This window comes from Amycolatopsis sp. NPDC051371 (assembly GCF_040682155.1).
Classification (GTDB): Bacteria; Actinomycetota; Actinomycetes; order Mycobacteriales; family Pseudonocardiaceae; genus Amycolatopsis.
Genome location: NZ_JBFBAG010000009.1, coordinates 169,631 through 225,679 on the forward strand (window position 1 = coordinate 169,631; position 56,049 = coordinate 225,679).

At 70.9% G+C, this 56,049-nt stretch carries 56 protein-coding genes and 2 pseudogenes (2 of these 58 only partly in view); 28 read left to right on the forward strand and 30 right to left on the reverse strand.

Annotated features, from left to right (window positions below):
* The 10 genes from AB0M59_RS14310 to AB0M59_RS14355 form a co-directional block, all read right to left on the reverse strand.
* Positions 1-412 carry the 5' portion of a hypothetical protein gene (locus AB0M59_RS14310; protein ID WP_364614011.1) on the reverse strand. The gene continues 20 nt to the left of window position 1, outside the view, so 412 of the gene's 432 nt are visible here — the first part of the coding sequence; its start codon is at positions 410-412; the stop codon falls past the left edge of the window.
* Positions 409-1,521, reverse strand: coding sequence for a hypothetical protein (locus AB0M59_RS14315; RefSeq protein ID WP_364614013.1), 1,113 nt, complete (start codon positions 1,519-1,521; stop codon positions 409-411). Before AB0M59_RS14315 ends, AB0M59_RS14310 begins: the two co-directional genes overlap by 4 nt.
* 9 nt (positions 1,522-1,530) lie before the next feature.
* Positions 1,531-2,475 carry a hypothetical protein gene (locus AB0M59_RS14320; RefSeq protein ID WP_364614015.1) on the reverse strand — a complete coding sequence of 315 codons (945 nt, stop codon included), beginning with the start codon at positions 2,473-2,475 and terminating at the stop codon, positions 1,531-1,533.
* 22 nt (positions 2,476-2,497) lie between these two features.
* Positions 2,498-3,367: a phage tail protein gene (locus AB0M59_RS14325; protein WP_364614017.1), complete on the reverse strand. Its 870-nt coding sequence runs from the start codon at positions 3,365-3,367 to the stop codon at positions 2,498-2,500.
* Complete coding sequence (locus AB0M59_RS14330; RefSeq protein ID WP_364614018.1) at positions 3,349-4,980, reverse strand: hypothetical protein; 1,632 nt, start codon at positions 4,978-4,980, stop codon at positions 3,349-3,351. Before AB0M59_RS14330 ends, AB0M59_RS14325 begins: the two co-directional genes overlap by 19 nt.
* 4 nt (positions 4,981-4,984) lie before the next feature.
* Complete coding sequence (locus AB0M59_RS14335) at positions 4,985-5,305, reverse strand: hypothetical protein (RefSeq protein ID WP_364614020.1); 321 nt, start codon at positions 5,303-5,305, stop codon at positions 4,985-4,987.
* A 47-nt stretch (positions 5,306-5,352) separates the two neighbouring features.
* On the reverse strand, positions 5,353-5,661 hold the full coding sequence (locus tag AB0M59_RS14340) for a hypothetical protein (protein WP_364614022.1): 309 nt from the start codon (positions 5,659-5,661) through the stop codon (positions 5,353-5,355).
* Positions 5,662-5,684: 23 nt separating this feature from the next.
* A complete protein-coding gene (locus AB0M59_RS14345; protein ID WP_364614024.1) occupies positions 5,685-6,275 on the reverse strand; it encodes a phage tail protein in 591 nt (196 codons plus the stop codon).
* 30 nt (positions 6,276-6,305) lie between these two features.
* Positions 6,306-6,725 carry a hypothetical protein gene (locus tag AB0M59_RS14350; RefSeq protein WP_364614026.1) on the reverse strand — a complete coding sequence of 140 codons (420 nt, stop codon included), beginning with the start codon at positions 6,723-6,725 and terminating at the stop codon, positions 6,306-6,308.
* 146 nt (positions 6,726-6,871) lie between these two features.
* Positions 6,872-10,096 (reverse strand): GH92 family glycosyl hydrolase, encoded by a 3,225-nt coding sequence (locus AB0M59_RS14355; protein ID WP_364614029.1) that lies wholly within the window; start codon positions 10,094-10,096, stop codon positions 6,872-6,874.
* 304 nt (positions 10,097-10,400) lie between these two features.
* Here AB0M59_RS14355 and AB0M59_RS14360 point away from each other — a divergent pair, with 304 nt between their 5' ends.
* The 12 genes from AB0M59_RS14360 to AB0M59_RS14415 all read left to right on the forward strand — a co-directional run bounded on the left by AB0M59_RS14360 (position 10,401) and on the right by AB0M59_RS14415 (position 22,241).
* Positions 10,401-11,384, forward strand: coding sequence for a LacI family DNA-binding transcriptional regulator (locus AB0M59_RS14360; protein ID WP_155544981.1), 984 nt, complete (start codon positions 10,401-10,403; stop codon positions 11,382-11,384).
* Complete coding sequence (locus tag AB0M59_RS14365) at positions 11,381-12,418, forward strand: mannose-6-phosphate isomerase (protein WP_364614032.1); 1,038 nt, start codon at positions 11,381-11,383, stop codon at positions 12,416-12,418. The genes AB0M59_RS14360 and AB0M59_RS14365 overlap by 4 nt, the downstream gene beginning before the upstream one ends.
* Entirely contained in the window at positions 12,415-13,179 is a 765-nt protein-coding gene (locus AB0M59_RS14370) for an ATP-binding cassette domain-containing protein (RefSeq protein WP_364614035.1), read from the forward strand. Before AB0M59_RS14365 ends, AB0M59_RS14370 begins: the two co-directional genes overlap by 4 nt.
* Entirely contained in the window at positions 13,176-14,228 is a 1,053-nt protein-coding gene (locus tag AB0M59_RS14375) for an ABC transporter permease (protein ID WP_364614038.1), read from the forward strand. The genes AB0M59_RS14370 and AB0M59_RS14375 overlap by 4 nt, the downstream gene beginning before the upstream one ends.
* 28 nt (positions 14,229-14,256) lie before the next feature.
* A complete protein-coding gene (locus AB0M59_RS14380) occupies positions 14,257-15,255 on the forward strand; it encodes an ABC transporter substrate-binding protein (RefSeq protein ID WP_364614041.1) in 999 nt (332 codons plus the stop codon).
* Between the two features lie 248 nt (positions 15,256-15,503).
* Entirely contained in the window at positions 15,504-16,199 is a 696-nt protein-coding gene (locus AB0M59_RS14385; RefSeq protein ID WP_364614044.1) for a hypothetical protein, read from the forward strand.
* Between the two features lie 46 nt (positions 16,200-16,245).
* Complete coding sequence (locus AB0M59_RS14390) at positions 16,246-17,298, forward strand: histidine kinase (protein ID WP_364614047.1); 1,053 nt, start codon at positions 16,246-16,248, stop codon at positions 17,296-17,298.
* Entirely contained in the window at positions 17,295-18,050 is a 756-nt protein-coding gene (locus AB0M59_RS14395) for a LytTR family DNA-binding domain-containing protein (protein WP_364614050.1), read from the forward strand. Before AB0M59_RS14390 ends, AB0M59_RS14395 begins: the two co-directional genes overlap by 4 nt.
* Entirely contained in the window at positions 18,047-18,397 is a 351-nt protein-coding gene (locus tag AB0M59_RS14400) for a hypothetical protein (RefSeq protein ID WP_364614053.1), read from the forward strand. The genes AB0M59_RS14395 and AB0M59_RS14400 overlap by 4 nt, the downstream gene beginning before the upstream one ends.
* 79 nt (positions 18,398-18,476) lie before the next feature.
* Positions 18,477-20,201 (forward strand): cation acetate symporter, encoded by a 1,725-nt coding sequence (locus AB0M59_RS14405; protein ID WP_364614056.1) that lies wholly within the window; start codon positions 18,477-18,479, stop codon positions 20,199-20,201.
* A 70-nt stretch (positions 20,202-20,271) separates the two neighbouring features.
* Entirely contained in the window at positions 20,272-20,634 is a 363-nt protein-coding gene (locus tag AB0M59_RS14410) for a DUF485 domain-containing protein (RefSeq protein WP_364614059.1), read from the forward strand.
* Entirely contained in the window at positions 20,631-22,241 is a 1,611-nt protein-coding gene (locus AB0M59_RS14415) for a cation acetate symporter (protein WP_364614061.1), read from the forward strand. Before AB0M59_RS14410 ends, AB0M59_RS14415 begins: the two co-directional genes overlap by 4 nt.
* Positions 22,242-22,319: 78 nt before the next feature.
* Here AB0M59_RS14415 and AB0M59_RS14420 read toward each other — a convergent pair whose 3' ends face one another.
* The gene (locus AB0M59_RS14420) at positions 22,320-23,057 is read right to left on the reverse strand and encodes an isocitrate lyase/phosphoenolpyruvate mutase family protein (protein ID WP_364614064.1); all 738 of its coding nucleotides are present in this window, start codon (positions 23,055-23,057) and stop codon (positions 22,320-22,322) included.
* Positions 23,054-23,515 carry a carboxymuconolactone decarboxylase family protein gene (locus AB0M59_RS14425; RefSeq protein WP_364614067.1) on the reverse strand — a complete coding sequence of 154 codons (462 nt, stop codon included), beginning with the start codon at positions 23,513-23,515 and terminating at the stop codon, positions 23,054-23,056. Before AB0M59_RS14425 ends, AB0M59_RS14420 begins: the two co-directional genes overlap by 4 nt.
* Positions 23,516-23,561: 46 nt before the next feature.
* Here AB0M59_RS14425 and AB0M59_RS14430 point away from each other — a divergent pair, with 46 nt between their 5' ends.
* The gene (locus AB0M59_RS14430) at positions 23,562-24,932 is read left to right on the forward strand and encodes a PLP-dependent aminotransferase family protein (RefSeq protein WP_364614070.1); all 1,371 of its coding nucleotides are present in this window, start codon (positions 23,562-23,564) and stop codon (positions 24,930-24,932) included.
* 344 nt (positions 24,933-25,276) lie between these two features.
* Here AB0M59_RS14430 and AB0M59_RS14435 read toward each other — a convergent pair whose 3' ends face one another.
* Both AB0M59_RS14435 and AB0M59_RS14440 read right to left on the reverse strand, forming a co-directional pair.
* A complete protein-coding gene (locus AB0M59_RS14435) occupies positions 25,277-26,002 on the reverse strand; it encodes a peptidylprolyl isomerase (protein ID WP_364614073.1) in 726 nt (241 codons plus the stop codon).
* Positions 26,003-26,327: 325 nt separating this feature from the next.
* On the reverse strand, positions 26,328-27,761 hold the full coding sequence (locus AB0M59_RS14440) for an MFS transporter (protein ID WP_364614076.1): 1,434 nt from the start codon (positions 27,759-27,761) through the stop codon (positions 26,328-26,330).
* 121 nt (positions 27,762-27,882) lie between these two features.
* Between AB0M59_RS14440 and AB0M59_RS14445 the strand changes: the two genes are divergently transcribed.
* Positions 27,883-28,518, forward strand: a complete 636-nt coding sequence (locus tag AB0M59_RS14445; RefSeq protein ID WP_364614079.1) for a TetR/AcrR family transcriptional regulator — start codon at positions 27,883-27,885, stop codon at positions 28,516-28,518.
* Between the two features lie 17 nt (positions 28,519-28,535).
* Here AB0M59_RS14445 and meaB read toward each other — a convergent pair whose 3' ends face one another.
* Both meaB and AB0M59_RS14455 read right to left on the reverse strand, forming a co-directional pair.
* Entirely contained in the window at positions 28,536-29,501 is a 966-nt protein-coding gene (gene meaB / locus AB0M59_RS14450) for a methylmalonyl Co-A mutase-associated GTPase MeaB (protein ID WP_364614082.1), read from the reverse strand.
* The gene (locus AB0M59_RS14455; RefSeq protein WP_364614085.1) at positions 29,502-30,689 is read right to left on the reverse strand and encodes an acetyl-CoA C-acetyltransferase; all 1,188 of its coding nucleotides are present in this window, start codon (positions 30,687-30,689) and stop codon (positions 29,502-29,504) included.
* Positions 30,690-30,826: 137 nt separating this feature from the next.
* On the opposite strand from AB0M59_RS14455, the gene mce reads away from it, so the two are divergent.
* Positions 30,827-31,285, forward strand: a complete 459-nt coding sequence (gene mce / locus AB0M59_RS14460) for a methylmalonyl-CoA epimerase (RefSeq protein WP_364614088.1) — start codon at positions 30,827-30,829, stop codon at positions 31,283-31,285.
* A gap of 86 nt (positions 31,286-31,371) precedes the next feature.
* Here mce and AB0M59_RS14465 read toward each other — a convergent pair whose 3' ends face one another.
* Both AB0M59_RS14465 and AB0M59_RS14470 read right to left on the reverse strand, forming a co-directional pair.
* Positions 31,372-31,944 carry a TetR/AcrR family transcriptional regulator gene (locus AB0M59_RS14465; RefSeq protein WP_364614091.1) on the reverse strand — a complete coding sequence of 191 codons (573 nt, stop codon included), beginning with the start codon at positions 31,942-31,944 and terminating at the stop codon, positions 31,372-31,374.
* Between the two features lie 19 nt (positions 31,945-31,963).
* A complete protein-coding gene (locus AB0M59_RS14470) occupies positions 31,964-32,332 on the reverse strand; it encodes an SPW repeat protein (RefSeq protein WP_364614093.1) in 369 nt (122 codons plus the stop codon).
* 205 nt (positions 32,333-32,537) lie between these two features.
* On the opposite strand from AB0M59_RS14470, the gene ccrA reads away from it, so the two are divergent.
* From ccrA to AB0M59_RS14490, 4 genes are all read left to right on the forward strand, one after another.
* Entirely contained in the window at positions 32,538-33,878 is a 1,341-nt protein-coding gene (gene ccrA, locus AB0M59_RS14475; RefSeq protein WP_364614096.1) for a crotonyl-CoA carboxylase/reductase, read from the forward strand.
* Positions 33,879-34,036: 158 nt separating this feature from the next.
* Positions 34,037-35,254 (forward strand): chromosome segregation protein, encoded by a 1,218-nt coding sequence (locus tag AB0M59_RS14480; protein ID WP_364614099.1) that lies wholly within the window; start codon positions 34,037-34,039, stop codon positions 35,252-35,254.
* Positions 35,255-35,347: 93 nt separating this feature from the next.
* Positions 35,348-35,800 (forward strand): universal stress protein, encoded by a 453-nt coding sequence (locus tag AB0M59_RS14485; RefSeq protein WP_328614153.1) that lies wholly within the window; start codon positions 35,348-35,350, stop codon positions 35,798-35,800.
* A gap of 4 nt (positions 35,801-35,804) precedes the next feature.
* Entirely contained in the window at positions 35,805-36,881 is a 1,077-nt protein-coding gene (locus AB0M59_RS14490) for an adenylate/guanylate cyclase domain-containing protein (protein ID WP_364614102.1), read from the forward strand.
* Between the two features lie 129 nt (positions 36,882-37,010).
* Here AB0M59_RS14490 and paaE read toward each other — a convergent pair whose 3' ends face one another.
* From paaE to paaZ, 6 genes are all read right to left on the reverse strand, one after another.
* Positions 37,011-38,060 carry a 1,2-phenylacetyl-CoA epoxidase subunit PaaE gene (paaE, locus tag AB0M59_RS14495; protein ID WP_364614105.1) on the reverse strand — a complete coding sequence of 350 codons (1,050 nt, stop codon included), beginning with the start codon at positions 38,058-38,060 and terminating at the stop codon, positions 37,011-37,013.
* A 1-nt stretch (position 38,061) separates the two neighbouring features.
* Entirely contained in the window at positions 38,062-38,550 is a 489-nt protein-coding gene (paaD, locus tag AB0M59_RS14500; RefSeq protein ID WP_364614107.1) for a 1,2-phenylacetyl-CoA epoxidase subunit PaaD, read from the reverse strand.
* On the reverse strand, positions 38,544-39,401 hold the full coding sequence (gene paaC, locus AB0M59_RS14505) for a 1,2-phenylacetyl-CoA epoxidase subunit PaaC (RefSeq protein ID WP_364614110.1): 858 nt from the start codon (positions 39,399-39,401) through the stop codon (positions 38,544-38,546). The genes paaD and paaC overlap by 7 nt, the downstream gene beginning before the upstream one ends.
* Positions 39,398-39,664 (reverse strand): 1,2-phenylacetyl-CoA epoxidase subunit PaaB, encoded by a 267-nt coding sequence (paaB, locus tag AB0M59_RS14510; protein WP_364614225.1) that lies wholly within the window; start codon positions 39,662-39,664, stop codon positions 39,398-39,400. Before paaB ends, paaC begins: the two co-directional genes overlap by 4 nt.
* Before the next feature lie 86 nt (positions 39,665-39,750).
* Positions 39,751-40,683, reverse strand: a complete 933-nt coding sequence (gene paaA / locus AB0M59_RS14515; RefSeq protein WP_364614113.1) for a 1,2-phenylacetyl-CoA epoxidase subunit PaaA — start codon at positions 40,681-40,683, stop codon at positions 39,751-39,753.
* Positions 40,680-42,710, reverse strand: coding sequence for a phenylacetic acid degradation bifunctional protein PaaZ (paaZ, locus tag AB0M59_RS14520; protein WP_364614116.1), 2,031 nt, complete (start codon positions 42,708-42,710; stop codon positions 40,680-40,682). Before paaZ ends, paaA begins: the two co-directional genes overlap by 4 nt.
* A gap of 167 nt (positions 42,711-42,877) precedes the next feature.
* Here paaZ and paaI point away from each other — a divergent pair, with 167 nt between their 5' ends.
* Genes paaI through AB0M59_RS14535 form a run of 3 tightly spaced genes read left to right on the forward strand, consistent with a single transcriptional unit; the run spans position 42,878 to position 45,158 of the window.
* Positions 42,878-43,294: a hydroxyphenylacetyl-CoA thioesterase PaaI gene (gene paaI, locus AB0M59_RS14525; protein ID WP_364614118.1), complete on the forward strand. Its 417-nt coding sequence runs from the start codon at positions 42,878-42,880 to the stop codon at positions 43,292-43,294.
* The gene (paaK, locus tag AB0M59_RS14530) at positions 43,291-44,568 is read left to right on the forward strand and encodes a phenylacetate--CoA ligase PaaK (protein WP_364614121.1); all 1,278 of its coding nucleotides are present in this window, start codon (positions 43,291-43,293) and stop codon (positions 44,566-44,568) included. Before paaI ends, paaK begins: the two co-directional genes overlap by 4 nt.
* Entirely contained in the window at positions 44,565-45,158 is a 594-nt protein-coding gene (locus AB0M59_RS14535) for a TetR/AcrR family transcriptional regulator (RefSeq protein WP_364614124.1), read from the forward strand. The genes paaK and AB0M59_RS14535 overlap by 4 nt, the downstream gene beginning before the upstream one ends.
* A gap of 32 nt (positions 45,159-45,190) precedes the next feature.
* On the opposite strand, the gene AB0M59_RS14540 is transcribed toward AB0M59_RS14535, so the two are convergent.
* Together AB0M59_RS14540 and AB0M59_RS14545 are read right to left on the reverse strand one after the other, a co-directional pair.
* Positions 45,191-45,676 (reverse strand): carboxymuconolactone decarboxylase family protein, encoded by a 486-nt coding sequence (locus AB0M59_RS14540; RefSeq protein WP_364614127.1) that lies wholly within the window; start codon positions 45,674-45,676, stop codon positions 45,191-45,193.
* The gene (locus AB0M59_RS14545; RefSeq protein ID WP_364614228.1) at positions 45,673-46,749 is read right to left on the reverse strand and encodes a dihydrodipicolinate reductase; all 1,077 of its coding nucleotides are present in this window, start codon (positions 46,747-46,749) and stop codon (positions 45,673-45,675) included. Before AB0M59_RS14545 ends, AB0M59_RS14540 begins: the two co-directional genes overlap by 4 nt.
* Before the next feature lie 132 nt (positions 46,750-46,881).
* Here AB0M59_RS14545 and ilvD point away from each other — a divergent pair, with 132 nt between their 5' ends.
* Complete coding sequence (ilvD, locus tag AB0M59_RS14550; RefSeq protein ID WP_364614130.1) at positions 46,882-48,573, forward strand: dihydroxy-acid dehydratase; 1,692 nt, start codon at positions 46,882-46,884, stop codon at positions 48,571-48,573.
* Here ilvD and AB0M59_RS14555 read toward each other — a convergent pair.
* Both AB0M59_RS14555 and AB0M59_RS14560 read right to left on the reverse strand, forming a co-directional pair.
* Positions 48,552-49,919, reverse strand: a complete 1,368-nt coding sequence (locus AB0M59_RS14555; RefSeq protein ID WP_364614133.1) for a fatty acid--CoA ligase family protein — start codon at positions 49,917-49,919, stop codon at positions 48,552-48,554. The genes ilvD and AB0M59_RS14555 overlap by 22 nt on opposite strands.
* A gap of 13 nt (positions 49,920-49,932) precedes the next feature.
* The gene (locus AB0M59_RS14560; protein ID WP_364614135.1) at positions 49,933-50,346 is read right to left on the reverse strand and encodes an SsgA family sporulation/cell division regulator; all 414 of its coding nucleotides are present in this window, start codon (positions 50,344-50,346) and stop codon (positions 49,933-49,935) included.
* A gap of 459 nt (positions 50,347-50,805) precedes the next feature.
* On the opposite strand from AB0M59_RS14560, the gene sigK reads away from it, so the two are divergent.
* From sigK to AB0M59_RS14580, 4 genes and pseudogenes are all read left to right on the forward strand, one after another.
* A complete protein-coding gene (gene sigK, locus AB0M59_RS14565) occupies positions 50,806-51,402 on the forward strand; it encodes an ECF RNA polymerase sigma factor SigK (RefSeq protein WP_364614138.1) in 597 nt (198 codons plus the stop codon).
* Positions 51,399-52,076, forward strand: a complete 678-nt coding sequence (locus AB0M59_RS14570) for an anti-sigma factor (protein ID WP_364614141.1) — start codon at positions 51,399-51,401, stop codon at positions 52,074-52,076. Before sigK ends, AB0M59_RS14570 begins: the two co-directional genes overlap by 4 nt.
* Positions 52,077-52,180: 104 nt before the next feature.
* A pseudogene (locus AB0M59_RS14575) lies at positions 52,181-52,488 on the forward strand (molybdopterin-dependent oxidoreductase); the annotation flags it as partial.
* A 130-nt stretch (positions 52,489-52,618) separates the two neighbouring features.
* Positions 52,619-53,299 carry a fasciclin domain-containing protein gene (locus AB0M59_RS14580; protein ID WP_364614144.1) on the forward strand — a complete coding sequence of 227 codons (681 nt, stop codon included), beginning with the start codon at positions 52,619-52,621 and terminating at the stop codon, positions 53,297-53,299.
* A gap of 8 nt (positions 53,300-53,307) precedes the next feature.
* On the opposite strand, the pseudogene AB0M59_RS14585 reads toward AB0M59_RS14580, so the two are convergent.
* Together AB0M59_RS14585 and AB0M59_RS14590 are read right to left on the reverse strand one after the other, a co-directional pair.
* Positions 53,308-54,311, reverse strand: a pseudogene (locus tag AB0M59_RS14585) (LLM class flavin-dependent oxidoreductase).
* 49 nt (positions 54,312-54,360) lie between these two features.
* A complete protein-coding gene (locus AB0M59_RS14590; protein WP_364614147.1) occupies positions 54,361-55,023 on the reverse strand; it encodes a TetR/AcrR family transcriptional regulator C-terminal domain-containing protein in 663 nt (220 codons plus the stop codon).
* 98 nt (positions 55,024-55,121) lie between these two features.
* On the opposite strand from AB0M59_RS14590, the gene AB0M59_RS14595 reads away from it, so the two are divergent.
* Positions 55,122-56,049 carry the 5' portion of an NAD(P)-dependent alcohol dehydrogenase gene (locus tag AB0M59_RS14595; protein ID WP_364614150.1) on the forward strand. 41 nt of this gene lie beyond the right edge of the window, so the window shows 928 of its 969 coding nt (coding positions 1-928); it begins with the start codon at positions 55,122-55,124; its stop codon lies off the right edge, out of view.

Consider the following 56,049-nt stretch of genomic DNA (forward strand, 5'->3'; position numbering starts at 1 on the left):
CCGTCACCCGCACCGCTCCCGTGCCGCCGGTCCGCCGCGCTTCGACCACCAGCTCGGCACTCGGGGCGACCGCGACTTCGTGGCGGCCGACGTCGCCGGTGACCGCGAAGGGTTCGGCCGCTTCACCGTCCACGACCACGCGCACCTCGCCTTCGCTGTCGGCGACGGCCTCGAGGACGACCACGAACGCGCCGGGCCGGGTGAGCAGCCGGACCAGCGGGGTCCACCCTGCCGAGGTCGTGCCGGGCCAGTCCTGCGGACGCGCCGGCTGGAAGGCCAGGACGGGGACGGGGACGGGCGCGGCCGCCGCCGCGAACGTCGCGGCGTGGCGGGTGCCTTCGAGCACGCGCAGGCGCCGCTGGATCTCCCGCAGCAGCGTGACGAGCGTGTCCGGCTGGTTGACGCGGCTCACGACGGCTCCAGGAAGGGTTCGACGGTCAACACGACCTCCTCCTGCCCGGCGTCGTCGCCGGGCGTGACCGACAGCCCGAGCAGCCGGACGGTGACGTCGAGCTGGTCCCCGGCGAAGAACGGGTCGGCCACGACGATCCGCGCGTCGTCGCCGACCGAGTACGACCCGACGACCGGGTCGAGATCGGCGCGCACGGTCAGCTCGGGCAGCACGACGGGCCGCCGCCGCGCGGCCAGCTCACCGGCGACGTGCGCGGCGAGCATCGCGGCGTCGGTGGTGTCCACGGGCGCGGCCGCGGCCTCCAGCAACGGCCAGCCGCCCGCCGTCGCGCCCGGATCCGACCGCACCACCGGGACGCCCCCGGCGTCGGCGTTCCCCATCCCGAGCACCCGGGTCGCCATGCTCGCGGCGTCGCTCGGCCAGACGAAGTCGACGAGGTTCGCGCCGTACTCCCAGACGAACGCACGGTCGCCGCCCGGCAGGCCCAGGCGCGGATAACCGAGTCGCAGCAACCGTTCCGGCTGGCCGCTCTCGTCGTAGCGGACGTCGAAGGCGAAGTCGAACCCGGTGTCGGTGTTGGCGAGGTCCCGCAGGACCTCCGCGACCGACTTCAGGTCGGCCGACGTGTAGCTCACCGTGCGCAGGACGCCGGAGCTCGCCGAGCCGGTCACCACCACCCCCAGGTCACCCCCGTCCGCCGACTGCGCGAGGTCCAGGAGCCCCCGCGCGACCGCGAGCTGGTCGGTGGCCGTGAACGACACCGGCCGGGTCAGGTCCGCGGGGTCGAGGACCAGCCGGTGGTCGAAGTAGGACAGGAAGTCGGCGGCGGTCAGCTCCAGCACACCACCGGCCGCGCTGTAGCGGCTGGTCCAGATGATGCCGCCCCACACCAGGTCGCCGTCCCGGTCGACGTAGACCGCGGTGCGGCCCGGCTCGGCGAGCAGCCGCGGCTCCCGGATCCGGATCTCCGGATCGTCGACGCGCAACTGCCCGCGCAGCGTGCCGGTGTCGTTCAGCTTCTTGTCGAACTGCACTCCGGACAGCGGGAGCTCGTCCAGGATCGCGCCGGTGCGCAGGTCCGCGATCAGGTAGGTGTACGACGTGCCCATCTGCCGCGCCTAGTAGGTGGAGAACGTGAGGCCGTCGAGGGAGAGCCAGCCGGAGTTGCCCGTGGTCGCCATCACCTCACCGGTCGGCAGGATGTCAACGCGGCCGTGCGCGTCCGGGTTGGTGGAGACGCCGAGCAGCCAGTGCGCGACCGGCCGGTAGCCGACCGGCAGCGTGAAGATCGGCTTGTCGAAGACGCCGTTGCGGACCAGTCCGCGCAGCCGCACCCAGCCGTCGTCCAGCAGGGTGTAGGCGGCCGTGGTGAACCCGCTGCCGTAGTTGACCCAGCTGTTCTGCAGCGACGGTGTGCGCCAGGTGTCCCCGCGCGGCGGGCGGTAGGGCACCCACGCGGTGCCGCGCTTGCACAGCAGCACCCCGGTGTCGAGGCGATAGACGAACTGGCTGCTGTGCGTGGTCGCGACCGGCGGCAGGTCGGCGTCCCCGCGCACCGGCAGGATCCCGCTCAGCGCGGCGGTGAACTGGCGCCGGTCGAGCAACGTCGGCGCGGTGCCGGCCGGCGGCACCTGCACTTCGGCCAGCACGAGCACCGGCGACCCGCTCGGCGTCGGCCGGACGGGGCTCGCGGCGTTCTCCCCCGCGTAGACGTTGACCGCGAAGGCGCCACCGACGATCTCGGCCACCACCAGGTCCACTCTGGACAGTGACGCGTGCGCCGCGCCGAAGGGCAGTTCCTTCACCGCGTCCAGCGTGACGATGTACGGGCCGTCGCCCGGCCGGGCCCGGTCGGTGAGCACCGCCTGGAACGGGTTGACGCGCAGCTTGTTCGACGCGATCGCGACCAGTCCGGGCGTGCCCGGCGCGTCCCGGATGCCCGGTCGCGCCCGGAGCGGGTCGAGCGCGTCGCCGGTCGCGTCCGCCTGCACCAGTGCGCCGGTGATCAACCGCGCTTCGGCCGAGTCGACGCCGTCGACCCACCCCGCGTGCCGTTCCGCCATCGCAAGCTCCCCTTCTCGCTCTTCAGATCCACGCGTCGCGCCAGCGGACGGTCAGCGTGCCCGCGTCGGCGTCGTCGAAAGCCTCGAACCCGATCGCCGTGCCGCCCGGCGGGAAGCCGAACCAGCTCGACCGCGGCTGCAGCACCGAACGGCGGGACGCCGTGCCGAGGAACACCGTGCGTGCGGCGGTGTCGACGGTCAGCACGTCCCCTTCGGCGAGGCTCAGCGAGAACGCGAGCCGTTCGCCGGTCGAATCGTTGCGGATCACCGGCTGCGTGCACGGGCCGGTGATCGTCCACACCGGCCGGGTGGTCGCCGTGCCGGCGTTCACGACCGCCAGCGAGCCGCCCTCCGATTGCCCGAACACCAACGGGAACCGCAGCGGGAAGGTGATGCCCTGACCGGGTTTCGGCAACCCGCACGACAGCTCGTGGACGTCGGCGCCGTAGCGCAGCGGATCGGGCGCGGTGACCTGCAGGGACCAGTCGAAGCTCACCGGTGTGGTGTCGGAGACCTTCGTCCCGGCGGACAGCCGGACCAGCGCGCGGCGGGTCACGGTGCGCTCCCGCACGACGAGCTCGGCCGGTGCCGAGCCGTCCGCGAGGATCGCGGCGATCCGGTCCTTCGCCCGCTCGTGGGCGTCTTCGTCGGGCGCGACGGCGGTGCCCTCCAAGGTGATCACCCGCGCCGAGCGGAACGACGGCGCGTCGAAGGCGCCGTCGCGCTGCGGGCGGTCGGCGAGTTCGAGCCGGACGCCGGGCCCGGTCGACCAGCCGTCCTCTTTGGTCACCCACCACTCGACGCCGTCCGCGTCCACGACGTTGCCCGCCCAGCCGTCCACTTCGTAGACCGGCAGCGCGAGCGACACGGCACTCAGCGCTTCGCCGCCCATGCCACCTCCCGGGCCGCGACGCGGCCGATCTCGTATTCGGACTGGCCCGCCCGCGGGTGCACGTTGACGGTCACCGCGCCACCCGGCGCGGAGCGGGCCACCGGGCCCACGGCGGACGCCGCGACCGCCTTGGTCAGGTTCGCCACCGCGGGCCGGATCGTCGAGGAACCCGGCAGCGGCACCAGCCGGGTCATCGCGCCGGAAACCTGGTCGCCGCTCGCCTCGATGCCGACGGTCAGCCCGGCTCCGATGTTGCGGCCGATGTCGGCCATCACCTGCGACGGCGAGAAGATCTTGAGAACGCTCTTGATCGGGCCGGGGATCTTGTCGACGATGAAGTTCTTGATCGCCGAGAGGATGTTGCCCGCCATGTCGCGGATGCCGCCGATGAACCCTTCGATCAGCGACTTGCCCGCGCCGTAGAGCGTCTTCCCGATGTTGCCGAGCGCGGAGACGACCCGGCCGGGCAGCCCGCGCACGAACGAAACGACCCCGGAGATCGCGTTGCTCACCGCGGACTTGGCCTGGTCGAAGGCGTTCCGCACGATGCCGACCACCTGGCCGACGCCGCGGATCGTCGCGACGACCGCGTGGATCGCGCCGGTGACGATCGCCTTCACCGCGTTGAACACCGTCGTGACGACCGTGCGCACGATGGAGAAGTACGTCGTGACGTAGGTGCGGATCACGGTGACCGCGACCTGGATCACCTTGGCGATGTAGGGCCACACGACCGCGACGACGCCGCGGATCGCGTTCACCGCCCCGAGCACGACGTTCTTCACGGCGGTGAAGACGGCGTTGACGATCGTCCGGAACGTGGTGCTGCGGTTGTAGGCCAGCACGACCGCCGCCACGAGCAGCGTGATCGCGGTGACGATCAGCCCGATGGGATTCAGCCGCATCACCACGTTGAGCAGTGCCTGCGCGACCGACCAGAGCCGGGTCGCGACGGCGACCACTTTTTGCGCGACGGCCATCGCCACCGTCCGCGCGGTCGCGATCACCGCCTGTGCCGCGGTTTTCGCGTAGCCGACCGCGAGCTGCGCCAGGTTCCGCACCGCGCCCGCCGCGGCCACGGCGGTGCTCCGGGCTTGCGCGGCGAACCGGCCGATCGCCTGGCCCGCGCTCGTCGCGGCTTGGCGGGCGGAGTTGAGGCCCTGCGTGAGCGCGCCCCGCAACGACGTCCCGAGGTCGCGGATCGCGCCCGGGGCGTTCTTGACCATGTTCTTCAGGTCGGCGCCGAGCCGCTGCACTTCGACAGCGCTTTCCCGCAGGCCCGTGCGCAGGTCCTTGATGGCGCCCGGCAGTTCCCGCATCGCGGCCGCGGCGTCCTTGACCTGCCCGACGGTGTTCTGCACGGCGGTCGCCGCCGTGCCGACCGCGTCGGCGAAGCCCACCACGTCGGTGACCGCCGCGGTCACGGCCGGGTGCGTCTCCTTGAACTTGGCGGTCATCTCGCCGAGTTCCTTGTTGACGTGCTCGGTGAACCCTTCGGTCAGCTTCGTGGCCGCGTCGGAGACGGCGCTCGTGATCGACTCGCGGATGCCGTTGATCAGCGCCGTCACCTGGGCCTGCGCCGCGTTGGTGATGGCCGACGTCGGCTGGGTCACGAACTCACCTCCCTGGGGTGCCGAAGAACGCGGCGATCTCGTCGGTGCTCGCCGCCGGGTCGGGTGCCACCTCCACGCCCGGGCGCGGCACCGGCCGCGGCCGGTCCGGCGGGTCGGCGCCCTCGGCGGAGTTGGCCGCGACGAACAGCCAGTTGCCCACCGCCAGCTCGTCGACCGCGCCCGCGAGCAGGTGCTCGGTCAGGCCCCACTCCGCCGCCTCGCCGTGCAGGGCGCGCACCAGCGCGGACTCGCGTGGCAGGTGCCGGATCAGCACCCGCAGCCGACGTGGGGTCAGTTTCCCGCGGTAGTAGTCGAGCAGGTCCACCCGGTAGAACCGGAGCAGGTCGGCTTCGACGGCCTCGCCGTGCTCGCTCAGGAGCGCGTCGAGGCCGAGGATTCCCCCAGCGCCATACCGGTGTCCCGGCCGTAGGCCTCCAGCAGGGCCTGGATGTCCTGCACGCTCAGCGCGTGCCTGCCGAGCTGCTCGAACTGCTCCGCGCCGAGCAGCACTTCGAGCAGACCGTCCAAGTCGGACGGATCGAGGCCGGACAGCCGGGCCACCGCTTCCCGGGGCAGTTCGCTGGGCAGGCTGAACGTGTCGCCGTCCAGCTCGAACTCCCAGCGCTCCCCCAGTGCTTCCAGGCGCTGCGCCCGGACCGCGTTGACGTTGTACTTCGCCATTTCGTGCGTTCCCTCTCGCCCGGTCACGCGGGCTGTTCTTCGGCTTCGGCTTCGGCGGCGGCGCCGGCGGCGGCCTGGTTGATCGACCACTGCGCGAGCGGCTCGGACGTGCTGTTGATCGGTGTCATCGCGGTGAACGTGACCCCGAGCTTGATCGCCGACGTCCGGGTGATCGCGGTTTCATCGGTCTCGGTGACGACCCCGCGGGGGATGTAGAACCGGTGCTTGACGTTCGGGCCGTCGCTGAACTCGATGCCGAGCGCGCGTTCGTCGACCCGGGGCGCGGCGGCGATGTTGTAGACGCCGCTCGTCCCCGCGGGCGAGCTGAAGAAGAACTGCAGGGTGTCGCTGTTGATCTGGAGCAACGAAAACTTCGCGGAGAAGTCGCGGTCGCTGAAGACGTACCGGATCGCGGCCACCGACTGCCAGGTGTCCACCGGATCGAGCTTGTCCTTCTTGACGAACTTGACGCCGTCGGCCGTGGTGTAGCCGAGATCCACCCACGGCGACGCCCACGGCTTCGTGAAGTCGGCGGGTGCGGCGGTGTGCGCCGGCGCCACGTAGATGGCCCCGGTTCCCGCCACCCGGATTTCGCTGGCGTTCAGTCCTGGCATGAGCAGCCCTCCCACTGCACCGCCGGCCGGTCAGGCCGGTCTGGATTCGACTTGCGCGACGAACCGGTACCGCATGACGTAACGGTTCGCGTCGGAATGCTTCCGGTCGAGCACGAAGCACGGGCCCTGGAGCTCGGCCACGTCGGGGAACACGGTCCCGCCGGAGGCGGTCAGGAGCGGCAGGACACCCCGCACGGCCAACGAGACCGCGTGCGCGGCGGTCTTGTCCGGTCCGTAGGAGTCCAGCCGCACTTCGGCGTTGTCGAGCCGGTCGTCGTCGAGGTAGACACCGCCGAGGCGGGTGAGCACCACAGCCCGCTGCGTCCCGTCGAAGCCCGGCGGCACCGCCGACCCCACCGGCACGCCGGACAGCTCCGGCCGCGCGCGCACGAACTCCGCGACGGCCTGCTCGACATCCGGGAACACCAACGGTTCCTGGGTGATCGGCACGATTCCCCCCACCTCCCCACTCCCCTTGGGGTGTGACCAACGTAACGCAGCGATCTTCACGCGTAAGCGGCCGAATGGGGGACACGGTGTGGACGCACGCGAAACGGCCCCCTCCCGGACAGGAGGGGGCCGTCGCCTTTGTGGACTTACGCGCCGGTGGCGATGGCGAACACGTGGAGTGCGCCGCCGCTGACGTTCGACGGCAGCGTCACGCTGGCCACCGTCTTGCCCGCGTCCAGCGTGATCGGGTTCGTACCGAACACCATCGTGCGGATCTGCTGCGGGTCGCTGCCCGAAGCGTTGCGGTACGGCGTCGACAGCACGATCCGGTTGCCGAACGACGGTTGCGCGCCGCCGCCGCCGAGGGTCCAGTCGGAGAACCCGATGGTGGCGGTCGACTTGCTGCCGTCGGTGTAGGTGATCGTCAGCGTGCCGGACGCGTTGCCGTTAGACGCCGAGCCGAGCAGCGCGAGCCGTCCGGATCCGGACACGTTCACCGTCTGGCCGTTGGCGACCGCGTTGTCGGGGTCGCCGGCCGGGAACGACGGCCAGGTGAACTTGATGCCGTCACTGGTCACCGTGCCACCGGGGGTGGCGCCGGCCGCGGCCAGCGCGTCGGCCGAGTAGCTCCAGCCGCCGCCGTCGAAGTTGGCCTTCGACGAGTCGGAGTCCGGGGAGATGCCGGCGTTGTCGACCGTGGCGAGCCAGCTGTTCGGCTGCGCCACGAGCACCGTCAGCACCGCTTGCGTCGAGGCGACTCCCGGCGACGAGAACGTCACCGGAATGCGGCGAGCGCCGTCGGCCAGCCCGGCCGGCACCGAAACCGTCAGATCCGCGTGCGCCTTGCCGCCCGCCGGGACGGCAATGCTGCCCGACGCCGGGGTCAGCGTGACCCCGTCGACGCTGCCCGCGGTGTAGGCCCAGGTCCGGGCGGTGCCGGAGAGGTCCTGAACACCGACCGACGCCGACGACGTCGACCCCGCGGGTGTCACCGCGCGCGCCGGGTCCACAAAGGACAGGGCGGGCTTCTCCTGCTCGCGGAACGACGGCGGCGCGTCGGCCGGAGCGCTGCCCCACGCGGTCGCCGTGGCGGACCGGGTGTAGTCGAGCGTGCCGCCGTTGGAGATGAGCGCCTCCGGCAGCCACGCCTTCGAGGCCGCGCCACCGTTGACCTTCAGGCTGCCCACGTAGTCGCCGGTGCCCGGCGCGTTGACGGTGATCTTCTTGCCCGCGCCGGTGGTGAGCACGGCGTGCTCGAAGCGCGGGGTGACGAGCAGCGTCTCGGCGCGGCCCGGGATCTCCGGGTAGAGGCCGAGCGCGGACCAGACGTACCAGGCCGACATCTGGCCGAGGTCGTCGTTGCCGATCAGGCCCTCGGGATTCGGGTTGTACAGCTCGTCCATCGAGCGGTGCACGATCGACTGGGTCTTGGCCGGGGCGCCCGCGTACGAATACACGTACGGCGCGTTGGAGTTCGGCTCGTTGCCCATGAAGGCGTACGGCTCCTGCGTGCCCGCGTTCAGCTGGGTGAAGAAGGTGTCCAGCCGGGACTGCGTCGCGGTGTTCCCGCCGAACGCCGTCACGACGCCGCCGAGGTCGTAGGGCACCATCCACTCGTACTGCGCGCCGTTGCCCTCGACCCAGCCCTGCGAGCTGGCGGGGTCGTAGGTGCCGGCGAACGAGCCGTCCGCGTTGCGCGGCTGCAGGTGACCGGTGCCCGGGTTGTAGAGGTTCTGCCAGTTCTGCGCGCGCTTCATGAACGTCGTGTACGTCGCGCTGTCGCCGAGCCGCTTCGCGAATTCGGCGATGGAGAAGTCGGCGCTGGTGTACTCGAGCGTGTCCGCGCCGGCACCCGGTACGTACCCGAGCTTCTGGTAGTCGTCGAGGCCCGGCCGCTCGGTGTAGCCCTGCGTCGGCTGGGTGGCACCCTTGATCATGAGCAGCAACGCCTTCTGGGCGTCGAAGTCACGCGCGCCGAACGCGTACGCGCTGGACACGATGATGTGGTACGGGTCGCCGTTCATCACGCCGGTGTAGTCGTTGGCCACCGTCCAGCGGTCCCACGACCCGCCCTGCTCGGCGTAGGCCATCATCGACCGGACGATGTCCGAGGTCTCCTTCGGGTCGATCGTCGCCAGGAGGGGGACCTCCGAGCGGTAGATGTCCCAGCCGGAGAAGTTCGTGTACATCGCGTGGCCCTTGTCGGCCTTGTGGATTCGCCCGTCGAAGCCCGGGTACTGACCGTCCACATCGGAGAAGACGTTCGGCTGGATCAGCGAGTGGTACAGCGACGTGTAGAACGTCGTCATGTCCGCGTCCGAACTGCCGGTGACGGCGATCTTGCCGAGCTGGTCGTTCCACGCCTTCCGCGCGCTCGCGGCCACCGTGTCGAACGACTTCTTGGTGTTTTCGGCCTTGAGGTTGGCCTTCGCGCCGTCGACGGACACGAAGGACAGTCCGACCTGGACGTTGACCTGCGCGCCGTTGAGGTTGGCGAAGGTGACGTACCCGCCGCTGCCCGGACCGGACACGGTGGTGTCCTGCGTCTTGGCCTTGGCCGGGCGCGCGATCGACGCGTTGACGCCGTTGGGCTGCGCGACCTTCGCCTTGGCACCACCGGTTTCGGCGGACTTGCCCGGCGTCACGGCGCCGTTCTTCCACGTGCCGATCGACTCGAACGGCGTGTCGAACTTCGCCGAGAAGTAGACGCGGTAGCTGTTCTGCGCGCCGCAGAAGCGGCCGCTCGTGGCCCAGCCGCTGATGCTGTCCTCGCCGATCGTGATCGACGCGTCGTCGGTGCCGTTGACCGAGCCGGACGTGTTGACCAGCAGCGTCGAGGACGCGCCGGCCGGGTAGGTCACGCGCGCGGAGCCGGTGCGCTGGGTCGCGGCCAGCTCGACCTTCGCTCCACTGTCGAGGGTGACGTCGTAGGCGCCCGCGGTCGCGTGTTCGTTGGCGTGCGAGAACTTCGACGTGTAGTGCGCGGGGTCGGTCGCCGGAGAAGTCGTCACTTCACCGACATAAGGGATGAACGGGATGTCCTGATAGGTCGAACAGCCCGCGCCGGAAAGGTGCGTGAGGCTGAACCCGGTCAGGGCGTTGTCGTCGTAGAAGTACCCGCCGGGCTGGGACTTCACCGTGTCGGGACTCCACTGCACCATGCCGAACGGCGCCACCGCGCCCGGGAACGTGTTGCCGGCGCCGCCCCCGGTGCCGTGGTCGGCCCCGCCGGGCCGCGTGCCCACGAAGGGGTTGACCCACTTCGCGAAATCGGTGTTCTGAGCTGCCGTCGCGGGGACAGCGGGAGCCACCGCTGCCGTCACCGCCAATGCCAAAAAGGTCAAACCGGCTCTGAAGCGCAATCGCGCCATGGCCATCGCCTCTCACGTCGTCAGCGCGACCGAAATGACAACCTTGTCGCGCAGTCGGTCGAACGGGGCAACCTTGGGCAGCGGCTCACCAGACAGTCAAGGGTCGCGTCAAGACCTGTCCACTTCGGGACAGCATGATCAGCCGTCTGCCCTACGACGTCGGTAGCCGAATCGGCACAATCCGCACGCGGACCGTTGACAACCCCCGGGCGGGTGGCGTTCAATCCCGGTCACTATGACAACGTTGTCTCCTCCCGGCCGGGACCGCGACGGCGCGCCGCGCACCGCGAGCAGGCGGGCCACCATGAGCGATGTGGCCCGGCTGGCGGGCGTGAGCATCAAGACCGTCTCGCGCGTGGTCAACGACGAACCGGCGGTGCACCCGGACACCGCCGAGCGCGTCATGGCGGCCATCGAGCAGCTGGGGTTCCGGCGCAACCTGGGCGCGCGCAACCTGCGCCGCGGGTCGACGACCGGCACCATCGGGCTGATCGTCGAGGACGTCGGCAACCCCTTCTACTCCGAGCTGAACCGCGCGGTCGAGCGCATCGCGACGTCGTTCGGCCGCCAGGTGCTCACCGGCTCGTCCGAGGAGAACTCCGACCGCGAACGCGAGCTCGTGCTGGAGTTCTGCGCGCGGCGGGTGGACGGCATCCTCGTCGTCCCGGCCGGCCTGCAGCACGGCTACCTGGTGCCGGAGATGCGCGCGGGCACGCCGGTGGTGTTCATCGACCGCCCGGCCGGCGACATCGTGGCCGACACCGTGCTGGTCGACAACCTCGGCGGCACCATCGAGGCCGTCACGCACCTGGCGAAGCACGGCCACCGCCGGATCGCGTTCCTCGGCGACAGCCCGGACATCTTCACCGCGGCCGAGCGCCTGCGCGGGTTCCGCGAGGGCTGCGTCCGCAACGGGATCTCCTACGACGAGTCCCTGGTCTCCATGCGGACGCCGACGCAGGAGTACATCGGCGACGCCGTGAAGCGCCTGATGCACGGCCCGGACGCGGCCACCGCGGTGATCGCCGGCAACAACCGGGTCGCCGTGCACGTGCTGCGCGCGCTGGCCCACGCGGAGCAGCGCCCGGCGATGGTCGGCTTCGACGACTTCGAGCTGGCCGACCTGCTCGACCCGCCGGTCACCGTCGTCGCGCACGACGTGAGCGCGCTCGGCCACGCCGCGGCCGAGCTGCTCTTCGCGCGCGTCCAAGGAGATCAATCCCCGCCCAGAAAGGTCGTCCTGCCCGTGCATCTCGTCGCCCGCGGTTCCGGTGAGGTCGCCCCGTGACCCTCGAACCCATCCGGCTCCCGGCCAACCAGCCCCCGCAGTTCTACCGCGGAGGCGACGCCATCGCGGCGCTGCGCGGCGCGTCTTCCGAGAAGAAGTTCGGCCCGGAGGACTGGGTCGCCTCGGTGAGCACCATGTTCGGCCAGGACACCAACGGCCTGACCCGGCTCCCGGACGGCGCCTGGCTGCGCGACGCGGTCGTCGCGAACCCGAACGGCTGGCTCGGCGCCAAGCACGTCGAGGCGCTCGGGACGTCGACCGGGCTGCTGGTCAAGCTGCTCGACGCGGGCCAGCGGCTGCCCGTGCACTTCCACCCGGACGACGCCTTCGCGAAGCAGCACTTCGACTCGCACTTCGGCAAGACCGAGGCGTGGATCGTGGTCGGCACCTACGGCGACGACCCGCGCGTCTACCCCGGCTTCAAGGAGACGCTGTCGAAGGCGACCGTGTCCGAGTGGACGCGGGAGCAGGACGTGCCCTCGATGCTGGGCGCATTGAACAGCGTCCCGGTGACCGCGGGCGACACCGTCTACATCCCGGCCGGGCTGCCGCACGCGATCGGCGAGGGCGTGTTCGTCGTCGAGCTGCAGCAGCCGACGGACTTCTCGCTGACCATCGAGTGGCGCGACTTCCTCGCGTCGCCGGAGAAGGGCCACCTCGGGATCGGCTTCGACACCGCGATCGAAGCACTCGACACCTCCGGGTGGGACACCGACCGGCTGGGCTCCATCATCAAGCGCACCGCGGGCGACAGCGCGTCCACCGTGGACCTGCTGGCCGGTGGATCGGAGCGGTTCTTCCGAGCCGACCAGCTGCGCACGGACGAGACGACAACGTTGTCACTCGACCCGTCGTTCGCCGTGCTCGTCGTCCTCGACGGCGAAGGCACCCTGCGCACCGAGCACGGCGGCGAGCACGCGCTGGCGAAGGGCGACACCTACGTCGTGCCGTTCGACGCCGGCCAGACCGAGCTGTCCGGCACGGCGACGGTGATCCGCTGCCGGCCGCCGGCGCCGGAGGAGAGGCACGGATGAGCGAAATCCTGCTGGAAGCGGTCGACCTGACGAAGCACTACGGGTCGGTCGAAGCCTTGCGCGGCGCGGCTTTCCAGGCCCGCGCGGGTGAGGTGACGGCGCTGATCGGCGACAACGGCGCCGGCAAGTCCACTTTGGTCAAGTGCCTCTCGGGCGCGGAGCAGCCGACGTCGGGAAAGATCCTCCTCGACGGCGCCGAGGCGCACTTCGACTCGCCGACCACGGCCCGGCGCCTGGGCATCGAGACCGTCTACCAGGACCTGGCCGTCGCACCCGAGCTGGATCCGGCGGCGAACCTGTTCCTGGGCCGCGAAATCCACCGCAAGGGTTTCCTCGGCAAGCTCGGCATGCTCGACAAGGCCGAGATGCGGCGGCGGGCCGTCGAGGAGTTCCAGCGCCTCGGCGTGACGCTGCAGAGCACCGACGTCCCGATCGGCTCGCTCTCCGGTGGGCAGCGCCAGAGCGTCGCGGTCGCGCGGTCGGTCGTGTGGGCGTCGAAGGTCGTGTTCATGGACGAGCCGACCGCGGCCCTGGGCGTCGTGCAGCGCGAGCGCGTGCTCGACGTCATCAAGAAGGTGCGCGACAAGGGCATCGCCGTCGTGCTGATCAGCCACAACATGCCCGAGGTGCTGTCGGTCGCCGATCGCGTCGAGGTGCTGCGGCTCGGCAAGCGCGTCGCCCGGTTCACCGGGTCCGACACGAAGCTCGAGGACCTCGTCGCCGCGATGACCGGCGCGCTCGTGCAAGAGGAGGCGGCGTGACCGTGTCGACGCCCGCGCAGAAGGACATCCAGGAAGCGCCCGACAGCGGCTTCGGCAAGCGGCCGCTGGGCAAACGTCTCGTCGGCGCCAACACGTTCTGGATCGCGCTGGTGCTGATCGCGCTGATCATCGTGTTCAGCGTGCTCGCGCCGAGCGCGTTCCCGACGCTGTACAACTTCCAGCTGCTGCTCATCGAGACGGCCGTGCTGCTGGTGCTCTCGGTCGGCATGACGTTCGTGATCATCACGTCCGGCATCGACCTGTCGGTGGGCTCGGTGCTCATCTTCGCCGGCATGGTCGGCGGCAAGACGATGGAGGCCATGTCCGGTGGCAACGCCGGCGGCGCGGGCTGGGGCGTGATCATCGTCGGGCTGATCGTCGCCGTCCTGGCCGGGACGGTGTGGGGCCTGATCAACGGCTTCCTCATCGCCGTCGCGGGCATCCCGCCGCTGATCGTCACGCTCGGCACGATGGGCGCGGCGCTCGGTGCGTCCCTGCTGCTCAACAACGGCAGCGACGTGCGCACGGTCCCGGTGGTGCTGAACAAGGAGCTCGGCTACGGCACGTCGTTCGGCGTCGTCCCGAACCTGGTGCTGATCGCCGTGGTGATCACGCTGATCGGCGCGTGGCTGCTGCACACCACGAAGTTCGGCCGCTACACGTTCGCCATCGGCTCGAACGCCGAAGGCGCGCGGCGCGCGGGCATCGGCGTCACCGCGCACCTGATGAAGGTCTACACGCTGACCGGCGTCCTGGCCGGGCTCGCCGGGTTCCTGTCGCTGGCCTACTACAACTCGACCACCATCACCGGGCACACCAGCGACAACCTCAACGCCATCGCGGCGACGGTCATGGGCGGGACGAGCCTCTTCGGCGGCATCGGCTCGGTGCTCGGCACCGTGATCGGCGTGTTCATCCCGGCCGTGCTGAAGAAGGGATTCAACATCACCGGCGTCCCGGACTTCTGGCAGATGATCGCGGTCGGCGCCGTGCTCATCGCCGCGGTCTGGTTCGACCAGCGCCGCCGCCGTCAACGCAACTCCCGCTGAGTTCCCCGAGTACAAAGAGGTGCTTTCGATGAACTTGACCAAGACGCTCGTCGCGGCCGGCGCGCTGGCGTCCGCCGCCGCGCTGCTCACCGCGTGCGGTTCCGGCACGGTGGGCGACACCGGCGGCGGTACCAGCCAGGCCAACTCGGCCAACGCCAAGAAGCTCGCGTTGATCCCGGGGGTGCAGGCCGAGCCGTTCTACATCTCCCTGCAGTGCGGCGCGGAGGCCGAGGCGAAGAAGCTCGGCTACGAGCTGACCACGCAGGCGCCCCAGAAGTTCGACGCGCCCCTGCAGACCCAGCTCGTCAACGCGCTCGGCGCGAACCCGCCGGCCGCGCTGCTCATCGCGCCGACCGACGACACGGCGATGCTCGCGCCGATCCAGCAGGTCAAGGCGCGCGGCGCGAAGATCGTCGAGGTCGACACCGCGCTCAAGGACTCGAGCGTCGCGGCGTCGTCGATCTCCTCCGACAACGCCCAGGGCGGCAAGCTCGCCGCCCAGACGATGGGGAAGCTGGCCGGCGGCAAGGCCGGCTCGGTGCTGGTGCTCGACACCATCGCCGGCACGTCGACGACGGCGGCGCGTGCGAAGGGCTTCGAGGAGGAGCTCAAGAACACGCCGAACCTCAAGTCCATCGGCATCCAGTTCACCCAGAACGAGCCCGACCAGGCCGCGTCCAAGGTGACCGCGGCGCTGGCCGCCAACCCGGACCTCATCGGCGTCTTCGCGACCAACCTCAACACCGGGGAAGGCGCGGCGACCGGCCTCCGCAACTCCGGCAAGGTCGGCGCGGTGAACCTGATCGGCTTCGACGCCAGCCCGTCCGAGGTCGAGGGCCTCAAGAACGGCCAGTACCAGGCCCTGATCGCCCAGGACCCGGCCTCGATCGGCACCCAGGGCGTCCAGCAGGCCGTGGCGGCCGTCGAGGGCAAGCCGGTGACGCGGAACCTGACCGCGGAGCTGCACTCGATCACCAAGGCGGACATGGACGCCAACTCGCAGTACTTCTACAAGCAGTCCTGCTGACCCCCTGATCGGCGGCGGGGCCGTGCCGCGACCCGGCACGGTCTCGCCGCTTTCACGTTCTGTCCGTCAGCTCCCCCGGTGATGGTTGTCAATCCGCTCACCAGGCGACTTCACCAACGCCGATCGCTCACCGCCGGTCACCGCGGTGCGGGCACCGCTCACCGCACGACCGGTTCCCCTGTCCGAGTGTTCCGCGTCACACTCGTCTGCACATGCATCAGCACATGCATGATCGCAGGGAGGGTGCGATGAACTACGAGCGGCCGGCGGAACACCGGACGATCCTCGCCGTGGACGTCGAGGGCTACGGCGACCAGCGCAGGACGACACCACACCGCCTGGCGTTGCGCAAAGGGCTGTACCGGGCGCTGTTCCGGGCCTTCGAGGACGCCGGCATCCCATGGCCGCACTGTCGGAGAGAGGACTGCGGGGACGGCGTCTTCGTCCTCGCGCCGGCGGAGATCCCCAAGGGGCCCTTCGTCGAATACCTGCCCAACGCGCTCGCCGTAGCGCTGCACCGGCACAACCTGACCCACCACGCCGAGGCCCGGATCCGGCTGCGAATGGCCCTGCATGCGGGCGAAGTCGCCTACGACGACTTCGGCGTCACGGCGCCGGCGATCAACCAGACGTTCCGGCTCCTGGAGGCGGCACCGCTGAAGGAAGCGCTCAAGTCCTCGCGCGGGGTGCTGGCGCTGATCACGTCGGCCTGGTTCTTCGACGAGGTCGTCCGGCACAGCGACGGGCTCGACCCGGCGACGTTCCGGCCGGTGCCGGTGGCGGTCAAGGAGACCCGCACGACCGGCTGGATCTCGCTGCCGGACCGGCCGTACCCGGCGAACGTCCTCCTGCGCGGCGACGTCACGGCGCTCCACGACTACCGCACCTGGCGCCGCTTCCGCCGCCACGCCCAGGTGCTGGCCGACCGCGACGACCCCGCGTAGCCGTAGGATCTGGTCCCCTGGACACCGCCGCCGAGGGGAGGCCCCGATGACCGTGCACCTGCGCCCGGCGTCCCGTGCCGACCCGCTGCCGGTGCTCGCCGCCGCCCGCCGGGTCACCGACGACCTGCGCGACGGCCTGTCCGGCACCCGGGCCCGCCGCGCCGCGCACGGCCTGCGCCGGCTCTTCGGCTTCCCGGGACTCGGCCTCACCGACCTGTCCGGCTCGCTGCTCTGGTCGGGCCGGCCGGGGCCGGACGCGATCGTCGCGACGGTGCTCGACGGCGTGCTCCACACCGAGGAACCCGGCTCCGCGCCGGACGTCCTCGCGCTGCCGCTGCACGTCCACGACGAACTGGCCGGGGCGCTGCTGGTCGTGGGCGACGTCCGGGACGCGGTCGCCGGCCAGGCCGCCGATCTCGTCGTCCAGGCTCTGGAGCGCGGCCGGCTGGAGGCGTCGGCGGACCAGGCGGCGCAGGCCGAACTGCGGGCGCTGCGCGCGGAGATGTCCCCGCACTTCGTCTACAACGCGCTGACCGTCATCGCGTCGCTGGTGCGCTCGGACCCCGACCGCGCCCGCGACCTCATGCTCGACTTCGCCGACTACACGCGCTACAGCCTGGCGCGCCACGGCGAGTACACGGTGGTCGCCGAGGAGTTCCGCGCGATCGAGACGTACCTGGCGCTGCAGCGGGCGGTGCTCGGTGAACGGCTGCGCGTCCAGGTGCGGGTCGCGCCGGAGATCCTCGCCGTCGCCGTGCCTTATCTCGTGCTGGAGCCGTTGGTGGAGAACGCGATCCGGCACGGCATCGAGCCGCGGTCGGGCACCGGGCTGGTCCAGGTGCACGGCCAGGCGGAAGGGAACGACTGCGTGATCTTCGTCGAGGACGACGGGGTCGGCATGGACCCGAAGCGCGCGGCCGACATCCTGGGCGGGCGCACCGGCGAGGACGACCCCGCCGGCCTCGGATTGGCCAATGTGGACAGACGGCTGCGGGACGTCTACGGCGCCTGGTACGGGCTGACCGTGGAGACCGAGGTCGGCGCGGGCACCCGCGTGATCGTCCGGGTGCCGCGGTTCCAGCCGGGGGTGCTGCCGTGACCGGGCTCCGGGTGCTGGCCGTCGACGACCTGCCTCCCGCGTTGGACGAGTTGTGCCGCATGCTGCGCGAAGCGCCCGAAGTCGGCGAAGTCGTCGGCGCGGCCGACGCGCTGAAGGCGTTGAGGCTGCTGCAAGCCGACCGCTTCGACGCGGTGTTCCTCGACATCTCGATGCCGGGCCTCGACGGTCTCGAGCTCGCCGGGCTGCTGGCGAAGCTGAGCGAGCCGCCGGTGATCGTGTTCGTCACGGCGCACGACGGGCACGCGGTGACGGCGTACGGCATCGGCGCCGTCGACTACCTGCTGAAACCGGTCCGCGCCGAGCGGCTCTCGGCGGCTTTGGCCAAGGTGACGCGGATGGCGACGCCGTCTTCGCGCTCGACCCCGGACGCGATGGCCGCGCTCCCGGTCGAGTCCGGCGGCCGCACCCGGTACGTCCGCCGCGACGACGTGTCGTTCGTGGAGGCCCACGGCGACTACGTCCGCCTGCACACCCGCGCCGGCGTGCACCTCGTGCGGATGCCGATCTCTCGGCTCGAGGAGTACTGGGAGGGCACCGGGTTCAGCCGGGTGCACCGCGGGTTCCTCCTCTCCGTGGGGGCGGTGCTGGAGCTGCGCAGCGACTCGGCGGGTGGGCTGCTGGCCCACACCGAAGCGGGCGACGTCCCGGTCAGCCGCCGGCACGCGCGAGACCTCCGGGACAGGCTGCTCGAAGCCGCCCAGCGCGGTCAGCTCGGGCCGGGCCCGCGATGAGCAAGATCCGCCGCGTCGCCGTCACCAGCCCGCAAACCCGCCTGGCCCACGCCCGGCGCCGCTCCCGCCACCGCTGGCGCCAGTCCCGCCTCCCCGTGGGCGACACCCAGCGCGCCACCACCCTCTACCGCGCCCAGCGCCGCCGCGGCGTCCCCGCTCTCGTCCTGATGTTCGCGCTCCTGCTCGGCCTGCCGGGCATCTTCGCGATCTTCCCGGGCCTGGACACCGTGCGGCTGCTGGGAATCCCGGTGTCCTGGCTGATGATCGCGGTCCTCCCGTACCCGGCGATGGCCCTGCTGGCCCGCTGGCAGCTCCGCCGCGCCGAGCGCCTCGAGGACGACGAATGACCAGAGCGCCCCAATGTGGCCTTCGGTGCGTTGAACGCACCCAAGGCCACATTGGGGCGCACGAGAACGGGACCGGCTGATGGGCGTCGCGCTCGCCGTCGCCCCCGTCGTGCTCGTGACGCTGCTCATCGGCGTCCGCGGGGTCGCCGCCATGCGCACGACGTCGGACTTCCTGGTGGCGTCCCGGCGGATCTCGCCGCTCGTCAACTCGGCCGCCGTCTCGGGCGAGTACCTGTCCGCGGCGTCGTTCCTCGGCGTCGCCGGGCTCGTGGTCAAGGACGGCATCGGGGCGCTCTGGTACCCGGTCGGCTTCACCGCCGGCTACATCGCGATGCTCGTCCTCGTCGCGGCCCCGATGCGGCGCTCGGGCGCGCTGACCGTCCCCGACTTCGCCGAAGCCCGCCTCAACTCCCCCGCGCTGCGCCGCCTGGCCGCGGTAGTCGTCTTGGTGATCGGCACCATCTACGTCGTCCCGCAGTTCCGCACCGCCGGCCTGGTGCTCACCGCGGTCGGCGGCACGCCGTACTGGGTCGGCGTCGTGCTGGCCGGCGCCGCGGTCAGCGTCACCCTGGCGCTGGGCGGGATGCGCGCGGCGACGTACGTCCAGGCGTTCCAGTTCGTGCTGAAGCTGCTGCTGTTCCTGATCCCGGCCATCTGGCTCGTGCTGCAGGCCGGCGCGGTCAACCGGGCCGACGCGCTGAACCCGGTCGAGTTCACCCACTTCGCCCGCGAGACGCCGGTGAAGTTCGAAGTGGACGTCACCATGGAAATCCGCGAACCCACCGCCGTGCGCCGCAACGGCGTGGCGGAAACCCTGTTTCCGGGCGAGTTCACCGCGCACAGCCAGGACGAGGTCGTGTTCGGCGAGGGCGCGGCGGTCCCGTCGGTCCGCGGCGGCGCCCCGCTCGGCGGGCACGACTGGCAACGCCCGCTGCTCGACCTCGGCGACCAGGGCTACCCGCTGCTCGGCACCTGGGCGGTGCTCATCGCGACCATGCTCGGCACCATGGGCCTGCCGCACGTGCTCATGCGCTTCCACACCAGCCCCGACGGCCGCGCCGCACGCCGCACGGCCGCGATCACCGTGGCGCTCCTGGGAATCTTCTACCTCTTCCCCGGCGTGTACGGCGTTCTCGGCCGGGTGCTCGTACCCGGGCTGTACCTGTCCGGCGCGACCGACACGGTCGTCGTCGCGCTGCCGTACCAAGTGGACAGTGGCTGGGCCGGCGGCCTCTTCACGGCGTTGCTGACCGCGGGCGCGTTCGCAGCGTTCCTGGCGACATCGCTCGGCCTGCTGCTGGTGATGTCCGGCGCGATCGCGCACGACCTCGTCCCCGGTGGGCTGCGCCGGCTGCGGATCGCCGTGTTCGGCGTCGCCGGCGTGATGGTGCTGCTGGCGCTGCGTTCGGCCGAGCTCGACGCCGGGGTGCTCGTCACGTGGGGCTTCACCGTGGCCGCGTCGACGTTCTGCCCGCTGCTCGTGCTCGGCATCTGGTGGCCGCGGCTGACCGCGGCGGGCGGGATCGCCGGGGTGCTGACCGGGCTCGTCGCGTCGTCGGGCTCGATCCTGTTCGCCCTCGCCGGCCCGGACCTGCACGGCTGGGTGGCGATCTTGGTGCAGCAACCGGCACCCTGGTCGGTACCGCTGGCGTTCGGCGTAATGGCGTTGGTCTCCCTGCGGGGCAGGCCACCCGCCTGGTCGACGGCGGCGATGTTGCGCCTGCACCTCGACGAACCCCGTTCGACGGGACCGCGTGACCGTTCGTCAACCGTTCGTCGTCTGGCCCGGCTGTTGAACCGCTGAATCTTCACACGAGACTCACACGTCCCTACGGTGTCGCAGGTCACTTTCCGCAACGTCGCAGGGAGCAGCGATGAGCACGACCGACACTGGCGGCGGGCCCCCGGACACGTCAGAAACCATCTGGGAACGCGCGCACGAAAGCACCGAATTCCGTGAGCTGCGCAGCCGCCTGCGCCGGTTCGTCTTCCCGATGACGGCAGTGTTCCTCCTCTGGTACCTGCTGTACGTGCTCCTGGCGGACTACGCGCACGGCTTCATGAGCACCAAGGTGTTCGGCAACATCAACGTCGGCCTGATCTTCGGCCTGCTGCAGTTCGTCTCGACGTTCGTGATCACCGGCCTCTACGTCCGGTACGCCAACCGGAAGCTGGACCCGGTCGCCGAGAAGATCCGCGAAGACATCGAAGGCGACGCTGCGAAGGAGCAGGCATGACGACGAACATCGCCGCGGGCGTGGAAGGCAGCAACCCGCTCCTCAACATCATCATCTTCGCCGCCTTCGTGCTCATCACCCTGGTGATCGTGTTCCGCGCGAGCCGCAACACGAAGACGGCGTCGGACTACTACGCCGCCGGCCGCGCCTTCACCGGTCCCCAGAACGGCATCGCCATCTCGGGTGACTACCTGTCGGCGGCGTCGTTCCTCGGCATCGCGGGCGCCATCGCGATCAACGGCTACGACGGCTTCCTCTACTCCATCGGCTTCCTGGTCGCGTGGCTCGTAGCGCTGCTGCTGGTCGCGGAACTGCTGCGCAACACCGGCAAGTTCACGATGGGCGACGTGCTGGCGTTCCGGATGAAGCAGCGCCCGGTGCGGGCCGCGGCCGCGACGTCGACGCTGATCGTGTCGTTCTTCTACCTGCTGGCCCAGATGGCCGGTGCCGGCGGTCTCGTCGCGCTGCTGCTCGGCGTCGAAGGCGGTGGCGCACAGGCCATCGTGATCGCCGTGGTCGGCATCATCATGATCGCCTACGTCCTCATCGGCGGCATGAAGGGCACCACCTGGGTGCAGATCATCAAGGCCGCGCTGCTGATCGTCGGCGCGCTCGTGATCACCCTGTGGGTGCTGGGCAAGTACAACTTCAACTTCTCCAGCCTGCTGCAGGCCGCCGTCGACAAGGCGGGCAAGGCCGGGGAGACGCTGCTCGGCCCGGGCAAGCAGTACGGCGCCACCGGAACGTCCAAGCTGGACTTCTTCTCCCTGGGCATCGCGCTGGTGCTGGGCACCGCCGGTCTGCCGCACGTCCTGATGCGCTTCTACACGGTGCCGACGGCCCGCGACGCGCGTCGTTCGGTGGTCTGGGCGATCGTGCTGATCGGCGTGTTCTACCTGTTCACGCTGGTGCTGGGCTACGGCGCCGGTGCGCTGGTCGGGCCGGACACGATCAAGAAGGCGCCGGGTGGCGTCAACTCCGCGGCCCCGCTGCTCGCGCTCGAACTGGGCGGGCCGGTGCTGCTGGGCCTGATCTCCGCGGTCGCGTTCGCGACGATCCTCGCGGTGGTCGCCGGCCTGACGATCACGGCGTCGGCGTCCTTCGCCCACGACGTCTACGCGAACGTCGTCAAGCGGGGCAAGACGTCGCCGGACTCCGAGGTCAAGGTCGCCCGGATCACCGCTGTCGTGATCGGTGCCCTCGCGATCGGCGGCGGCATCCTGGCCAACGGGCAGAACGTTGCCTTCCTGGTGGCGCTCGCGTTCGCGGTGGCGGCATCGGCGAACCTGCCGACGATCCTCTACTCGCTGTTCTGGAAGCGGTTCAACACCCAGGGCGCGCTGTGGTCGATCTACGGTGGCCTGGCCATCACGATCGTGCTGATCGTGTTCTCGCCGGCGGTGTCCGGCAAGAGCACGTCGATGATCAAGACCGCCGACTTCGCCTGGTTCCCGCTGAGCAACCCCGGCCTCGTCTCGATCCCGGCCGCGTTCTTCCTGGGCTGGCTGGGCACGGTCCTGTCCAAGGAGCACGACGAGAAGAAGTACGCCGAGATGGAGGTCCGCTCCCTCACCGGCGCGGGCGCCGAGAAGGCCGTCGCCCACTGACCGGTTTCTCAGAGGCGGCACGACCCCCGAAGGCCGCCGCGAGGGTGTTCCCGATCCCCTCGCGGCGGCCTTCGGCCATCAGTAAGGCAGTTTCCCCTCGGCGACGCCCGCGAGGGTCGCTTCGAGGTGCTTGCGGGCGTACTGCCACAGCCCGCCACCGAGCGAAATCCTCGCCACTCCCAGTTCGGCCAGGCCGCCCAGGCCCGGGCTGCCTGGCCACGCGGGCGCGTTGACGGCGCCGCCGACCCCCTGCACGAACGCCGCGAGCACCTCGGGCGTGCGCAGGTGGATCGGGTAGACGCAGTCGGCGCCCGCCTCGAGGTAGGCCTTCGCCCGGGCGATGCCGTCGACGAGGTGGTCCTTGGCGTCGACGCCGCGGAAGGAGTCGACGCGGGCGTTGATCACCAGGCCGTCGCCCGCCGCCTCGCGCAGGGCGGCGATCCGTTCCGCCTGCTCGGCGACCGGCCGCACGTCGCCCGTGGCGTGGTCGGTGTCCTCGAAGTTGCAGCCGACGGCGCCGGCGTCGAGCAGCCGGCCCGCCAGCTCGGCGCCGGACAGGCCGTAGCCCGACTCGGCGTCGACGGTCACCGGGACGCCGACCGCCTTGGCGATCCGCGCGGCGGCGGCGAACATCTCCGCGGCCGGGGCCTTTTCGCCGTCGGGGAAACCGAGCGCGGACGCCACGGCGACCGAGCTGGTCGCCACGACCGGGAACCCGGCGGCCTCGACGAGCCTGGCGGTGTCGGCGTCCCACGCGTTCGGCAGGACCAGCGGCCTGCCGGGGACGTGCAGCGCCTTGAGGGCGGCGGCGGTCACGCGTCGCGCTTCGGGAGCGGGCTGTGGCTGGTGACGGCCATGCGGTTCCAGCTGTTGATCGCGATGACCTCCCACGCGATCGCGCGGTACTGGTCTTCGGTCAGCACCTTCGTCGCCTGCTCGTAGACGTCGTCGGGGATGGTCTGGGTCGCCGACAGCTTGGTCATCGCCTCGGTAAGGACGAGGGCGGCCTCTTCCTCTTCGGTGAACAGGTCGGTCTCGCGCCAGCCGTCGAGCACGAACAGCCGGCGAGTCGACTCGCCCAGTTCCAAGGCGTCGCGGCTGTGCATGTCGAGGCAGTACGCGCAGCCGTTGAGCTGGGAGGCCCGCATCTTCACCAGTTCCAGCAGCTTCGGGTCGACGCCCGCGTTCGCCGCGGCCTTGTTCACCTCGGCCTGCAGGTTCGCCATCGCCTGGTAGATCTCGGGCGCGCGCCCGAGTCCGATTCGCTTCGTCATGACATCCACGCTAGTCCGAACTGGTCCACGGGTATGGTCCAGTCACATGACGGATTCGTGGTCCAGTTCCGGATTCGACGTCCACCTCGACTGGGACGCCTCGACCGGCCGCGCCGGCCTCGCGGCGGCGATCCGCGCGGCCATCCGCGAGGGCCGGTGGCAGGCGGACGCGGCGGTGCCCTCGACCCGTTCCCTGGCGCACGACCTGGGCATCGCGCGCGGCACGGTGACCAGGGTGTACGCCGACCTCGCCGCCGAGGGATACCTGCGGACGGCCCAGGGCGCGCCGACCCGCGTGGCGACGGCGGGCTCGCTCCCCCAGTCCGCGCCGCGGCAGGCACCCCGCGACCCGGCACCACGTTGGGACCTGCGGCCGGGCCGTCCGGACCTGACGGCGTTTCCGCGCCAGGCCTGGATCAGCGCGACCCGGCGGGCCCTGCTGCGGACCCCGGCGGCGGCGTTCGGCTACGAGTCGGAGCAGGGCGCACCGGAGCTGCGCAGCACCCTCGCCGGCTACCTCGCCCGGGCCCGCGGAGTGGTCGCGGACCCGGAGCGGATCGTCATCTGCCACGGGTATTCGCACGCCATCGCCGTGGTGTCCCGGGCCCTGGCCGAGCTGGGCGTCGGCGAAACGGCGTTCGAGAACCCGTCCCTGGAGATGTACCGCTCGATCGCGGCGGCGCAGGGCCAGCGGGTCGTCGGCGTTCCGGTGGACGAACACGGGCTCGACGTGTCCGCATTGGACAGTCCGGCGGTGGTCGTGACGGCGGCGCACCAGTACCCCACCGGCGTCACGCTGGCCCCGCACCGTCGCACCGAGCTGACCCGCTCGGGCGCGTTCGTGCTGGAAGACGACTACGACGGCGAGTTCCGCTTCGACCGCCAGCAGGTCGGGGCGCTGCAGGCGCTGGCGCCGGAGCGGGTGGTGTACGCGGGGACGGCGAGCAAGACCCTGGCGCCGGCCCTGCGGCTGGCGTGGCTGGTGCTGCCGCGGAAGCTGGTGGAGCCGGTCCGCGCGGCGATGGCCGACAGCGGCTCGCGCCCGGCGGTGCTGAACCAGCTGGCCCTGGCCGAGCTGATCGACTCCGGCGCGTACGACCAGCACGTCCGCCGCAGCCGCGCCGAATACAGCTCTCGCCGCGCTCGCCTCATCGCGGCCCTCCCGGACTCCGTGCGCCCCCAAGGCATCGCGGCCGGGCTGCACCTGCTGCTGATACTCCCGCCGGACGGCCCGTCGGAGGCCACAGCCCTGGCGGCCTGCCGCCGCCGCGCGATCGGCGTCGAGGGCCTGGACGGCTACTGGATGGACGCCGGCCGCCCCGGCGGCCTGATAGTGGGCTACGCGGCAACCCCGAAACACGCGTTCGCCGGCGCCACCCAGACCTTGATCGAGGCCCTCTGGGAAATCACGGCCTGACGACTCCCGCCCCCAACCACACGACTTCCGTCCCCAATCACGCGAGTCCCGCCCCCAATCACGCAAGTCCCGCCCCCAGTCACCCGACTTCCGCCCCAACCACACGAGTCCCGCCCCAACCACACGAGTCCCGCCCCAACCACACGAATCTCGGCCTCAATCACGCGAGCCGACTCTCCAGGTACGCGAGCCGACCCTTCAATCACACGGGTCGACCTCCCGATCACCCGTGATGCCCTTCCCATCACGGGTGATGCCTCCCCAATCACACGTGATTCCCCCTCAATCACGCGAAAAGCCCCAAGCGGGCCACCTCCGAGTCAGGAGGTGGCCCGCGATCACCGTCAGAACCAGCAGCCGGGCCGGACGCGGAGCAGTTCCGTCCGCAGCACCGGCGTCCCGTCGAGCGGCGCCGGGTCGTCCGCCGTCGGCTGGATCCCGCCGGCGGCCACCCGGTCCAGGGTCTTCAGTCCTTCGGCGCCGACCGTGCCGAACACCGTGTAGTTCGGCCGCAGCGCGGAATCGCCGTACACGACGAAGAACTGCGAGCCGTTCGTGTCCGGCCCCGCGTTGGCCATCGCCAGCAATCCGCGCGCGTAGACCTTGCGCGCCCCGGTCGGGTCGGTCGGCGACGGCGGCAGGTCCACCGGCAGCTCGTCCTTGTACTTGTAGCCCGGCCCGCCCTCGCCGGTCGCGCTCGGGTCGCCGCACTGCAGGACCTTCAACGTCGGGTACGACGTGAGCCGATGGCACACCGTGTGGTCGTAGAACTGGTGCTGCGCCAGGTGCAGGAAGCTCTGCACGGTGCACGGTGCCTTCGCGCGGTCGAGCCGCAGCGGCAGCGCGCCCTGGCTGGTCGGGACGGCGACGTCGACCTTCCCGTGGCTCGGCGTGTGCCGCGGGTCGGGCGGCAGCGGCACCGGCCGCGCGGGCGGTTCGTCCGGCGTTTCGGTGTACTGGCACGGCCCGTGCGTCGTCTTCGGCGGTGGCGCGTCGGCCGCGGTGGCGACGCCGTTGCCGGCCACGAACAACGCGCCGGCCGCCAGCGCGGTGACGAGTGTCTTCTTCATCCTGCACGCCCTCCCAGTGATCGCCCGTTCCGGAGCGCCCCGCAGTCTAGGGCCGGGCACCGACAGCCAGAACCGGCGAAAGTCGCCCATGTCACGCGATCGGGTGACCCTCGGCGCCCGGACCCCAGAAATTGTCGGACCCCCGGCGCACGATGGTGATCACGCGGCAAACCGCCGCCCGGCGAAGGGCACGACCATGACGAGAAGTGTTGGGGCAGCGAGGGTTTCGAGCCTGGTGCGGGCGGTGCTGGGGTTCCTGCGCGGCGCACCCGTGCGCTGCCCTGCCGGTGCGGTCGCGACGAGCGGGCGGCCCGGCCTCGACCGGTCAAGAGCCACGCCGGAAAGACGCGAGCGCGATCAGGAAGGTGGTCCCGATTCCCGCGGCGATGACGAACACCGCCACCCTGATCCCGCCGCCGGTCGCGATCCGCAGCGCGTCACCGTCGAGGCCCCGGGCATCGGCGGTGGTATTGGCGATGAGGACCAGCACCGCGAGCCCGGCCGCCGCCCCCATGCCGGAGCCGGTGGTGACGATCCCCGAGGCGACCCCTTGGTGACGGTCCGGCACCCGGGTCGCCGCGGCGATGTACATGGCCGTGAACACCATCCCGTCGCCGACGCTGACCGCGATCAAGCCCGGCACCAGCGACGCGTAGGAGCCGTCCGGCGTGAGAGCGAGCCCGAGCAAGCACGCGCCCAGGGCGCCGACGGCGAGCGCGCCGAGCAGAGCGCGCCGGACCCCGATCCGGGTCACCACGGGCCCGGCCAGCACCGAGCCGGAGACCACCACGGCGGTGGGCAGCAGGAAGCTGAGCCCGGTGGCCAGCGCGTCGTATCCCCGGACGTCTTGAAGCCAGATGGACATGAAGTACAGCAGCGATCCGAAGGTGGCCGTGAACATGAACACGACCACCAAGGCCAGAACGAGACTGGGATTGGTCAGCAGGTGGCGGGGCAGCAGTGGGTCCGCAGTGCGCCGCTCGATCACCGCGAAAGCCCCGAGCAACACGACTCCCGCGACCAGGGCGGCCACGATTCCCGGCGAGCCCCACCCCGCGTCCGGCCCCCTGACGAGCGCGAACGCCAGCAGGGTCATGGCGCCGGTGGCGCTCAGCGTGCCCGCCGAGTCGAACCGCCGTCTCCCCTCGCGTGGCCGGTCGGCACCGATGAGCGCGAACGCGGCCACGACCGCGAAACCGGCCAGCGGGACGTTGACGAAAAACACCGCACGCCACCCGAAACCCTGCGTGAGCACACCTCCGAGCAGAACCCCGACGACCAGGCCGGCGGCACCGGCTCCGCCCCACACGCTCAGCGCGCGATTGCGGTCGCGGCCCTCGGCAAATGTCGTGTTGACGATCGCCAGGGTGCTGGGAAAGACCAACGCCCCGCCCAGGCCCTGAAGCGTGCGGCCGGAGAGCTGGAGAAACGGCACGGTGGCCAGGCCCCCGAGCACCGACGCGACGGCATAAAGCACCAGTCCGGTCACCAGCATCCGCCGCCTGCCGAGCAGATCCGCGGCCCGACCACCGAACAGGAGGAACCCGCCGGAGGCGATCGCGTAGGTGCTGATCACCGCTTGGAGGGTCTGGGCGGAGTAACCCAGGTCCCGGCCGATCTCGGGTAATGCGACCACAACGATGTATTGGTCGAGCGAAACGATCAGCATCGCGAACGCCAGCAAGGCCAACCGGGCACCCCGGCGGTCGTAGCGCGCGACTGTGGGCGGCACCGACGTCAATTCCGGTTCGGACAGCATGCATGCCTCCTGGTCGTGGCTCCGAGTCGCGACTGAACTGTACGCTCCAGTTCATATGAACTCAACTGTTCAGTTCAGATGAACTGCACTGGACAGTTCAGAAGGTTGCTACACTGAGAGGATGACCGACACGCGACGGCGCACACCCACCGGCGAGCGCGCCGACCTCAAGCGCCGAGCGATCGTGGACGCCGCCCGCGAGGCTTTCCTCGCTCGCGGCTTCGAAGCCGGCATCGACGTCATCGCGCACCGGGCCGACGTGTCGAAAGTGACGATCTACAACCACTTCGGCAGCAAGAGCGAGCTGTTCCACGCGGTCATCCACGACGCCCTCAAGGAGGCACTCCAGCAATCGACGCTGGCTCTGGAGAAGAGCCTGGCCGAGTCCGACGACATCCGGGAAATCCTCGTGCAGACGGCGCGAGGCTGGGTGGCTGGGATGGCGCAGCCGCAGGTGCTCGCGCTACGAGCGCTCGTCGCGAGCGAAGCACAGCGGTTCCCCGAACTCGGCCAGGCGTGGAAAGCCAACGGCCCCGACCTGACGTCCGCCATCCTCGCCGAGGAGTTCCGCAACCGCGTCGAGGCCGGCGAGCTCGCCATTCCCGATATCGAGCTGGCACTGGTCCAGCTCTACGCCCTAGTCCTCTACCCGCACTTCACCCACGCCGCCTACGGCGAACGGATCGACGAGAAGCGCACGCACGACCTCATCAGCCGTGGCGTGGACATGTTCCTCGCGTACTACTCGGCCGAATAGGGAGCACAACGCCGGCGTCAGCCGCGCAGGTCCGCGATCAGCTCGTCGGCGGCAGCGAACGGATCCAGCTCTCGCGCCACGACGCGCTCGGCCACTCCGGCGAGCCGTCCCCCACCGCGCAGGTCGGCCAGCTCGGCCCGCAGCCGGCGGACCGCGATGGCCTCGACCTCGTCGCGTGCTCGCGCGACTCGGCGCCGGGCCAGCTCGTCGTGCTCGACCAGCCAGTCGTGGTGGGCGGCCAGCGCCCGCACGACCTCGTCGACGCCTTCGCCCTTCGCCGCGACCGTCCGCACGATCGGCTGGCGCCAGCTCGCGCCCCGGATCTCGCGGCGCGCCAGTGAGATCATCTGCTTGAGGTCGTGCACCGTCGCGTCCGCGCCCTCGCGGTCGGCCTTGTTCACGACGAAGACGTCGGCGATCTCCAGCACCCCGGCCTTCGCGGCCTGGATGCCGTCGCCCATCCCCGGCGCGAGCAGCACCACCGTGGTGTCGGCCAGCTTCACGACGTCCACTTCGGACTGTCCGACGCCGACGGTCTCGATCAGCACCACGTCGAAGCCGGCGGCGTCGAGCACGCGCACCGCCTGCGGGGTCGCCCACGACAGGCCGCCGAGGTGCCCGCGCGTGGCCATCGAGCGGATGAACACGCCGGGATCGGTGGCGTGCTCGGTCATCCGGATCCGGTCACCGAGCAGTGCACCGCCCGAAAACGGCGAAGACGGGTCGATCGCGAGCACCCCGACCCGCTTGCCCTCCGCGCGCAACGCGGTGAGCAGCGCCGACGTCGAAGTCGACTTGCCGACGCCGGGTGGGCCGGTGAGCCCGACGACCCGGGCCCGCCCGGTGTGCGGGGTCAGCGCCCGGGCGATCTCGGCGACGCGCGGGTGGGCGTCCTCGACGAGCGACAGCAGCCGCGCGACGGCACGAGGTTGCCCGTCCCGCGCGCGGCCGACCAGGTCGTCGAGGTCGAGTGCAGCAGCCACTTACGCGGACGGCACCCGCAGCAGGAGGGCGTCGCCCTGGCCGCCGCCACCGCACAGCGCCGCCGCGCCGAGCCCGCCACCGCGGCGGCTCAGCTCGTGGATCAGGTGCACGGCGAGCCGGGCCCCGGAGGCGCCGATCGGGTGGCCGAGGGCGATGGCGCCGCCGTTGACGTTGACCTTCTCCGGGTCGAGGCCGAGCTTCTCGGTGGAGACGAGCCCGACCGCGGCGAAGGCTTCGTTGATCTCGACGAGGTCGAGCGCGTCGGCGCCGAGGTTCGCCTTCGCCAGCGCGGCGAGAATGGCGTTCGACGGCTGCTCGTGCAGGCTCGCGTCCGGCCCGGCGACGACACCGTGCGCGCCGATCTCGGCGATCGGCGTGAGGCCGAGCTCTTCGGCCTTCGCCTTGCTGGCCACGACGACCGCGGCGGCGCCGTCGGAGATCTGCGAGGCCGAGCCCGCGGTGATGGTGCCGTCGGAGGCGAAGGCGGGGCGCAGCTTGGCGAGGCTTTCGGCGGTGGTGTCGGCGCGGACGCCCTCGTCGGTGTCGAAGACCACCGGGTCGCCCTTGCGCTGCGGGATGGAGACCGGCGCGATCTCGTCGGCGAAGTAGCCGTTCTTGATCGCCTCGGCGGCGCGCTGGTGCGAGCGGGCGGAGAACGCGTCCTGCTGCTCGCGGGTGACGCCGTAGCGGGAGTTGTACTTCTCCGTCGACGAGCCCATGGCCACCTGGTCGAAGGCGCAGAAGAGCCCGTCGTAGGCCATGTGGTCGACGAGCGTCGTGTCGCCGTACTTGAAGCCGGAGCGGGACTTGGGCAGCAGGTGCGGCGCCTGGGTCATCGACTCCTGGCCGCCGGCGACGACGATGTCGAACTCGCCGGCCCGGATCAGCTGGTCGGCGAGCGCGATGGCGTCGAGGCCGGAAAGGCAGACCTTGTTGATCGTCAGGGCGGGCACGCTCATCGGGATGCCCGCGGCGACCGCGGCCTGGCGGGCCGGGATCTGGCCGGCGCCGGCGGTCAGCACCTGGCCCATGATCGTGTACTGCACCGCGTCCGGGGCGACCCCGGCGCGTTCGAGGGCAGCCTTGATCGCGACCCCGCCCAGCTGTGCCCCCGTGAAGTCCTTGAGGGATCCGAGCAAGCGCCCGATCGGCGTACGGGCGGCACCCAGGATCACGGAACCGGACACGGCGTCCTCCAAGCATCGGCGCATGGGCAGTTTTTCCGACCATACCCGGAGGGTGGGCTTCTTGATGGAGCCAGTGTGAGGCGGGGCACGCGACGATTCTGGGGGAACGCCGGGCGCGCGCCCCCTATCCTGCCCCCATGAATGACGCCCTGCGGCCGTTCGTGACGGCCATCGACCACGTCGGCATCGCGGTCCCGGACCTGGACGCGGCCATCGAGTTCCACCGTGCGCACTTCGGCCTGGAAGTGGCGCACGAGGAGGTGAACGAGGAGCAGGGAGTGCGGGAGGCGATGCTGCGCGCGCCCGGCACGGCGGGCACGGAGACCCAGATCCAGCTGCTCGCCCCGCTGCGCGACGACTCGGCGATCGGCAAGTTCCTGGCCAAGAGCGGCCCGGGGCTGCAGCAGCTGGCGTACCGCGTGTCCGATGTGGACGCGGCATCGGCGGCGCTGCGCGAGCAGGGCCTGCGGATGCTGTACGAGGCGGCGAAGCGCGGAACGTCGAACAGCCGGGTGAACTTCATCCACCCGAAGGACGCGGGCGGCGTCCTGGTGGAGCTGGTGGAGCCGGCCAAGGACGGCGGCGCCGCGCACTGAACGCGCGGACCCGTTCCGGCGCAACGACTCCGGTCCGCCGGAGCCGTACGTCCGTGACAAGTACGCGGGACGCACGGCTCCAGCGGCTAAGCCGGCGCCGTCTTCGAGACGAGGGCGTCGGCGATGAACGTCAGCTCGCCGTCGAACTCGGCGGGCAGATCGTCGTCCGAGTGGCGGGCCGTGGCGTGCCGGTGGCTGACCGCGCGGGCCAGCAAGCCCGACGCGCGATCGATGTCGGCCGCGGGTACGCCGCCGCCCGTTGCCGCCAGGATCACCGCGCGGACCTGGCGCACCAGCACCTGGAAGCGCTCGTGGAGGGCGTCGCGGACGACGTGGTGGGTGTCGGCCTCGCGCCACAGCAGGTGCGAGAGCCCGAGCGACCGGCTGAAGCGGTGGTCGAGTTCGCGGACGAGCCGCCGCAGGCTGCCCACGAGGTCGCCGGGGACGACGACCACGGCCGGCTCGATGCGCTCGTCGGGCAGCCGCTCGACGAGCGCGGTGAGCAAGTCCGCCTTGTGGCGGAAGTAGTAGTGCACCAGCCCCTTGGGCACGCCCGCCTGCTCGGCGATGCGGGAGGTCGGGGTGGCGTCGAAGCCGGACTCGGCGAAGAGCGCCTCGGCGGCGCAGAGAATGCGCTCCTTCGCCGAATCCTCGGTCATGCGGGTGCCTCCTGGTCCGTCAGTGCTGGCCTGCCGTGCGGTGCGCGGCGGTCGCGACCGGCATCGCTGCCGCGCCGGCGATGACCACCAGCACCCCGGCGATCCAGGACGTCCAGGAAGCGCCGTTGAACTCGGTGTACCCCATCACCCACGGCGCGATGAAGAACAGCACGCCGAGCGCGATCTGGATGCCTTCGCCGTAGACCATGCCCGGCATGGCCAGCGAGACCAGGCCGTCGAGTGCGATCAAGGCGCCCAAGATGACCATCGTCCACATCGCGGTCGAATCCGTGCTCAGCCAAAGGGGTGAAAGAGCGGCCACGACCCCGATGACGACCTCGGCCCAATCGTGCGGCCGGGCCCATGCGCGCGTAGAGACTTCACTCATTCGTGCTCACCTCCGTCGGTGAAACTGCTGGTCGGGTGGGTGTTCCCACCGCCGATGATCCGCTTGACTGGCCAGCCGGTCAAGCCTGATCGGTCACAGTTCGACGTGTAATCGTGCTGTCCGTCTCGTACAGTTGTGTCCGCGAGTTACCGGCGAGTAATTTCTGCCGCCAACGCCGTTGACCCCCATCTCCGCGGAGGAACCGATGACGCAGCTCGGCGAGATCCAGCAAGCCATCCTGAACGGCGAGTCCGCCGCGGTCGGCTCCCTGCCCGTCCCCGAGAGCTACCGGGGGGTGACCGTGCGGGCCGACGAGGTCGACATGTTCGAGGGCCTCGAGAGCCGGGACAAGGACCCGCGCAAGTCACTGCACGTCGACGACGTCCCCGTCCCCGAGCTGGGTCCGGGCGAGGCGCTGGTCGCCGTGATGGCGAGCGCCATCAACTACAACACCGTGTGGACGTCGATCTTCGAACCGATCCCCACGTTCAAGTTCCTGAAGAAGTACGGGAAGCTCTCGCCGCTGGCCAAGCGGCACGACCTGCCCTACCACGTCGTCGGGTCCGATCTGTCCGGTGTCGTGCTGCGCACCGGCGTCGGCGTCCACAACTGGAAGCCGGGCGACGAGGTGGTCGCGCACTGCCTGAACGTCGAGCTCGAGAGCCCGGACGGGCACAACGACACGATGCTCGACACCGAGCAGCGGATCTGGGGCTTCGAGACGAACTTCGGCGGCCTCGCCGAGATCGCGCTGGTCAAGGCCAACCAGCTGATGCCGAAGCCGGACCACCTGACCTGGGAGGAAGCCGCCTCCCCCGGCCTGGTCAACTCCACCGCCTACCGCCAGCTGGTCTCGCGCAACGGCGCGGACATGAAGCAGGGCGACGTCGTCCTGATCTGGGGCGCCTCGGGCGGCCTCGGCTCCTACGCGACGCAGTACGCGCTGAACGGCGGCGCGATCCCGGTGTGCGTCGTCTCCAGCCCGGAGAAGGCCGCGATCTGCCGGAAGCTCGGTGCCGAGCTGATCATCGACCGCAGCGCCGAGGCCTACAAGTTCTGGAAGAGCGAGACCGAGCAGGACCCGAAGGAGTGGCAGCGCTTCGGCGCGAAGATCCGCGAGCTGACCGGGGGCGACGACCCGGACATCGTGTTCGAGCACCCGGGCCGGGAGACGTTCGGCGCGTCCGTCTACGCCGCGCGCAAGGGCGGCACGATCGTCACGTGCGCGTCGACCTCCGGGTACATGCACCAGTACGACAACCGCTACCTGTGGATGAACCTGAAGCGGATCATCGGCTCCCATTTCGCGAACTACCGCGAGTCCTGGGAAGCGAACCGGCTGATCTCGAAGGGCCTGATCCACCCGACGCTGTCGAAGACGTACTCGCTCGAAGAGACCGGGCAGGCCGCGCTCGACGTGCACCGCAACGCCCACCAGGGCAAGGTCGGCGTGCTCGCGCTCGCCCCGCAGGAAGGCCTCGGCGTCCGCGACGAGGAGAAGCGCGCGAAGCACATCGAGGGGATCAACGCCTTCCGCGGCGCCTGACCGACGACGACGCCGGGGGTGCGCTCCCGCTCCCGGCGTCGGAATCCACCGGGATGCACCCGGATCCGGCAAGATCCCTTCGCCGCATCACACGGCGCGTTCGGCGCACCGCACGGGTGCTCACCCTTCCGTGACCGGGCTGCGACTACGGTAGGCGCATGAGCCTTGGCGATGAACGGGAGCTTGTGCCGCTGGGAGCCGGCTTCGACGTGGCGAAGCGCGGGTACAGCCGAGCGCAGGTCGACGAGCACCTCGAACGGCTTGATGCCGACCTGAAGATGCTCACTGCCGATCGGGACGCCGCCATCGCGCAGGCCGGCGACCTGGCCCGGCAGCTGGAGATCGCGCGCGGCGAGATCGCGGACCTGCGCGGGCAGGTCGACCGGCTGGCCCAGCCGCCGACGAGCGTCGAAGGCCTGTCCGAGCGGCTGCAGCGGATGCTGCGCCTCGCACAGGACGAGTCCGCCGACACGCGCGCCCGCGCCGAAGCCGAGGCCGGGCACATCCGGGCCAAGGCCGAGACGGACGCGAGTGCGATGCGCGCCCGCTACGAGCAGCTGCTCACCGAGCTCGACCTGCGCCGCAAGGAGATGGAGGCGGAGCACCGCAAGGTGCTCGAGGACGCCAGCGCGCAGGCCAAGGAGATCACCGACAAGGCCGAGGCGGAGCGCAACCGGCTCGACACCGAATCGTCCGACCGCCGCACGAAGGTCGAAGAAGACTTCGAGATCGCGATGGCCTCGCGTCGCACCGAGGCGATGCGCGTGCTGGCCGAGCAGGAGGCGGCGAGCAAGGCCGAAGCCGCCCGCCGCGTCGAGGAAGCGACGCAGGACGCCGCCGACATCCGCGCGAAGATCATCGAAGAAGAGAAGGCCGCGAAGGCGGACATCGACCGCCGTCAGCGCGAGTCGGTCGCGGAGGCGAACAAGCGCCGCCAGGACTCGATCACCGAGGCGAACGCCCGGCTCGCGGAGGCCGCCGACGAGGCGCGGCGCCGCGTGACGACGGCGACCGAGGAGTCGAACCGGCGGATCACCCAGGCCAACGAGCGCGTCGACAGCCTGCGCAAGGTCCGCGGTGGGCTGGCCGAGCAGGTCCGCGCGGCACGCGCGGTGCTGGCCGAGGCGCACACCGTCCTCGGCGACGACGTGAAGGTGCCCGCCGACGTCACGGCCGACCTGAAGGCCGACGACCTGAAGGCGGACGACACCGGGAAGACGGCGCCGGTGGGCGACGTCGAGCAGACCATCCGGATCAAGGCGTCCGACGTCCCGAAGCCGCAGCCGGCGCCCAAGCAGTCCCCCAAGCCGGCACCCAAGCAGACGCCGAAGCCCACTCCGCGGCCGAGCGGAGCGCAGAAAGCGACTGGCGAGTAACCTTCCACCCGACACGGGCGCGGACGAGCCGGCACGGTCGGTGCCGACCGGCTATCGTCCCAGCTCACGCGGGATCACCTGGAGGTTTTGCGCATGGGTGCGGCATATCGGACCGTGGTGGTGGGCACGGACGGCTCGGAGTCCTCGTTCGCGGCGGTGGACCGCGCGGCGGCGGTGGCCGGCGACGCGGGAGCGACGCTCGTCATCACGTGCGCGTTCTACCCGGCCAGCAAGACCGACGTCGACAAGGCCCAGGACGTCCTCGGCGACGAGGCCTACCAGGTCGTCGGCTCGGCGCCGGCCGAGGACACCCTGCAGTCGGCGCGGGACCGGGCGGTGCGGGCCGGCGCGGAGAAGATCGACACGGTCGCGGTGAAGGGCGACCCGGTCGACTCGCTGCGCAAGGTCGTGCACGAGCGGGAGGCCGACCTGCTGGTCGTCGGCAACCGCGGGCTGAACACGATCGCCGGGCGGATCCTGGGCTCGGTGCCGTCGGAGGTGGCGCGCAAGTCCGGCGTGGACGTGCTGATCGTCCACACGACCTGAGCTCGTGGCCGATTCGAGCGAAGAGCTCCAGCAGCGGCTCGAACGCGTCCTGCTCGGCGGCAGGCGGAAGTACACGCGGCTCGAAGTGGCCGAAAAAGCCGGCGTGCCCGAGGAACGGTCACGCCGGCTTTGGCGCGCCTTGGGGTTCGCGACGGTGCGCGACGACGAGGTCGTCTTCACCGACGCGGACGTCGAGGCGATGCGGACGGCGGACCAGCTGGTCCAGTCCGGGCTGATCGACCCGAGCATCGAGGTGTCGGTGACGCGCGCGCTCGGTCAGCACCTGTCGCGGCTGGCCGAGTGGCAGGTCGACATGCTCTGGGAGCTGATCGAGGACCAGCCGGAGCTGGGGCGCAGCGAGCGCCAGGTGACCCGCCTGGTCGACCGGCTGCTGCCGGAGCTCGAGCGGGTGCAGAACTTCGTCTGGCGCCGGCACCTGGCGGCGTACGCCGGCCGGGCGTTCGCAGCGGCGGGCGACAACGTCGAGGCGCGCACGGAGGTGGTCGGGTTCGTCGACATGGTCGGCTACACGCGCCTGACGCGCCAGATCGACGAAGAAGAGCTCAGCCGGGTCCTCGACGCGTTCGAGCTGCTCGCGACCGAGGTGATCGCCGAGCACCACGGCCGCGTGGTGAAGATGATCGGCGACGAGGTCCTGTTCGTGGCGGACTCGGCGGTCGACGCGGCGGAGATCGCCCTGGCGCTGACCGAGCGAACGTCGGCGGACGAGAGCTTGCCGGCGGTGCGCGCGGGGATGGCTTCGGGCCGGATCCTGTCGCGCTTCGGCGATGTGTACGGATCGGTGGTCAACCTGGCGGCCCGCCTGACGTCGGTGGCCCGGCCGGGCACGATCCTGGTGGACCGGGAGCTGGCTTCGGAGCTTTCCGACGAGAAGGCGTACGAGCTGCGGGTGCGCAGGCCGGTGACGGTCCGGGGCTACAACCGCCTCCGCCCGGCGGCGCTGCGGCGGGCCAGTGAGGCACCGACGGGGATGTTCGCGAGCTCGCAGCAGCTGGCGGCGGAGATGCTGGGTCTCACCGAGCCGGAGGAACCACGCCGCCGGCGGCGCCGGGGCCGCTGACAGCCCCCACCGCTCCCTGGGGGGCGTCCCCAGGTCGATTCTATCGGCGCCCACCGACCGGATCCGCGGGAAAGCCCCCTGCGGGCTCTGGTTGTCCACAAGGAGACCTCCCTGTGGACAACCAGAGCCTCAGGCGTCGAAGTCCACGGTGATCTCCTCCGAGACCGGGTATGACTGGCACGTCAGCACGAAGCCCGCCGCCACCTCCGCCTCCTCCAACGCGAAGTTGCGGCGTAGGTCCACCTTGCCGTCCGTCACGCGGGCCCGGCACGTGCCGCACACCCCGCCCTTGCACGCGAACGGCAGGTCCGGCCGGAACTTCTGCGCCCCGTCCAGCACCGACGACGTCCGCGGCAACGTCATCGTCGAAGAACGGCCGTCCAGGACCACGCGGACTTCCGAGGACTCCCCCGCCACCTCCGGGTCGAGGTGGGCGACCGGCTCCGGTGGGGTGTCGACGTAGAACAGCTCCTGGTGGATCCGCGCGCGCGGCACCTCCAGGGACGTCAGCAGCTCCTGCGCGCCCGTCACCATCTCGAACGGGCCGCACAGCCACCAATGGTCCACAGAGGACACCGGGACCAAGGAAGAGAACAGGCTACGCAGCTTCGGCACGTCGAGCCGCCCCGTGAACAGCTCCGCCTCGCGCGGCTCGCGTGACAGGACGTGGATCAGCTCCAGCCGCGAAGGCGCGCGGTCCTTCAGGTCCGCCAGCTCGTCCGCGAACATCACCGTGTCCGTGCGGCGGTTGCCGTACAGCACCGTCACCGTCGCGTCCGGCGTCGCCAGCAGGGACGACACGATCGACAGCACCGGCGTGATGCCCGAACCCGCCGCGATCAGGACGTGGTGGCCGCCTGCCGACAGGTCCGGGGTGAACGACCCGGTGGGCGTGGCCACCTCGATCGTGTCGCCCGGGCGGACCTCGTTCACCAGCCACGACGAGAACAGGCCGTCCGGCACCAGGCGGACGCCCACCCTGGGCGCCGCGCCCGCCGCCGCGCAGATCGAGTACGAGCGGCGCTCGTCACGGCCCTCCACCTGACGCCGGAGCGTCAAGGACTGACCCGGCTTGAAGTCGTAGTCCTCCGAAAGAGAAGCAGGCACGTCGAACGTCACCGCGACCGCGTCGTCGCACAACCGCGTGACGCCCGCGACCTTCAGGGGATGGAACGCCACCTCAGATCTCCTTGACGTGCTCGAACGGCTCGGCACACGACCGGCAGCGCCGCAGCGCCTTGCACGCCGTCGCGCCGAAACGGGACTGCTCCTCGGTGTCCGACGACCCGCACAGCGGGCAAGCCACCCGCGAAACCGGTGCCGCCAGCGTCAGCGGGATCGGGCCCGTCCGCCGCGGCGCCGCGCCCGGCGGCGCGATTCCGGCCGACGCCAGCTTCTGGCGCCCCGAAGCCGAAATCCAGTCCGACGACCACGCCGGCGAGAGCTGCGTCCGGACCTCGACGTCCGCAAAGCCCGCCGAAACCAGCGCGTGCTCCAGGTCGTCGCGCATCGTGTCCATCGCCGGGCAGCCCGTGTACGTCGGCGTGATCGCGACGACGACGCGGCCGTCCGACTCGGACACCGAGCGCAGGACGCCCAGGTCGGCCAGCGTCAGCATCGGCAGCTCGGGGTCGGTGACCGTGGCCGCGACGGCCGCCGCGGTCACCACTTCGCGTCCGGCATCGCCCGGGCGACGCTCTGCAGCTCCGCCAGCAGGAACCCCATCTGCTCGGTGTGGACGCCGTCGCGGCCTGTCCGCCCCGAGACCCCGGCCAGCTCGCCGACCGACGGGCGAGAAAGCGTCGCCGCCGCCAGAGCATGGTCCAGCACCGCGTCGAACTCCGGCCGCAGCGTCGCCGCGTCCACCAGTTCGGAGGCGTGCGTGCGGAACAGCTCCCCGACGTACGGCCACACCGCGTCGAGCCCCTCCTGCATCCGCTCGTGCGACAACGCCGTGCCGTCGCCCAGGCGGACCAGCCACTGCGCCGCGTAGTCGCGGTGGTAGGTGACCTCTTTGACGCCCTTGTCCGCGATGGCCGCCAGCACCGGGTCCACCGACGACACCAGCCGCTGCAGCAGCGCGAGACGCCACGTCGAGAACACGAACAGCCGCGCGATCAGGTGCCCGAAGTGGCCGCCGCCCAGCTCCGCGAGCCGGACGTTGCGGAACTCGTTTTCGACGCGCGAGAACGCGAAGGAGTCCTCCGTACGCGAAGTGCCGTCCGCCTTGCCGGCGCGCGCGAGCAGCAGCCGCGCCTGGCCGAGCAGATCGAGGCCGATGTTGGCGATCGCGACCTCGTCCTCCAGCTCGGGCGCGTTGGTGCACCACTCCTGCAGCCGGTGGGAGAAGATCAGCGCGTCGTCGCCCAGCATCAGGCAGTAGGCGGCCAGCGACGCACCGTCCACACCGGACGGCACCGAGGTGTCCACTCCGGACAGCGGGTCCTCGAAGCCGGTGCCGAACGCCCAGCGGGCGTCGTTCTCCTCGGTCAGCGACTCGTAGACGTTGTCGAAACTCATATGTGCGGCACCTCCTCGGGGATGTCGTAGAACGTCGGGTGCCGGTAGACCTTGTCCCCGCTCGGCGCGAAGAACGGGTCCTTCTCGTCCGGCGACGACGCCGTGATGTCCGACGCGCGCACGACCCAGATGGACACGCCTTCGTTGCGGCGGGTGTAGAGGTCACGCGCGTGGTGCAGCGCCATCTGGTCGTCGGCCGCGTGCAGCGACCCGACGTGCACGTGGTTCAGCCCGCGCTTGCCGCGGACGAACACCTCGTACAGCGGCCAGTCGTGCTTGACCGGCCCGGGCGCGGCGGGGACGCCCTCGAGCGGGACGGCGCCGTGGCCGCCTTCGGCAGTCAGGTCGGTCACTTGCGCTCCTTCTTCGCAGCGTGCGCCACGGCGGCTTCCCGCACCCAGGCACCGTCTTCGTGGGCACGGCGGCGGTGCGCGACGCGCGAGGCGTTGCACGGACCGTTGCCCTTCAGCACGTTCTTGAACTCGTCCCAGTCGACCGCGCCGAAGTCGTAGTGCTCCCGCTCGGCGTTCCACTTGAGATCGGGGTCCGGGAACGTGACGCCGAGCGCGGCGGCCTGCGGCACCGACATGTCGACGAAGCGCTGCCGCAGCTCGTCGTTGGTGTGGCGCTTGACCTTCCACGCCATCGACTGCGCGGTGTTCGGCGAGTCGGCGTCCGGCGGGCCGAACATCATCAGCGACGGCCACCACCAGCGGTTCACGGCCTCCTGGACCATCTCACGCTGCTGCTGCGTCCCGCGCATCATCGTCATCAGCAGCTCGAAGCCCTGCCGCTGGTGGAACGACTCTTCCTTGCAGATCCGGATCATCGCCCGCGCGTACGGCCCGTACGACGACCGGCACAGCGGCACCTGGTTGCAGATCGCCGCGCCGTCGACCAGCCAGCCGATCACGCCGACGTCGGCGAAGGTCAGCGTCGGGTAGTTGAAGATCGACGAGTACTTCTGCCGTCCGGTGATCAGCTTGTCGGTCAGGTCCGCGCGGTCGGCGCCCAGCGTCGCCGCCGCCGAGTACAGGTACAGCCCGTGGCCGGCCTCGTCCTGGACCTTGGCGAGGAGGATCGCCTTGCGCCGCAACGACGGCGCGCGCGTGATCCAGTTGCCCTCGGGCTGCATGCCGATGATCTCCGAGTGCGCGTGCTGCGCGATCTGCCGGATCATCGTCTTGCGGTAGCCGTCGGGCACCCAGTCGCGCGGCTCGATGCGCTGGTCACGCCCGATCGTCGCCTCGAAGTGCTCTTCGAGAGAGTCGACAGCGGTCACGGCTGCTCCTTCGAAACCAGGGTCAAGACGTCGTACTTGGCGACGGACTCGCCGTCGGCGTTGGTGACGTCGGCGTCCCAGCGGACCTCGCCGTACTCCTGGTCGATCCGCGGCGTGATCTGCTTGGCGGTGAGCGTCACCGTCAGCGAGTCGCCGACCTTGACCGGCGTGAGGAACCGCAGGTTCTCCAGGCCGTAGTTGGCCAGCACCGGGCCCGGCTCGGGCGAGACGAACAACCCTGCCGCAAACGAGACGACCAGGTAGCCGTGCGCGACGATCCCGCCGAACAGCGGGTTCGCGGCCGCGGCCTCCGGGTCGGTGTGGGCGTAGAACGTGTCGCCGGTGAACTCGGCGAAGTGGTCGACGTCGGACTGGAGCACCTCACGCGGCCCGGCGGTCACCGAGTCGCCGATGCGGAGCTCGGCCAAGGACTTCCGGAACGGGTGGACGTCGCCCTCGGTGCGCGGCGCGCCGGTCACCCAGCGGCCGGTCACCGACGAAAGGACGGCCGGCGAACCCTGGACCGCCGTGCGCTGCATGTGGTGCAGCACGCCGCGGATGCCGCCCATCTCCTCGCCGCCGCCCGCGCGGCCGGGGCCGCCGTGGACCAGCTGCGGCATCGGCGAGCCGTGACCGGTGGACTCCTTCGCGTCTTCGGCGTCCAGCACCAGCAGGCGGCCGTGGAACGGCGCCGCACCGAGGACGACGTCGCGGACGAACTCCTTATCGGCGCTGACGATCGACCCGGCCAGGCTGCCGCCGCCGCGAGCGGCGAAGTCGACGACCTGCTCGGTCGACGTGTAGGGCATGAGCGTCGAGACCGGGCCGAACGCCTCGACCTCGTGCGGCTCCGAGCGCTCGGGGTCCGCCTTGAGCAGCACCGGGGAAATGAACGCGCCACGCTCGGCGTCGGCGTCCACCACAGAGACGTTTTCCGGGTCGCCGAACACGACACTCCCGGCGTCCAGCAGCGCCTTGAGCGACCGCCGGACCTCCTCGCGCTGCTCCAGGCTGGCCAGCGCGCCCATCCGGACACCCTCGGCGGTCGGGTTACCGACGGTGACCTTCGCGAGCCGCTCGGAGGCCGCCGCGGCGACGTCGTCGAGCAGCGAAGCCGGGACGAACGCGCGGCGGATGGCCGTGCACTTCTGGCCCGCTTTGACCGTCATCTCCGAGGTCAGCTGCTTGACGAACAGGTCGAACTCGGTGGTGTCCTTGACGGCGTCCGGGCCGAGGATCGAGCAGTTCAGCGAGTCGGCCTCGGCGTTGAACCGGACGGCGTTGCGGATGATCGCCGGGTGCGCCCGCAGCTTCTGGGCGGTCGACGCCGAGCCGGTGAACGACACCAGGTCCTGCGCGGTCACGTGGTCGAGGAGGTCGCCGACGCTGCCCGCGACGAACTGCAGCGACCCCTCCGGCAGGATCCCGGACTCGACGATCAGCTCGACGAGCCGCGCGGTCAGGTAGGCCGTCGAGCTGGCCGGCTTGACCAGGCTCGGTACGCCGGCGAGGAACGCGGGAGCGAACTTCTCCAGCGGCCCCCACACCGGGAAGTTGAACGCGTTGATCTGGACGGCGACGCCCCGCAGCGGGGTCGCGATGTGCTGCGCGACGAACGTGCCCCCGCGCGACAGCGGCTCGACGTTGCCCTCGACGTAGACGGTGTCGTTCGGCAGTTCGCGCTTGCCCTTCGAGGCGTAGCTGAAGAGCACGCCGATGCCGCCGTCGATGTCGAACTTCGAGTCACCCAGCGTGGCGCCGGTGCGCGCGGAGAGTGCGTACAGCTCGTCGCGGTGCTCACGCAGGTGCGAGGCCAGTGCCTTCAGCAGGGCCGCACGCTGGTGGAAGGTCAGCTCGCGCAGCGCCGGGCCGCCCACCCGGCGGCCGTACTCCAGCGCCCCCGCGAAGTCGACGCCCGCCGACGAGATCCGGGCGACTTCGTCGCCCGTGGTCGCATCGTGCAGCGGGACGCCCTCGTCCGCCGCCGTGTGCCACTCCCCGGAGACGTAGCTGCGCAGCACTGCCATCAGGTCCCGACCTCCACCGAATTACCTACCGGACGTTCAGTTATTTGCATGGTAGCCGCCGAGCCCTGAGATCGGAAGGGGCGACGCTTGACACGGCCCCGGCCACTGCCTTTACTGAGCGACACGCCAGGTGACCGTCCATTCGGTAGGTCAGGCACGGAGGACGAATGACCAACGCCGCCCACACGATGTTCGCCGCCGACGAGGCTTCGCGCGCGCTGGGCATCGAGCTGGTCGAAGCCGGGGACGGCCGCGCCGTGGCGACCATGACGATCACCCCCGCGATGGTCAACGGCCACGACATCGCGCACGGCGGGTACGTCTTCCTGCTCGCCGACACCGCCTTCGCCTGCGCCTGCAACACCCACGGGCCGGTGACCGTCGCCGCGGGCGCCGAAATCTCCTTCGTCGCGGCCGGCCGGCTCGGGGACCACCTCACCGCGACGGCCACCGAGCGCACCCGCTACGGCCGCAACGGCATCTACGACGTCACCGTGCACCGGGACACCCCCGCGGGGCCGGAGACCGTCGCCGAATTCCGCGGCCGCAGCCGCGTCATCTCCGCGAAACGGGACGAAGCATGATCGAGGCGAACCTCTCCGCCGACGAGCTGGCCGCGCTGCAGCTCGAACGTCTGCAGTGGACACTCCGGCACGCCTACACGAACGTTCCGGCGTACCGGAAGAAGTTCGACCAGGCCGGCGTCCACCCGGACGACTGCGAGGAGTTCGCGGACCTGGCGAAGTTCCCGTTCACGACCAAGCAGGACCTGCGGGAGAACTACCCCTTCGGGATGTTCGCCGTGCCGCAGGACCAGGTGCGGCGCATCCACGCGTCCAGCGGCACCACCGGCAAGGCCACCGTTGTCGGGTACACCGAGCAGGACATCGACACCTGGGCGACGGTGATGGCCCGGTCGATCCACGCCGCCGGCGGCCGTCCGGGCCACAAGGTGCACGTCGCGTACGGCTACGGCCTGTTCACCGGCGGGCTCGGCGCGCACTACGGCGCGGAGAAGCTGGGCTGCACGGTGATTCCCGCGTCCGGGGGGATGACGGCGCGCCAGGTGCAGCTGATCACCGACTTCCGGCCCGAAGTCATCATGGTCACGCCGTCGTACATGCTGACGCTGCTCGACGAGTTCGAGCGCCAGGGCGTCGACCCGCGGGCAAGCTCCCTGAAGGTCGGCATCTTCGGTGCCGAGCCGTGGACCGAGCGGATGCGCGCCGAGATCGAGGAGCGGTTCGCGATCGACGCCGTGGACATCTACGGGCTGTCCGAGGTGATGGGCCCGGGTGTCGCGCAGGAGTGCGTCGAGACGAAGGACGGCCTGCACATCTGGGAGGACCACTTCTTCCCCGAGGTGATCGACCCCTTCGACGAGCACGTGCTGGGCGGCGGCGAGACCGGCGAGCTGGTGTTCACGTCGCTGACCAAGCAGGCGCTGCCGATCATCCGCTACCGCACCCGCGACCTCACGGCATTGTCGCCGGGGACCGCGCGCCCCGCGTTCCGGCGGATGGACAAGGTCACCGGCCGCACGGACGACCTGATCATCCTGCGCGGGGTCAACGTCTTCCCGACGCAGATCGAGGAGATCGTGCTGCGCACGGCCGGGCTGAGCCCGCACTTCCAGCTCCTCCGGTCCACGCGCGGGCGGCTCGACCACCTGACCGTGCTGGTCGAGGCGCGCCACGACGCTTCGGCCGCTTCCCGGGAGCGCGCGGCGTCCGCCCTGGTCGCCGGCGTCAAGGACGGCGTCGGCGTGACGGTGTCGGTGGACGTCGTCGACCCGGACACCCTGGAACGGTCCATGGGCAAGATGCGGCGCATCGTCGACCAGCGGGAGAAGCCGTGACGGCGCCCCGGCGCGGGCGCCCCGGCTACGACCTCGAATCACTGCTGCAGGTGGCGGTGAAGCTGTTCAACGAGCGCGGCTACGACGGCACGAGCATGGAGGACCTCTCCCGCAAGCTCGGCATCACGAAGTCGGCGATCTACCACCACGTGCCCAGCAAGGAGGAGCTGCTGCGGCTGGCGGTGGACCGCGCGCTGGACGGGCTGTTCGCGGTCGCGGCGGAGACGGCCGAGCTGGACGGGCGCGCGGTCGACCGGCTGGAGCACCTGGTGCGCGGCAGCGTGCTGGTGCTGGCCGACCGGTTGCCGTTCGTGACGCTGCTGCTGCGCGTGCGCGGCAACACGAAGGTCGAGCGGGCGGCCCTGGCCCGCCGGCGCGAGTTCGACCTGCTGGTGACGGACCTGGTGAAGCAGGCCGAGGCGGAAGGCGACATCCGCCCCGACGTCGACCCGGCGGTGACCGCGCGGCTGATCTTCGGCATGGTGAACTCGCTGATCGAGTGGTACAAGCCGCGGCGCGGGTCGTCGGCGACCGAGGTGGCGGACGCGGTGTGCAAGGTGGCTTTCGAGGGCCTGCGCACCGGGTCGTGAGTGAGAAACAGGGTTAGAACACTGTTTCTCACTCACGACCGGTGGGACGGCAGGACGCAGACGGTGTCCAGGCCGAGGACGTGGTTGAGGCGGCCGAAGGCCAGCCACGCACCGAGGCTCATGCTCAGCTCCACGATCTCCTGCTGCGTGTAGTGCTCACCCATCCGCTTCCAGAACTCGTCGTCGAGGTTGTGGTGGTCCTCGGCGTAGCGCTCGGCGTACTCCGCCGCGAGGCGCGTCCGGTCGTCGAAGAGTTCGGTGGTGCGCCAGTCGAGGACCGCGTCCGCGAACTCCGGCTCGACCTTCACGCCGTCGCGCTCGGTGCGCCAGTCGAGGCAGAAGATGCACCCGTTGATCTGCGCGATCCGCAGCCGCGCGGCCTCGAACTCCCGCAGTCCCAACGTCGTGTGCGCGTAGACCGCCAGCGAGAACTGCGACGCGGCGATCCCGATGCCGGGCACCATCTCGCCCCAGACGTACCCGATCGGGTCCTTGCCCTCGGGGATGTCGATGTTCACGAGCGCCTCCTTCCGAGCTTGCCGGCTGCCGGGCGCAGCGGGACGTCGAGTGCGTCGTAGAGACCGGGTTCCGCCTCGGCCAGCCAGTCGATCGCGCCGACGAGCCGGCCGACGGCGGTCGCGTTGCCGCCCGCCGACCGGTTTTCGCCCTCGTCGCTCGCTTCGACGCTGACCTCGATGCGCGGCCGGCCTTCGATGATCACGCGGTGAGCGCCGTCGCCGCTGGGCGGGGTCGGCCAGTCCGGCGCGCACGACGGGTGGATGCGCGTGACGTGCTCGATGACGATCCGCGGCTCGCCGTCGACGATGCCCTGGACCTCGAACCGCACCGCGCCCTGCGTGCCCTTTTCGAAGTCGCCCATGGTCCGCGTGGAGACGGTTTCCTCGAGGGGTCGCCGCTGCAGCGTCTCGCGGAGTTCGTCGACCTCGACGCCGAGGCCGCGCGCGATCAGCCGGACCTGTCCGCCCCACACCATCGACGGGACGCCGGTCATCAGCATCGGCGGGTCGTAGTCCATCGGCTGGCCCATGCCGACCAGGTACCGGACGGAGTCGGGCTGCTCGTAGGTCGAGTAGTCGAAGATCTCCTGGCAGCGGATGACGTCGACGTCCGTGCCGAGCCCGCTGATCAGCAGCGGCAGCACGTCGTTGCCCCAGCCGGGGTCGACGCCGGACACGAACAGCGAACCGCTGCCCTCCTTGATCGCCGCGAGCACCGGGTCGCGCAGCTCGGGCGGCGCGTTGCGCTGGTCGTAGAGCGGGTAGAGGGCCGGCGTTACGACGACCGCGCCCGTCCCGACCGCGCGGACGATGTCGGCGAGCGCGTCGTCGAACCGGACGTCCCCCGAAGCGGCGTAGACCACGGCTCGCGGGCTCGAGGCCAGCACGGCGTCGATGTCGTCGGTGGCCGCGACGCCCAAGTCTCCGACACCCGCCAGCGCGCCCGCGTCCTTGCCGACCTTGGCCGGGTCGTGGACGAGCACCGCCGTGAGCTCCAGTGCCGGATGGGCGTCGACGGCCCGGATTGCCGCACGGCCGACGTTGCCCGTGCCCCACACCACTGTGTTGATCAAAGCCGCGGCGATCATTGCGCCGAGTTTTCGCCGGTTCGCCCGGGCCGGGGAAGCGAATCGTTCCGGCCAGCGGACCGCGCGGACCCGGGTAGGCTGCAGTGCGTCCGAACGTCGTATCGGAGGCCCGCTGAGATGACCATCGACCCGAAACCCCGCAGCCGCACGGTGACCGACGGGATCGAGGCCGCGCCCGCCCGCGGCATGCTCCGCGCCGTCGGGATGGGGGACGGCGACTGGCGCAAGCCGATCATCGGCGTCGCCAGCTCGTGGAACGAGATCACGCCGTGCAACCTGTCCCTCGACCGGCTGGCGCAGGCGTCCAAGGAAGGCGTGCACGCGGCCGGCGGCTACCCACTGCAGTTCGGCACGATCTCCGTCTCCGACGGCATCTCCATGGGCCACGACGGGATGCACTTCTCGCTCGTGTCGCGTGAGGTCATCGCGGACTCCGTCGAGACGGTCATGCAGGCCGAGCGGCTCGACGGCTCGATCCTGCTGGCCGGCTGCGACAAGTCGCTGCCGGGCATGCTGATGGCCGCGGCCCGGCTCGACCTGGCGTCGGTGTTCCTCTACGCCGGGACCATCGCCCCCGGCTGGGTGAAGCTCACCGACGGCACCGAGAAGGACGTCACGCTGATCGACGCCTTCGAGGCCGTCGGCGCCTGCCGGGCAGGCCGGCTCAAGACCGACGACCTGGACCGCATCGAACGCGCCATCTGCCCCGGCGAGGGCGCCTGCGGTGGCATGTACACGGCGAACACGATGGCGTCGGCGGCCGAAGCGATGGGGATGAGCATGCCGGGGTCGGCCGCGCCGCCGTCCGCGGACCGCCGTCGCGACCACTACGCGCATCTTTCGGGGGAAGCCGTGGTCGGGCTGCTCGAAAAGGGCATCACCGCCCGCGACATCCTCACGCGAGAAGCGTTCGAGAACGCGATCACCGTCATCATGGCCCTCGGCGGCTCGACCAACGCCGTGCTGCACCTGCTCGCCATCGCGCACGAGGCGAAGGTCGAGCTGACTCTCGACGACTTCAACCGCGTCGGCGACCGCGTCCCGCACCTGGGCGACCTCAAGCCGTTCGGCAAGTACGTCATGAACGACATCGACCGCCACGGCGGCATCCCGGTGCTGATGAAGGCGCTCCTGGACGAGGGGCTGATCCACGGCGACGCGCTCACCGTCACCGGCAAGACCGTCGCGGAGAACCTCGCCGAGCTGGCTCCCGAGCCGATCGACGGGGAGGTCCTGCGCACCCTCGACAACCCGCTGCACCCGACCGGCGGCATCACCATCCTGCGCGGCTCGCTCGCCCCCGACGGCGCCGTCGTGAAGTCCGCGGGCTTCGACACGGCCAACTTCGAAGGCCCGGCGCGCGTGTTCGAGCGCGAGCAGGAGGCGATGGCGGCGCTGAACGAAGGCCGGATCCAGGCCGGCGACGTCGTCGTCATCCGCTACGAAGGCCCCAAGGGCGGGCCGGGCATGCGCGAGATGCTCGCGATCACCGCGGCGATCAAGGGCGCCGGGCTGGGCCGCGACGTGCTCCTGCTGACCGACGGCCGCTTCTCCGGCGGCACCACGGGGCTGTGCATCGGCCACGTCGCACCGGAGGCAGCCGACGGCGGGCCGATCGCGTTCGTCCGCACCGGCGACCGGATCGCCGTCGACATCAAGGGCCGGAGCATCGACCTGCTGGTCGACGCGGCCGAGCTGGCCCGCCGTCGCGAAGGCTGGGAGCCGCTGCCGAACAAGTTCCCGGAAGGCGTGCTCGGGAAGTACGCGAAGCTGGTCCGGTCGTCGTCCTACGGCGCCGTCACGAGCTGAACGAGAGCCCGCTTGTCGACCTTCCCGACGGCGGTGAGGGGCAGCGCGTCGACGAAGTCCACGCTCGCGGGGACGTAGTGCTCCTGGCCGAAGGTTTCCCTCGCGTGCGCTCGGAGGTCTTCGGGGCTCACGTCGCCGGACGCGACCACGACGGCGTGCAGCAGCTGACCGTCGATGCCCGGGACGCCGAAGACGGCCGCGCTCCGCACGGCCGGGTGCGCCGCGAGGGCGTGTTCGACGACGGTCGAGGGCACCTTCGTGCCGTGTTCACCGACCACGACGACGTCGTCGGCGCGGTCGAGGAGGTAGAGGTAGCCGTCGTCGTCGAAGCGGCCGAGGTCGCCGGTGCGCAGCCAGCCGGCGCCGACCGGCGGGCCGCCGAGATAACCGTCCATCATGGACAGTCCGCGGACTTCGACCTCGCCGTCGTCGGTGATCCGCGCTTCCATGCCGGGCACGATCCGGCCGACCGAGCCCAGCCGCTCGGGGTGGCCGGCCAGCTCGGCGGCGGAGATGCTCGCGATCATCGGGGCCTCGGTGAGGCCGTAGCCCTGCCCGACGACCGGGCCGAAGACGTCCAGGGCCTGGGCGAACCGGTGCGGCGGCAGCGGCGCGGCGCCGAGGGAGAGCGAGCGGACGCTGCTGAGGTCGGTGCTTTCCCTCGCCGGGTGGTCGAGCACGGCGGCCAGGCGCGGTGGCGTCAGGGAGAGCGTGTCGATCCGGTGCTCCTGGATCGCGTCGAGGACCGCTCCTGCATCGAAACCGTCTTGCAAGACGACGGTGTCGCGGCGCAGGAGGGCGCCAAGCACGGTGGCGTTGCCGGTCATGTGCGTCATCGGCGCGACGAGCAGGGTGCGGCCGGGACCGTCCGGGTTCGGCGTGAAGATGTACGCCATGCCGTCGTAGATGCCGCTGTGGCGGATGAGCTTGGGGGTGCCGGTGGTGCCACCGGTGGGGAAGAGGAGGTCGACGGTCTCCGGCGGGCTGAGCGGTTCGGGCTCGCCGTCGAGGTCGTCGAGGGTGCGGACGTCGCCGTCGGGCCAGTCCTGCGGCCGGTCGGTGACGACGGTGGCGCCCCTGGCCGCAGCGAGCCGGTCCTGCTTCGGCGCCGACGCCGGGACCATGAGCACGGTCGCGCCGCGCAGGAGGGCGGCGAGCTGCATCAGCACCGTCTCGGGCCGGTTGCGCAGGTCGACGGCGACGGTTCCGGTGTCACCGAGGCCACCGTGCAGCCGGCGCAGGCGGTCGCGGGCCTGGTGGTAGGTCGTGACGCCACCCCGGTGGAACAGAGGGCGGTCACCGCCGTCGTCGAGCGCGGCGAGCACTTTGGTCAGGAAGAAGCTCACCGCGCGACGGTACTCAATCCTGGTACGACAGCTTCGCGAGTTCCTCGTCGAAGTCGAACCAGTCCGTCTCGTTCCCGGCCGGGATGACGTCGTAGGTCCGGTCGAGGAACGCCGCGATTTCTTTCGCCGGTGCTTCGAGCACGGCCGCGCCGTCGGGGGAGTTGAGCTCCACGACGACGAGCGCGGGATCGCCGGCGGGCCCTACGCGCACGTCACCGTCGCCGCAGCGGGCGAGCAGGCCGTCGGCGAGCAGGTCGCGCCCGAAGAGCCACCGGACGGCGCTCGGGCCGGCGTGCAGCACCACGGCGACCGCGTAGGGGTCACGGGTGTCGTACTCCAGCTCGGCCGGTACCGGCCGCGGCGACGCCCCGAAGGTTCGCAGGGCGAAGTCGAAGCTGGCACTGGTCACGCTGTGCGGGTCGGCCATGGGGACCGCCTTTGCTACTCGTCGGTTAACTTCGTCTTGTTCCAGGGATAACCCATGGTGAGTTCAACGCCCAGCGTTCCGAAAAACTTTCACACTCTGGGGTGATCAAGAAGTGTCCGACGTCACCGTCAGCGTGGCCGAACGGGCAAGTTCTCACTCAGGGTGATGGCGCGGTCGAGAGTGGCTTCCGGAGCTTTCGGAGCCCCCGCGCCGCCGGAGTGTCTTGAATGAGTCATCCAGGGCGCCGGACGTCCTGAATGACTCATTCAAGACGTCGGCCGAGCCCCCGGACCCGTTACTCGAACCCCGACGCCGGTCTTTCGGAGCCACTCCGTCAGCGGATGGGTCCCGGCGCCGGAGTTGCACCGTCCGGGTGGGAACCGTCACCGCACACCAGTCCACCACGGCGTCCGGCCGCGAACGCCTCTCACAAGCAGGGTGAGGTGGAGGGTGCCGGGCATGGGTGAGCGTGGGCGGCTACGGCTGCAGCCGGACGAGGCGCCGGTGGCCGCGGCGAGCGCCGAGGAGCTGTTGCGGCGCGTCGCGGCGGGGGACGAACCGGCCTTCGCGGCGTTGTACGACCTCATCGCCGGGCCGGTGCTCGGGCTGGTGACGCGCGTGCTGCGCAACCACGCCCAAGCCGAGGAAGTGGCGCAGGAGGTGCTGGTGGAGGTGTGGCGCAAGGCCACGAGGTACGTCCCGGAGCGCGGCAGCGCGCTGTCGTGGGTGCTGACGATCGCCCACCGCCGGGCCGTGGACCGCGTGCGCTCGCACCAGGCCGTGCTCGACCGCGAGGAGCGGGCGGGCCGGATGGACGTGCGGCGGCCGTTCGACGAGGTCACCGAGTCCACTTTGGCCACTCTCGACCAGCAGCGCGTGCGGCAGTGCCTCGACCAGCTCACCGACCTCCAGCGCGAGTCCATCGTGCTGGCCTACTACAACGGCTACACCTATCCCGAGGTCGCCGAGGTGCTGAAGGTGGCGCCCGGGACCGTGAAAACCCGCATCCGGGACGGTCTGATCCGGCTGCGTGACTGCCTGGGGGTGGATCGATGACCGCCGAGCTGCACACGCTGACCGGGGCCTACGCGCTGGACGCGGTGTCCGATGTGGAGCGTGCCGGGTTCGAACGGCACCTCGGGGAGTGCGCGGCGTGCCGCCAGGAGGTGGCCGAGCTGCGGGCGACCGGGGCCTGGCTGGGCGTGGCCGAGAGCGCGGGACCGCCGCCGGAGCTGCGGGCGCGGGTGCTCGCCGGCGTGGCCCGCACCCGCCAGCTGCCGCCGAGGGTTCCGGTGCCCCGGCCCGAACTGGGCCGGCGCAGGGGTTTCGGGCTGCGCGTCGCCCTGTTCGGGGCCGCCGCGGCCGCCGTCGTCGCGGTCGGGGTCGGCGTCGTCACCTCGGCCCCTCCGGCGCCGGTCGACTCCGTGTTGTCCGCGCCCGACGCCTCGGCGATCCAGGGCGTCGGCGAGGGGCACGCGACCCTGGTCGTCTCGCGCAGCCGGAACCAGGCGGTGCTGCTCGCCGCGGACCTGCCCGCGCTCGACGCGGCCCACGTCTACCAGGTGTGGCTGATCCGGGCCGGCGAGGCGCACTCCGCCGGGCTCCTGCAGCCGCAAATGCTGATGTCCGACCTCCCGCCGGGTACCGACCGGATCGGGATCACCGTCGAGCCCGCCGGCGGGTCCGCGGGCCCGACGACCCCGGCGGTCACCCGGATCTCCCTGGCCTAGCGATCCGACGGGACTGCGATGCGCACCTCGACGGCCGAACGAAGGTCCCCGACGCCCGGTGGACCCGCACCGAAGCCGAGCCGCTGGGTGACCGCCCTCCTAGGCGTCCTGGCGCCGAGCAGCTCTTTTCGTCCAGTGTGGACGGCTGGACGTCCGGCAGCCCGGTCGCCATCGGGATGAACGGCGAACCGCTGCCGGATCGAGCACGGTTTTCCGGCGCGGCTGGTGATTCCCGGGTTGTACGGATATGTGTCGGCCACGAAATGGGTGACCGACCTCGAAGTGACGACCTGGCAGACGCGTCAGGCCTATTGGCTGAAATGCGGCTTGGGGCCGGGAAGCGCCGATCAAGACGGAATCGCGGATCGACGACGGCCCGTGGCGCGAAGCCATGCTTTCACAGCAAGTGAGCCTCGGGTGGCACAACATCAATTTCACCGCGCGGTGACCCGGATCACCCGTTCGGGTGCAATCCGGTTCCCGGCCGGGCTCGAATCATCCGCAAGAAGAAGTTCACAGCCGCTTTTTTTGGAGTGATTTTCGTGACCAAGCTTCGTGTCGCCGGAATCGGTTTCGCCGCCGTGGCCGCGCTTTCGCTGACCGCGTGCAGCGGCAGCGACACCGCTTCCTCCGGGAGCTCCAGCAGCGCCCCGGTCCCCGCGCCGTCGTCGTCGATGGCGGCGCCGTCGTCCAGCGCCGACTCGGGTGCGTCGAACGGCATGACCACCAACGCCGACGTCTTCGGCCCGGCCTGTTCGCAGTTGCCGCAGGGGTCCGAGCCCGGCTCGCTCGACTCGATGGGCCCGCAGCCGGTCGCGTCGGCCGCGTCGACGAACCCGCTGCTGACCAAGCTGGTGGCGGCCGTCAAGGCCACCAACCTGGTCGACACCCTCAACAGCCAGCAGGCCATCACGGTGTTCGCGCCGGCCGACCCGGCGTTCGCCGCTCTCGGTGACGCGAAGTTCAACGAGCTCGCGGGCAAGCCGGCCGAGCTGGCGCCGATCCTGCAGTACCACGTCGTCGGCAAGCGTTACGACGCCAAGGGCCTCGAGTCGGCCGGTTCGCTGGAGTCGCTGAACACCGCCGGTGGCCCGCTGAAGATCGAGGGCTCGGGCGAGAACATGACCGTCAACGGCGCGAAGATCCTGTGCGGCAACATCCCCACGAAGAACGCCACGGTCTTCGTGATCGACAAGGTGCTGACCCCGGGCACCAACAAGTAGGCCGGCAGCTAGTCGCGGCCGAGCTCCGGGCCGAGGCGTTCCGCGAGGTCGGTGAGGATCTGCACGTAGTCTTCGTGTTCGAAGGTGAACGGCAGGGCGAAAGCCACCTCATCGACCTCGCGGAACGCCGCGTGCGCGGCGAGCCGGTCGGCGATCTCGGCCGAGCTGCCGACGAAGTCGGGGGAGAACAGCATCCGCGCCGGGCCCTGCGGTTCCGCGGTGCGGGGAAGCCGCTTCTCGGCGTACGCCTCGTATTTCGCGCTCTGCTCGGGGTCGCGCTGTCGGTCGGGATGACGACCAGGCCCTGCGAGACGCGGGCCGCTTCGCCGGCCGGGTGGTGCTCGCGGAACGTCCGGATGTGCGACAGCTGGATCTCGGCGAAGTCCGTGCTCCCGCCGTCGGCCTTGACCACGCTGCTGGTCAGGAAGTTCATCGCGTGCTCGCCGGCCCATTCGGCCGAGCGCAGGCTCGCACCGCCGTACCAGAGGCGGTCGCCGAGCCCGGGTGCCTGCGGCTGGACCCGGTCGGAGAAGACCTCGAAGCCTTCGGTGCCGCTGAAGCCGGTCGCCGGCTCGCCGCGCACGAAGTCCAGCAGCCGTCGCACGCGGTCGTAAGAGAAGTCCTCGGCGTCGGCCGTATCCGGGTAGAGAGCGCCTTTGACCTCGTCGTAGCGCATCGGCGGGCCGACGCTGATCCCCGGGTTGAGCCGGCCGCCGGAGAGCAGGTCGACGGTGGCCAGGTCCTCGGCGAGCCGCAGCGGGTTCTCCCAGCCGAGCGGGATGACGGCGGTGCCGAGGTCGATCCGGCGGGTCCGCTGCGAAGCCGCGGCGAGCACGGCGACCGGCGACGAGATGCCGTGCTGCAGGTGCCGGTGCCGCACCCAGGCGCTGTCGAATCCGAGCTGTTCGCCGAGCTCGATGATCTCGAGGGTCGACTCGTGCCCCCGCCGCGGGTCGGCGGGGTCGAACAGGCCGATGGTCAGGAAGCCGAGCTTCCGCAGTGGTCGCGACACATCGCCGATTCTGCCTCCGGCCGGGCGGCGGTCCCACCTGGTGGACGGATCAACCCCGTTCGCGCAGGCGGTCCAAGCCGTCGAGGATGACGTCGAGGCCGAACTCGAACTCCGCCTGGTCGTCGCACCAGCCCAGCGTCGAATGCGGGTCGTCGTGGGCGATCTCGCTGAGCATCCCGACCAGGTTCGGCAGCTGCCAGGCCAGGTCCACCGGCACGTCGGCCGACTGGCCGGCGCTCGGGTCGAACAGCTCCTGGCTGAACCCGAGCGCGCGGCTGCCGAGCGCGTGCAGGGCGTGGTGGACCAGGTCGTAGGAGAACCCGCCTTCGCGCATCAGGCCGACCAGCGCGTCGTAGTAGCGCAGGACCGCGGTGCTCGTCGACGACCTCGTCTCGAACAGCTCCGGCGCCCAGCGGTGCCGGAGGAACACCTGGCGCGCGGTGAGGATCCGCTGCCGCACCGCGGGTTTCCACTCCGGCGCCGGTTCGACGCGGGCGACGGCGTCGTTGATCTCCCCGGCCACGACGTCGACGATGCCGTCGAGCACGTCTTCCTTCTTGGCCACGTGGTAGTAGAGCGACATCGCCTCGGCGCCGAGCTCCTCCGCGAGGCGGCGCATCGTCAGCGCGCGCAGCCCGTGTTCGTCGGCGAGCTCGACCGCCGCACGCAGCACGCGCTCGCGGCTGAGGGGGATCCGCGCGTCGGTCGTCACCCACAAGATCGTACAAGGTAAGGCGCCATTGACGTTCTTACGTTGTACGGCGTAGCTTACGAAGTACGACTTACGGCGTAAGAATCGCGGGAGGCGACATGAAAGCCCTGGCCCAGCACGTGTACGGCGCACCGGACAGCCTGACCTACGAGGACGTCCCCGATCCCGTGCCCGCCGAAGGCGAGGTGCTGGTCCGGGTGCGGGCGACGTCGGTCAACCCGTACGACTGGCACTTCATGAGAGGTGAGCCGTACGTCGCGCGGCTGATGCAGGGTGGTTTCGGCCTGCGCCGTCCACGGGCGGGCATTCTCGGCTGCGACCTGGCGGGCCGGGTCGAGACGGCCGGCGCGCACTTCCGCCCCGGCGACGACGTCTACGCGCTGCTGCCGAACGGCGCCTACGCCGAGTACGTCTGCGTACCCGAGGACCTGCTGGCGCCCATGCCCGCGAACCTCACCCACGAGCAGGCGGCGGCGATGCCGATGGCGGCCGTCACCGCGCTGCTGGCCTTGCGCGGGGTGAAAGCCGGGCAACGAGTGCTGGTCAACGGCGCTTCCGGCGGCGTCGGCACCTTCGCGGTCCAGTTGGCACGGGCTTTTGGGGCGCAGGTCGACGCCGTCTGCAGTCCGGCGAACGTCGAGCTGGCCCGATCACTCGGCGCGGAGCACGTCGTCGACTACCGCTCGGCGGACTTCACCCGCAGCGGCCGGCGCTACGACTTCGTGCTGGACATCGCGGGCAGCCGATCGCTCCTGGCGTGCCGCCGGGTGGTGGACCAGGGTGGCACGTTCGTGGCCATCGGCGGCCCGGCCGGGCGCTGGCTGCAGCCGGCGAGGCACGCGTTCGCGGCACTGGCCACGGGTCCGCTGGTCCGGCGGCGGGCCGTCCTCGCGGATGCGGTGGGCTGCCGGGAGAAGAAGGCGGTCCTGGGTGAGCTGGCCGCGCTGGCGGAGCGTGGCGCGTTGACGCCGGTGATCGACCGGAGCTACCCGTTCGACGACCTGCGCACCGCGATCGCGTACCAGG

Coding starts and splice junctions, on each gene's coding strand:
- AB0M59_RS14315 (WP_364614013.1), bottom strand. CDS start 1,521: ATGGGCACGTCGTACACCTACCTGATCGCGGACCTGCGCACCGGCGCG.
- AB0M59_RS14320 (WP_364614015.1), bottom strand. CDS start 2,475: ATGGCGGAACGGCACGCGGGGTGGGTCGACGGCGTCGACTCGGCCGAA.
- AB0M59_RS14325 (WP_364614017.1), bottom strand. CDS start 3,367: ATGGGCGGCGAAGCGCTGAGTGCCGTGTCGCTCGCGCTGCCGGTCTAC.
- AB0M59_RS14340 (WP_364614022.1), bottom strand. CDS start 5,661: ATGGCGAAGTACAACGTCAACGCGGTCCGGGCGCAGCGCCTGGAAGCA.
- AB0M59_RS14345 (WP_364614024.1), bottom strand. CDS start 6,275: ATGCCAGGACTGAACGCCAGCGAAATCCGGGTGGCGGGAACCGGGGCC.
- AB0M59_RS14355 (WP_364614029.1), bottom strand. CDS start 10,096: ATGGCGCGATTGCGCTTCAGAGCCGGTTTGACCTTTTTGGCATTGGCG.
- AB0M59_RS14360 (WP_155544981.1), top strand. CDS start 10,401: ATGAGCGATGTGGCCCGGCTGGCGGGCGTGAGCATCAAGACCGTCTCG.
- AB0M59_RS14370 (WP_364614035.1), top strand. CDS start 12,415: ATGAGCGAAATCCTGCTGGAAGCGGTCGACCTGACGAAGCACTACGGG.
- AB0M59_RS14380 (WP_364614041.1), top strand. CDS start 14,257: ATGAACTTGACCAAGACGCTCGTCGCGGCCGGCGCGCTGGCGTCCGCC.
- AB0M59_RS14385 (WP_364614044.1), top strand. CDS start 15,504: ATGAACTACGAGCGGCCGGCGGAACACCGGACGATCCTCGCCGTGGAC.
- AB0M59_RS14390 (WP_364614047.1), top strand. CDS start 16,246: ATGACCGTGCACCTGCGCCCGGCGTCCCGTGCCGACCCGCTGCCGGTG.
- AB0M59_RS14400 (WP_364614053.1), top strand. CDS start 18,047: ATGAGCAAGATCCGCCGCGTCGCCGTCACCAGCCCGCAAACCCGCCTG.
- AB0M59_RS14405 (WP_364614056.1), top strand. CDS start 18,477: ATGGGCGTCGCGCTCGCCGTCGCCCCCGTCGTGCTCGTGACGCTGCTC.
- AB0M59_RS14410 (WP_364614059.1), top strand. CDS start 20,272: ATGAGCACGACCGACACTGGCGGCGGGCCCCCGGACACGTCAGAAACC.
- AB0M59_RS14415 (WP_364614061.1), top strand. CDS start 20,631: ATGACGACGAACATCGCCGCGGGCGTGGAAGGCAGCAACCCGCTCCTC.
- AB0M59_RS14425 (WP_364614067.1), bottom strand. CDS start 23,515: ATGACGAAGCGAATCGGACTCGGGCGCGCGCCCGAGATCTACCAGGCG.
- AB0M59_RS14430 (WP_364614070.1), top strand. CDS start 23,562: ATGACGGATTCGTGGTCCAGTTCCGGATTCGACGTCCACCTCGACTGG.
- AB0M59_RS14435 (WP_364614073.1), bottom strand. CDS start 26,002: ATGAAGAAGACACTCGTCACCGCGCTGGCGGCCGGCGCGTTGTTCGTG.
- AB0M59_RS14440 (WP_364614076.1), bottom strand. CDS start 27,761: ATGCTGTCCGAACCGGAATTGACGTCGGTGCCGCCCACAGTCGCGCGC.
- AB0M59_RS14445 (WP_364614079.1), top strand. CDS start 27,883: ATGACCGACACGCGACGGCGCACACCCACCGGCGAGCGCGCCGACCTC.
- mce (WP_364614088.1), top strand. CDS start 30,827: ATGAATGACGCCCTGCGGCCGTTCGTGACGGCCATCGACCACGTCGGC.
- AB0M59_RS14465 (WP_364614091.1), bottom strand. CDS start 31,944: ATGACCGAGGATTCGGCGAAGGAGCGCATTCTCTGCGCCGCCGAGGCG.
- AB0M59_RS14470 (WP_364614093.1), bottom strand. CDS start 32,332: ATGAGTGAAGTCTCTACGCGCGCATGGGCCCGGCCGCACGATTGGGCC.
- ccrA (WP_364614096.1), top strand. CDS start 32,538: ATGACGCAGCTCGGCGAGATCCAGCAAGCCATCCTGAACGGCGAGTCC.
- AB0M59_RS14480 (WP_364614099.1), top strand. CDS start 34,037: ATGAGCCTTGGCGATGAACGGGAGCTTGTGCCGCTGGGAGCCGGCTTC.
- AB0M59_RS14485 (WP_328614153.1), top strand. CDS start 35,348: ATGGGTGCGGCATATCGGACCGTGGTGGTGGGCACGGACGGCTCGGAG.
- paaC (WP_364614110.1), bottom strand. CDS start 39,401: ATGAGTTTCGACAACGTCTACGAGTCGCTGACCGAGGAGAACGACGCC.
- paaZ (WP_364614116.1), bottom strand. CDS start 42,710: ATGGCAGTGCTGCGCAGCTACGTCTCCGGGGAGTGGCACACGGCGGCG.
- paaI (WP_364614118.1), top strand. CDS start 42,878: ATGACCAACGCCGCCCACACGATGTTCGCCGCCGACGAGGCTTCGCGC.
- paaK (WP_364614121.1), top strand. CDS start 43,291: ATGATCGAGGCGAACCTCTCCGCCGACGAGCTGGCCGCGCTGCAGCTC.
- ilvD (WP_364614130.1), top strand. CDS start 46,882: ATGACCATCGACCCGAAACCCCGCAGCCGCACGGTGACCGACGGGATC.
- AB0M59_RS14560 (WP_364614135.1), bottom strand. CDS start 50,346: ATGGCCGACCCGCACAGCGTGACCAGTGCCAGCTTCGACTTCGCCCTG.
- sigK (WP_364614138.1), top strand. CDS start 50,806: ATGGGTGAGCGTGGGCGGCTACGGCTGCAGCCGGACGAGGCGCCGGTG.
- AB0M59_RS14570 (WP_364614141.1), top strand. CDS start 51,399: ATGACCGCCGAGCTGCACACGCTGACCGGGGCCTACGCGCTGGACGCG.